Below are 57,671 nucleotides of genomic sequence, written 5' to 3'. Positions count from 1 at the left end.
TGAGATAATTTGCTTTTCGATGCTCTGTTTTGAGCGCGCCATTTCCCGCTCTGCCGCTTCTAGGTCTACTTTCGCCATTTCCATGCGTTGTTTGGTATCGAGTAGCTGCTGTTTAATCGAGATCCGTTGGCGCTCAACTTCCGTCTTTAAGCGTTCAAATGTCGCCTCTTCTTGTAGTAAACGGTTAGTCAACTCCGGACTGTCGATGCTAAGCAACGTTTGCCCCGCTTTGATGGCATCACCGGGTTTAACGTTTAATGTCACTGTGCCCGATGCAATGGCGTATAGGTCTGGGTTATTCGCAGCGAGCGTACGCCCTTCAACGCGAATATCTTCGCTGATATCACCTCTCACTACCGTGGCGAGACGTACTTGCTCCCGCGATACCGTCTGCTCTGCAGATAAAATCGTGTTAATGCTTGGCCAAGCACTAGTTAATCCACCTAAGGTGATGCCAACGGCCAACAACGCAATCACAGGCTTTTTTATGGTTCGCTTCTTTACGATTTGTTTGTCTTGCGCACTTGTATCTTTAATCATGCTACCTCCTTGCGGACAAGTGGGTGTCCGCGATTATCATGAATAACTAATAACAAGTAGCGTGCCAGAATTTATGCTGTTGTTTTATATCGCATTTATGAGATTCAACGGCTTTACTCAAGGAGATTGGACGGACACCGGACAGTTTGCGGACAATAGCTGAACGTAACTAAAACTGGCTGTTCGTGACTTATCGCAACATCAAATTTTAGTGGGAACCACAATTAAAAGATCGCGGGGTGAACCCGCTCCCACCTAATACAGCTGCTCGTTTAGCTCAAGGTTTACCCTAATAGCTCAGCAACACTGGTAGATCGTGACTAAAACAGGTAGGTCGTGATTTATCGCGACATCAGATTTTAGAAGGAACAGCACTCCAAAGATCGTGGGGTGAACCCGCTCCCACCTAATGTTGATGCGCGTTTAGCACAAGTTTTACCCTAATAGCTCAGCAACACTGGTAGATCGTGACTAAAACAGGTAGGTCGTGATTTATCGCGACATCAGATTTTAGAAGGAACAGCACTCCAAAGATCGCGGGATGAACCCGCTCCCACCTAATGTTGATTCACGTTTAGCACAAGGTTTACCCTAATAGCTCAGCAACACAGCTGGGTCGTGACTAAAACTGGTGGGTTGTGAGTTATCACGACATTAGATTTTTGAGGTAACCGCACTCAAAAAATCGCGGGGTGAACCCGCTCCTAACTAATGTTGATGCGCGTTTAGCGTTAGGGGAAACCCGTGAACACACAAAAAACTATTGATGTTGGCTCACATCCCACAATTGCTTCAACTCTTCAATAATGGCGGGATCGTCAATGGTCGATGGTACGACGATGTCTTCTCCGTCCACTAGCTGGCGCAGGTTCTTTCTGAGAATTTTACCCGAACGGGTTTTGGGTAAACGTTCGACTACTTTAATGGTTTTAAGGCTGGCAATCGCGCCGATCTTTTCGCGGATCAGGCTTCTTATTTCCTCTGCAATGGCCACTTCTGTAGTGCTTACGCCATCTTTCAATACCACCATAGCAATGGGCACTTGGCCTTTTAACTCATCTTTACCGGCAAATACGGCGCATTCTGCAATTGCTTGATGACCTGCAACGATTTCTTCCATTTCACCGGTTGACAGTCTATGTCCGGCTACGTTTATTACGTCATCGGTGCGGCCCATAATAAACAGATATCCATCTTCATCAAAATAACCGCCGTCGCCAGAGAGGTAATAACCGGGGTATTGTGCCAAGTAACTGCCCTTAAAGCGTGCTGTGTTATTCCAAATAGTGGTTAAACAACCGGGAGGAAGTGGCAATTTTACCGCAACAACGCCTTGTTGATTCGCCTCACAAGGACTGCCGTCTACATCAAGGATCTCAACTTGATAGCCGGGCGTGGGAACAGTTGCACTACCCGCCTTAGTTGGCATCAATTCAATCCCAACTGGGTTACACGCAATAGCCCAGCCTGTTTCGGTTTGCCACCAGTGATCAATTATCGGCAGCTTTGTGGTTGATTGTAGCCAGTCGTAGGTGGCGGGATCGAGTCGCTCACCAGCTAAAAATAAGGTTTTTAAGCTGCTGGTATTGTAGTTAGCTAAAAGTGCTGCACTCGGGTCTTCTTTTTTAATGGCACGAAATGCTGTCGGTGCACTAAAAAGTGCTGCCACTTGGTATTCTTCGACCACTCGCCAAAACGCCCCTGCATCTGGAGTTTTAATCGGTTTTCCTTCGTATAATACGCTAGCGCAACCATAAATCAGCGGGCCATAAACAATATAAGAATGCCCCACAACCCAGCCAATGTCGGATGCAGCCCAAAACACTTCACCGGGCTCCATGCCGTAAACGGTTTTCATACTATAGTTTAATGCCACTGCGTGGCCGCCCTGCTCTCGCACTACTCCTTTGGGCGTACCTGTGGTGCCGGAGGTATATAAAATATAAAGCGGGTGGGTGCTAGGTAACGGCACTGCATCAAAGGATTCTGGCGTGTTTGCCACCACCGTCCAGTCTACATCTCTTGGCGATGACATCTGCGCTTGGTATGCCTCACGCTGTAAAACAATACAATGTTCAACTTGATGCTTTGCCAACGACAGCGCTTCATCCAGCATAGGTTTGTATTCAATGGTACGGTCTATTTCAATTCCGCAAGAGGCGCTGATCACCAGTTTTGGCTTAGCATCGTCTATTCTCACCGCAAGCTCATGGGGCGCAAAGCCGCCAAACACCACCGAATGAATAGCACCAATGCGCGCACATGCAAGCATAGCAACGACCGCCTCAGGCACCATGGGCATATAAATAACCACCCTATCACCAACACTTACACCAAGCTGATTTAAGCCAGCCGCAAAATGGCTCACTTGAGAGAGCAACTCACGATAGCTAATTGTGCGTTTGGTATTCGTCACCGGCGAGTCATAAATTAGCGCGGCTTGCTCGCCTCGGCCTTGGTGTACATGATGGTCGAGTGCCAAATAACTGGTATTCATCAAGCCATCACTAAACCAATGACTCAGCCCCTCTTGGTCTTGGGTATGTCCGATTTTTGGTGGCGTATGCCAATCAAGCCGTGTCGCTTCGTTGAGCCAAAACGCCTCTGGGTCTTGGGTAAATGTGTGGTATGCCTGTTGATAGGTTGCTGTTGTCATAATAGGTTACTCAGTTTCGCTGGAACTTAGTAAAGATAGATAAAAAACCGCCAAGTTTTGATGAGACTTTAGTCTTGCGGGGATGATATAGATCAAAATCTAGGTGGTTATATGCAGTTGAGATTTAGATAAGGGATAGGTTAACTTAGCAACTACATATTTGCGCGTTCTAATTTTATTGTGCCGGCAGCAAATCTTCTAAGAAAAAGGCGGATAACTCTGAGCGGCCATTTAAACCTGCTTTAGCATAAACAGACAAGGATTGTGCGCGAGCGGTTTTTTCACTGGTCCCACGCACGTTTGCTACTTCTTTTAAGCTTATACCCTTGAGTAGTAAAAAAGCCACTTCTTTCTCAGCAGGGGTGAGTTGCCAATGATCTAATTGTTCGTTAATCAGCTTAGATAAACCATCTAAATATTCTTTTGACTGCTGTCGCCATTGTGCTGCTTCCAGCCTTAAATTTTCGGTTAGTTGGCGCTCAGACTTTAAATCTTGCTTAAGCTTAAAAAGATCTTTAAAAATGTAAAACACACCTGCTAATGCTAACAGCCCTGCCGCTCCTTCAACGATAAGGTGCCAAATTTCAACACCTTCTTTTAAGTCGGTCATTACATCAAAGCTAATTAACACCGCAATGATTAACAGGGTTGTTAGTAATATTATCCGGTCTTTACTGCTCATGCTTTACTCATGTTCAGATCCGCTTCCGTGTTTGTCATATTCATCATGTTCGTTTTCACCTGCAGCTTCAAATTCAAACAAACTTAATGTTATGCCAAATACCGATGTGGTTCGACTGACTGGATCAAAGTTTTTCGATAAAATGGTGCTACAACTTAAGATAAATACTAAATAAATAACTGCTAATAAAGTGTGCTTTGGTACCGATGCCTCGGTGTTTGGCAAGTTTTTTTCTCCCGTTATCATGCTTTTGCCAATTGGATCTTTGTATTTAATGGTATGTAATACAATACCAACTAAATGCAGTACTACGATTAATATAAAAGCGTTAGCGCAAAATTCGTGTATTTCTTCAATGGCATCATCAAATGGACCTGTGATCATCAACAAACCAGTAATGCCTAGGCAAATACTCAACAGCATCATCACCACTGATGCCCAACTAGATGCAGGGTTATGCCCAGCGTATCGTTGGTTTTCACCTGATACGCTATTTTTTAAATAGTTAATTAACGCTTTAGGTTGCAGTAAAAAGTCTGAAAACTTGGCGTGTTTACTCCCTATCACTCCCCAAATTAACCGCCAAGATAATGCGAAACATAAGGTGATGCCTGCGATCATATGATAGGAAAACAATGCGTTATCATCGTCTACCCATTTACCGATAACAAAGGCAATAAAAAAACAGCCAGCAAATAGCCAGTGAAAGCAGCGAGTTGGAAGGTCGTATACGCGTTTCATGATCAGCTCCTGTTTGAACAAGGTGAATTTTGTAATAGACACTATTGTGGCGTTCCAATTCAACCTTTGACCATAGAGCAAATGACCTACGCAACTAATTTCTCTTATTTTTCATAAGAATAACAATAACCACTTTCAAAAATGGTAATAAGTTTTTTAGACTGAAAACATGAGCAAACAAATAAACAATGATGACACAACTCTATTTGGGTACTGCAGCCTTTTTAGGAACGTCCAAATTTGAAGTGGGTGTCTGTGATTTATGGTAGTATATTTTGAGGAATAAGCTTAGGTTGTGTTGGCAATATTCAACGATATCGTTTTAGCATAAGCAACGGTAGCATCGAAGGACAAAACCAATTTATTTTTTGATATTAATAGTTCAGCATCATTGATTTAACAGCAGCACCTAAGAGGCGCTGCTAAGCCTAATCAGCTTTACCTTACATAGATATAGGTTACCTGACTTGCAGCGTAACCATTGACATTGCTTGATTTATACATGCTACCATTAAAGTTGTAGATATTAGCATAATTCAGCATGCCGTAATCGCGGCCACTACCAGAGCAACCTGACGATTCGTGCCAAAACAAACGAAATCTCGCTTCGCCTGTGCGATTTTTATTCTCTCCAAGTGTATCTTGAAGTGGTATACAGTTTGCCGTGTTTAACACGCTGATATCTGCAATGGCGTAATTATTAATAGCAGGCATCACCATATACATTTCTCGCATGTTGCTTTTGTAGTTAACCCACTGTGCATCCGTCAGATGGTAGTTTGCATCAAAACTCGTGATATTTTGTGTTGCTTCAAACCAACCATCCAGCGTCGTGTTACTGTTAGCATAGTTATAACCAACCACTCGACGCAAGCCAACCAGTGTCCAGCCTCCCCCTGTTCATCCATATTACAATAAGTTGTGAACTCTGGCATGATATCGTTGCCGTCTTGATCAAGGATATAGAACCCTGATGGAGACTGTGGTTCATTTTGTAGTAACTCATTACAACTTGTATAGTAAGGGCTTGGTAAAGTAATAGCTTCTTTATTTGCTCGAATATTTACAGTATCTGAGCCATATGAAGTCACGTCTTGGGCAAACAAGTGACCGTCTATCGTTAGTACGTTGATGACTTCCTCAATGTGTGTTAGCTCGGTGTCTTTTGATTGCTCTTCGGATAGGGTAAGCTCGTGTTGTTTAAATGTCGTACCAGTGTGGTCCATAACAACTTGATCTACATAATATGCCTGACCTGAATCAAGCGTCCCTTCCTTACTTGGTGCATAGATAGCCAAATATGCGACTGTCTGTTGTGTAGTAGCACGACCTGCAACTGGTTGCTCTTGGTACTGTACGTAAGCACTGAAACCTAGCTGATTAACATTACTCGCACGAGCAACATAAGAAGACTGATTAGTATCACTTTGACCACTCAAAAATAGATAAGGCACCTGTGGCAATTGCTGCGTGAAACGGAACTCTTTTTCAGAAGTCCCCAGTACAATACTGCCAACTTCCCATATTGAGCCATCCGCCATTTCGTAACGGCCTTTCTCTAGCGTGAACGTAGATATAGTCTCCCCTTGATGGCCCCCATCCAAATAATCCCACTCTGCAAATCGTACCGACACAGAGCCATTTCCATTATCTGAGACCATCACGTTACCAGGCTCAGCATCATTTAAACTTGCAACACCAGTAACTAGCACCTGCTTTTGAGTTTTAGCAATCACAATATGTTGATCTGTTACGGTATACTCAGCCAGATTAAATGCATTAGCAGAAGTACCAGCAAGGATACAGCTCGTAAGTAGAGTTTTCTTTAACATATAAAAGTCCTTTCTAAGTATTATTGGAAGAAGATTTTTCTCTGAAAATATTTTTGTAAAAATACCGTCTCAGATTCAAAATTTGCAATCGATTTACATCAATATATGAAATCATCAGGAAGTGATTATGTTACCTACTGCTCGCTTTCAAGCTTTAGCAGCAGCGCTTTAATATCATCTTTTGCGCCGGTGATATGTTTTTTCAAAAAGTCACAGGCCCCTTTGGTATTTTTATCGCGGCACAATTCTAGTAGTTGGCGATGTTCATCTGGTGCGGTTTTAATGCCACCTGCAAGTAGGATATGCATGCGCACATAACGCTCGGAATTTTTACTGTACACATCCACCAGCTCACGAGTCTGTGGGCGCTGTGCTTTGCTGTAGAGTTTGCTGTGAAATTCGGCGTTAAGCTTGCCAGTTGCCAGTTGTGTATCGCCAGCTGCCATTGCTTCTTCAAGCTCGGCTAAGATGGCCTCAGCTTCTAGCAAGTCGCGCGCCGTTAACTTATCGATTGAATGGCATAAAAGCTCGGCTTCCAACAATGCGCGTAGGTCAAAAATTTCGTCGATTTGCTCAGCGCTTAAACGTGTGACCGTCGCGCCTTTGTGCGCTTCAAAGTTAACTAAGCCTTCGGCTTCTAGTTGCAGAAGTGCTTCTCTAACGGGAATACGACTTACATTTAACTCATCTGCCAGCGCGGCTTGCCTCAGCGGCTCGCCCGCTTTGATTTCGCCTGTGAGGATTTTTTCACGAATTGCTTCAGCAACTAATTGAGTTCGAGTTTTATGTACAATCGCCATAGTATTTAGTAATTATTGTTTTATGAACTCATTATAAACGTATCTGAGTTCAAATTGCATGTTTGTCGAGTATATAAGTTTGATGTGCGAATTATGTCTGAATAAAAAAGCCCATAGCAATACTATGGGCTTGGTTTGCTTAACTTTGTATACAAATTGGTCTTACGAATCGTTTTAGCGCTTCTAACCCTACCGACGTTGAACGTACATCAGTTGATGACGGAAACGGCCCGCCATGGTTCATGGTGGCACACACTTCAACGCCCGTTGGCATTTGCCCGTAAATCAATCGACCTACGCGGTATTGTAACGCCTCTATGATGTTTTCGGCTTGATGTAAGTCAGAATCAGTGCCATGAATACTGGCGGTGAGCTGTCCATCTAAGTCTGCGATTAAAGCTTTAAGCTGCGCTATGTTGTCATAGCTCACCACTAGAGCACTTGGCCCAAATACTTCTTCTTTAAGCGTTGCATCGGTTGCAAAACTTTCACTATCCGTTAAGAACAAGTGGGCGCTTGCGTGAAACGGCTGTGCTTGTTCGCCAGAGCTCAATAAGGTTACCTGAGGGTGTGATTTTAGCGCCGCGATGCTGTTTTGATAAGCTTTTAAAATGCCCGGAGTCAATAAAGTATCTGAAGGCGCTGCGCTAATATTTTGCTTAGCTGTCTCGATAAATGTTTGTGAATGATTGCTTGGCACCAACCAAATACCGGGGCTAGTACAAAATTGACCATTGCCCATAAGTAAAGACTGGACAAATTGTGCACCAAGCTCTGCGCCTTGCGACTGTATTTTTTCAGGCAAGACGATTTGCGGGTTTACGCTACCAAGTTCACCGTAAAGCGGGATAGGTTCATGGCGCTTTGCGATGGTGTCCTGCAATGCTTTTGCGACGCCAAAGGAGCCCGTAAATCCAACCGCTTTGATAGGCTCAGCTTTAACCAGCCAATGCGCGACATCGTACGCATTCGCTTGCAACATTGAAAACACCCCGCTTGGCATATCACACTTGCTTATTGCTGCGGCAATGGCCTTGGTCATTAGCTCACACGTTGCCGGATGTGCTGGGTGACCTTTATACACCACGGGGCAACCAGCGGCTAACGCAGCTGCGGTATCGCCTCCAAGCGTTGAGAAAGCATAAGGGAAGTTTGATGCACCAAACACCGCAACAACGCCAATAGGAATATGCTTAAGCTGTGTTTTTGGCTTAGGCAACGGCGTGCGATTTGGGTCCGCTTGCTCTTCCTTAACAAGGCAAAGCTCAGCTAGGTTATCTCTCAGCGCAGCGGCAAATGCGTTTAACTGGTTTACCGTGCGGCCGCGCTCGCCCTCAAGCCTTGGTCTTGGCAGGTTAGTCTCTGCCATTGTGGTGGTGATTAGCTCATCACCGAAGGCGAGAATTTCTTGGGCTATCGTCTCTAAAAATTCTGCTCGAGCAGTCATCGAGGTTTTACGATAAGCCTTAAAAGCCAGCTCTGCTGCATCAACGGCTTCTTCTACTTGTGCTTCACTGGCGTTAAAAAATGCTTGCGTTAACGGTTCATTGGTTGCTGGGCAAAATGCGTAAAACGTAGTTGCCGTTTGTGCGGCTTGCCACGCACCGTTGATGTAGCTCTTTCCTGATAAATTCATTGTTAGCTCCTGTTTTCTTTCAGTCTTAATGGCTAGAGCACCTGAAAACCAAATGCATACGGATCTTCGTCATCTACAGTGATACAGTTACTCCCCGTTTGACGTGCCCAGCCTTGAATACTTGGCTGAATTGCGGCTTTTCCAGCGACTTCAGTTGTGCCTTCAACCTTACCGATAAATTGGCTGCCTATGATGCTCTCGTGAACAAACGTATCGCCATCTTTTAGCAGTCCTTTTGCAAACAACTGTGCCATTCGTGCACTTGTGCCGGTGCCACAAGGCGACCTATCAATCGCTTTATCGCCATAAAAAACGGCGTTGGCCGCATGACTATCTGGATGTTGTGGCTTGCCTGTCCACAACACATGGGAGGCGCCACACACAGTAGAGTCTTGAGGGTGAATTGGGTTTATTTGCTTGTTAACTGCCGCGCGCACTTTGGGGCTCCACGCCAGTAATTCCGCGGCGCAGCTTTGATCCACACCAGCAAATAGACTTTGAGGCTCAACAATAATGTAAAAGTTACCGCCATAGGCAATATCAACGATGAGCTCTCCTAGCCCATCCACATGAACAGGCACCGCTTGGTGCGCCAAAAATGCCGGCACATTGTAGAGCTTTACCCAAGTCACTTTACCAGCCTTCATCTCATAATAGGCATTCACGCGCCCCGCAGGGGTGTCAAGCTTGAGTACACACTGTTCCTTTGGAGTAATAAGGCCGCTTTCAAGGCCAAAAGTGACTGTCCCGATAGTGCCGTGCCCACACATAGGCAAGCACCCAGAAGTTTCAATAAATAGGATTGCCACATCCCCATCAGCAGTGGTCGGTGGATATAAAAAGGCACCCGACATCATGTCATGGCCTCTGGGCTCAAACATCAATGCGCGCCTTATCCAATCGTAGTCACGTAAAAAATGCTGGCGCTTTTCACTCATGCTCTCGCCCAAAAGCGTTGGATGACCGCTTGTGACCAAGCGCACGGGATTGCCACAGGTGTGGCCATCTATACAATAGTAGGTGCCTAAAATCATACGCTTAGTCCAAGTTATACTGGCTTAAGTCAATTCGATTTGCCATCGCTTCATCGTACAAACGACTCACATAAGCCTTTTGCTCTTGGGTGAGTGGCAATCTTGGAGAACGAGTCACTTCACTACCGCGTCCGGCCAAATGTTCTGCATATTTGATGCACTGCACCAGGGTCGGAATAGTATCTAAGCGTAGCAAAGGTAAAAACCAACGCCACAGCGCACGCGCTTCTTCATAGCGACCTTGTTCAGCAAGTTTGTAAATAGCCACTGACTCGCGTGGGAATACATTGGTCAATCCCGAGATCCAACCTGTCGCACCAAGCATTAGGCTTTCCAGTGCGATATCATCAACACCACCAAATACAACGTAGCGATCGCCAAATTCGCTAAACAGCTCGCTAATACGGCGGGTATCTTCCGTAGCCTCTTTTACTGAAACAATATTGGACTCTTCAGCTAAGATTTTCATGCCTTCAATAGACACATCGACACCGTAGGTCACCGGATTGTTGTAAATCATAATAGGTAATGATGTGCTTCGTGCTACCTGTTGGTAATGATGAATCGCTTCACGCTCGGTTGAGCGATAAACCATCCCCGGCAATACCATTAGTCCATCTATGCCGAGCACTTCTGCATCCTTGGCAAACTCGACAGCAAGCGCTGTTGTGGTTTCAGCCACACCACTAAGTAGTGGCACTCTATCACCTACCACTTCTTTTGCAGCTTTTAAAACTTGGCGTTTCTCGTCAGCCGTGAGTGAGCAGTTTTCACCGACGGTGCCTAATACTATGATGCCATGAACCCCTTCGTTAATCAGGTTATCTATCATCGCTTTGGTGGTATCAAAGTTGATGCTTTCGTCATCATGGAATTGAGTGGTTACTGCTGGATATACACCCTGCCAATTTACGTTCATGGTTCTCGCCTTTCATTAGGTTGTTTAGTTATTATGCTTGCCATCATAGGTATATTGTATACAATAATCAATATTCAAAAGAGAGATTTTTTTAGCCATCAACTCAAATGACTGGCCTAAATGTCTGTAATCTTATGATTTATAAGTGGTAATTTTTTTCTTTTTGGTATTTAAACGAGGCCTGATTGATGTCTATGTGGAAATACAATTTAGGATGGTGAGGTGAATTGTGGAAAGTAATAATAAAATTGCAGTGATCGGCGCAGGGATCATTGGGATCACCACCGCGCTGCAATTAGCTCGACGAGGCCACGCTGTTACCTTGTTCGATAAAAACCGGCCCGCGGAGGGATGCTCTAAGGGTAACGCTGGGCATTTTGCCACAGAACAGGTATTCCCCATGGCTGATGCAGCTTTACTAACAAAAGTGCCTGCCATGTTAGTCAATCCGGTGGGGCCTTTGCGAATAGAGACCACCTCTTTACTCAACAATATTCCTTGGTTTGTACGATTCTTAAAGCAAATGAAAAGTAGCTGTTTCCACAAAGGCACAATCGCACTTAGAAGTTTAAATGAACGCGCGCTACCCGCATATCAGCGTTTACTTGGTGATAAGTATCATACACTTATATCTAGCAACGGCAGTTTACTGGTTTTTGAAGGTGACGAAAGCTCTGCCCGTCAAAGCTATAACAAATACGCCGAACAAGACATATCAGTGCGCTTACTTACAGGTGAGCAAGCCCGAGAAATGGAGCCGAGCCTATCAAGTTCCATTACGTCGGCACTGTATTTTGATAAAGTCGCGCACAACACAGATCCCTACACCCTTTGTTTGACTTTATATGAGCAGTTTATTCAGTTAGGGGGCACATTCAGACAAGGCTCAATCGACCATATTACCCACACAGAGCATGGCTACACACTCAACTCGAATAACCACAAGATGACCTTTAACAAAGTCGTTGTGGCAACAGGTGCTGCAAGTAAAACGCTCTGTGCGTCTTTAGGTTACTCACTGCCCATGATTGCCGAGCGCGGTTATCACAACATGTTGGCAGTGAATAATACGCTTACACGACCTGTCGCATCAAGTGAACGAGGGTTTATCATGACGCCCATGTCACAAGGTTTGCGACTGGCAGGAACGGTAGAATTTGCAGCCCTTGATAGTAAGCCTAATTACAGCCGTGCTCGCGCATTGTTACATCACGCAAGTAAACTATTAAGTCAAGCTCTGCCACAACACGGTGAAGCGTTGTGGGTCGGTTGCCGGCCTTCACTCCCTGACTATTTACCTGTCATCGGACAAGCGCCAAATCATCATAACCTTTATTTTGCACTGGGTCATCAGCACTTAGGACTGACTCAAGCCGCAATTTCAAGTGAATGTATCGCAGATCTTATTGACAACAAGCCCAACGACATCGATCTTACTCCCTTTAGTATTGCTCGATTTAACTAGCTAAGGATCACCAACAAAATGAAAGGTATTGCATATCAAAGCGCGCAGCAAGCGCTGGACAACTTAGAAGATATGACCAAAGGCGTAGCGCCAATTGGCGAAAGCGAGTATTTAGCAAGAATAGAGAAAGCACAACAATATATGCAGCAAAACAATATTGATGCACTCTATTTAAATGCTGGTACAAATTTGAAATACTTTACCGGTTTGCAATGGTACGCCAGTGAGCGGTTGGTCGGTGCTATTTTACCCGCCAATGGACAAGTTCAGTTTATCGTCCCATTTTTTGAGATTGGCTCTATTAAGGATTATTGGCTGATTGAAGGTCCTATTCATGCTTGGCAAGAAGAAGCATCTCCTTACGAGCTCGTCGCAAACGTACTTAACACACTCAATATTGATAGCACAGGCACACTCGCCATTGACGAAAGCACTGCGTTTTTTGTTGCTGATGGGATCAGACTCGCGGCACCTGAGCTTTCGCTTATCAATGCAAAGGCAGTAACCGCGCATTGTAGAATGCATAAATCGGAAAATGAAATTGCCCTTATTCAACGTGCAATGGACATGACACTTGCCGTACATAAAGCAACGGCATCTATGCTGTATGAAGGGATCACGACAACCGAAGTTGAAGCCTTTATTAATGAAGCGCACAAAAAAGTGGGGGCGCCGGGCAATTATTTTTGTATTGTGCTATTTGGTGTGGCGTCGTCATTCCCACATGGTGTAAAAAACCCACAAACGCTGAAAAAAGGCGATGTGGTTCTCGTCGACACAGGTTGTAAGTTACACGGCTATCTTAGTGATATCACCCGTACTTATGTTTTTGGCGAACCCAGTGAAAAGCAAAAGTCCGTTTGGCAAATCGAGAAGCAAGCGCAAATCGCAGCATTTAATGCAGCCAAAATTGGTGCGCCCTGTGGCGCTGTTGATAAGGCCGCGAGAGAGTATATTGCCAGCAATGGACTCGGCCCTGATTATCAACTACCAGGCTGTCCGCATCGCACTGGACATGGCATCGGCTTAGATATCCACGAATGGCCTTATTTAGTCAAAGATAACCCAGAACCGCTTGCCGCTGGAATGTGTTTTTCAAATGAACCTATGCTGGTTATTCCTTATGAATTTGGCATTCGCTTGGAAGACCATTTCTATATGACCGACGATGGTCCACGTTGGTTTACTGAACCTGCACATAGCATAGACAATCCTTTTGGGGCTGAATAACCTTAGCGATAGCTACATGATGAGATGCTCTGATAAGCAACTCATCATTTATCCTAATTGATTTAAGCAGGGGTTAATTGGTATAAACTTAACACCTGCAATTTACTGCATCACAACTTATGATAGCAACTACTCCACCACCCCCTATTACGCCGTAATTTTTACCAATATTAAAAATGAAGACGATGAAGGCTATGCTCAAACCGCTTCGAGAATGGTCGAGCTTGCACAGCTCCAACCTGGATTTTTAGGGCTCGAATCGGCGCGTGAAGAGGTTGGGATCACCGTTTCTTATTGGCGCGACCTAGAATCAATCAAAGCATGGAAAGCCAATGCTGAGCATATTGAGGCGCAAAAGAACGGCAATAAAAAATGGTATCAAAGTTATACAACTCGTATTGCCAAGGTAGAGCGTGAATATAGTCTTTGAACTAGCGCATAGTTATAGTCGCTTGTGCTTTATTTACTCGCGACTTTAATCGCGATAGTCCTTGAGGTGTTACCCCCAAATAGTTCGCAAGATCATAATTTGCTAAACCATTAACCCAATGCGGACGTTTGTCACGCAAGAAGCAATACCTTTGCGCAAGCGTATTTAGTAGTAGAAAAGCTTCTTTTGCTTCTTTAAATAGCAACTGTTGTTCCAATAATTTTAATTTAAGTGTTCGAAGATGATCTTGTTCTAGTAAGGCTAATGGGACGAGTACTATCTCTACATCATCCAGCGCAGAGATTTGATAGAAACTAGGAGATTTTTGGATCCATTCAGCGAATAAAATACAAAGCTCGCCAGCAAAATAGAACTCCTTATGTCTCAGCTCTCCTGCATCATTTACCACAGATGAGACGAGCTTGCCCGAGTTGATAAAGAAACCATAACGTTGCACTTGCCCTTGTTGCAATACTATTTCATTGCGTCCGTAGCGTTTAGTGCCGAACGCTGGGTTTTGCTGAATAAGCATCAATAATTCATTTTTTGTGGTTTCACAAAGCTGACCAAGTGTGTGAAAAGGCATAATCCCCTCGCTGAGTTGAGCAGATCAAAAAAGGCTCCTTGAGGAGCCTTTTTAACGTGTGGTATTAACTTACCAACCCGCTTTCTCTTTTAGTGCAGAACCGATTTCTGCAAGAGAGCGAACGGTTTTAACACCCGCAGCTTCAAGTGCTGCAAATTTCTCGTCAGCTGTACCTTTACCGCCTGCGATAATTGCACCAGCGTGACCCATACGCTTACCTGGAGGAGCTGTAACACCTGCGATGTAAGAAACGACAGGCTTAGTTACGTTGTGCTTGATGTACTCAGCCGCTTCTTCTTCAGCTGTACCGCCGATCTCACCGATCATTACGATAGCTTCAGTTTGCGGATCGTTTTGGAACATCTCTAGTACGTCGATGAAGTTAGTGCCTGGGATTGGGTCACCACCGATACCAACACAAGTAGATTGACCGAAGCCAGCGTCAGTTGTTTGCTTAACTGCTTCGTAAGTCAAAGTACCAGAACGTGACACGATACCTACTTTACCAGGCAAGTGGATGTGACCTGGCATGATACCGATCTTAGTTTCACCTGGAGTGATAACACCTGGGCAGTTAGGACCAATCATGCGAACGCCAGTTTCTTCTAACTTCACTTTAACATCAACCATATCTAGTGTAGGGATGCCTTCAGTGATACATACGATTAGTTCGATACCTGCGCTGATAGCTTCAAGGATAGCATCTTTACAGAACGCAGCAGGTACGTAGATAACAGATGCAGTTGCACCAGTTGACTCTACCGCTTCACGTACTGTGTTAAATACAGGTAGACCTAGGTGAGTTGTGCCGCCTTTACCAGGAGAAACACCACCAACCATTTGCGTACCGTACTGGATAGCTTGCTCAGAGTGGAAAGTACCCTGACCACCAGTGAAACCTTGACAGATTACTTTAGTATCTTTGTTAATTAGTACAGACATTATTTGCCCTCCGCAGCAGCAACTACTTTCTCAGCAGCGTCAGTTAGTGACTCAGCTGCAATGATGTCAAGGCCAGAGTTAGCTAGTACTTCACGACCAGCTTCAGCGTTAGTACCTTCAAGGCGTACAACTACAGGTACGTTTACGCCAACTTCTTTAACCGCACCGATAATACCTTCAGCGATCATGTCACAACGTACGATACCACCGAAGATGTTAACTAATACTGCTTTAACATTGTCGTCAGAAAGGATGATCTTGAATGCTTCAGATACACGCTCTTTAGTTGCGCCGCCACCAACGTCTAGGAAGTTAGCTGGCTTGCCACCGTGTAGGTTTACGATGTCCATAGTACCCATCGCAAGGCCTGCACCGTTAACCATACAACCAACGTTACCGTCTAGTGCTACATAGTTAAGTTCAAAGCTTGCTGCGTGTGCTTCACGAGCGTCTTCTTGTGAAGGATCGTGGAATTCACGGATCTTAGGCTGGCGGAACAATGCGTTGCCGTCTACACCGATTTTGCCGTCTAGGCAGTGCAGGTTACCAGCATCTGTGATCACTAGAGGGTTGATTTCTAGTAGAGCAAAGTCGTGATTGATAAACATTTGCGCTAGACCCATGAAGATCTTAGTGAATTGCTTAACTTGAGTTGGGTTCAAACCTAGTTTGAACGCTAGCTCACGACCTTGGTAAGCTTGAGGACCTACTAGTGGGTCGATCTCAGCTTTATGAATTAGTTCAGGCGTTTCTTCTGCAACTTGTTCAATTTCTACACCACCTTCAGTTGATGCCATGAACACGATTTTACGTGAACCACGGTCAACAACAGCACCTAGGTATAGTTCATTTGCAATATCAGTGCAGCTTTCTACTAAGATTTTAGCAACAGGCTGACCTTTCTCGTCTGTTTGGTAAGTAACTAGGTTTTTACCTAACCAGTTTTCAGCGAATGCGCGGATTTCGTCTTTGCTGTCTGCAAGTTTAACACCGCCAGCTTTACCACGGCCGCCTGCGTGTACTTGACACTTAACAACCCACTTGTCTCCACCGATTTTACCAGCAGCTTCAACTGCTTCTTGAGGTGTATCACAAGCAAAGCCTTCTGATACAGGTAAACCATATTCGGCAAAAAGTTGTTTTGCCTGATACTCATGCAAATTCATGATGCTTTATCCAATTTTTTATACTAAAAAAGCTGAATATTTATGCAAATAGTCAGCTATCCCAAATTGCGCACATAGTATAGATCCCAAGGCTTCTTATGAAAACCCCACTTAGACCAAAGGCGCAAAAAAAAAGCTGTATGCGAGCATACAGCTTATTCTTTAAACAAATATTATACGTCTAGAAGTAGACGTGTTGGATCTTCAAGCAACTCTTTAATTGTTACTAGGAACCCAACTGACTCCTTCCCATCGATTTGACGGTGGTCATAAGATAGCGCTAAGTACATCATAGGTAAGATTTCAACTTTACCGTTTACTGCCATAGGACGCTCTTGGATTTTGTGCATACCCAAGATTGAAGACTGTGGTAAGTTGATAATAGGCGTAGAAAGTAGCGAACCGAATACACCACCATTGGTGATAGTGAAGTTACCGCCAGTCATATCATCGACAGTTAGTTTACCATCACGACCTTTGATAGCCAGTTCACGAATATTCTTCTCGATTTCAGCAACAGAAAGCTTATCACAATCACGTAGTACCGGAGTTACTAGACCACGAGGTGTAGACACCGCGATGCTGATGTCGAAGTAGTTGTGATAAACGATATCGTCACCATCAATTGACGCGTTTACTTCAGGGAAACGCTTAAGTGCCTCAGTTACCGCTTTCACGTAGAAAGACATGAAACCTAAACGAATACCGTGACGCTTCTCAAATACCTCTTGGTATTGCTTACGAAGGTCCATGATTGGCTTCATGTTTACTTCGTTGAACGTCGTCAGCATTGCTGTTGAGTTCTTCGCTTCTAATAGGCGGTTAGCGATTGTTTTACGTAGACGAGTCATAGGTACACGCTTTTGTGTACGCTCACCTACTGGTGCAGCTGGTGCAGACGCAGCAGGCTTAGACTCTGATTTTGCAGGTGCTTTAAGGAAAGCGTCAACGTCTTCTTTAGTAATGCGACCGCCTTTACCTGAGCCTTTGATCTTAGACGCATCAAGGCCTTTTTCCGCGATAAGACGACGAACAGATGGTGTTAGTACATCTGAGTTCTCGTCAGAAGCAGCAGCTGGTGCTTCTTCTTTCTTTGCGCTTGATGATGCAGCTGGTGCGCCACCGGCAACGATTTTACCGATAACTTGATCACCAAGTACTGTCTCACCTTCAGCGTGGATATGCTCACCCATCACACCATCTTCAGGTGCAACAACTTCAAGAACCACTTTATCTGTTTCAATATCAACTAGGTTCTGGTCGCGGCTAACCGCTTCACCTGGTTGAACGTGCCAAGTTGCGATAGTAGCGTCTGCTACTGACTCAGGAAGTACAGGTACTTTAATGTCCACTTCTTTACCTTCTGCTGCTGGCGCCGATTCTGACGCTGCTGGTTGTTCATTTGATTGAGCAGGCGCTGCTGCTTCATCAGCAGCACCTAGTTGTGCAATAACTTGTTCGCCAAGAACCGTCGCGCCTTCTTCTTCAGAAATTGCAACGATAACACCATCTTCTGGCGCTACCACTTCTAAAACGACCTTATCAGTTTCGATGTCAACTAAGTTTTGATCACGAGTCACTTTATCGCCAACGCTTACATGCCATGTAGCAACCGTTGCATCGGCAACAGACTCAGGAAGAACAGGAACCTTAATTTCGGTTGTCATCTCTTATTCCTTATTTCTTAATTGTTAAAGCGTCAGCAATTAACGCGTTTTGTTCTTTAGTATGTGTAGACATGTATCCACATGCTGGTGCAGCTGAAGCCTTACGGCCTGCATACGTCAGGTTTGCGCCAGCTGGAATAGCTTCCCAGAAATGATGCTGTGAACAGTACCAAGCACCTTGGTTTTGTGGTTCTTCTTGACACCAAACAAAATCTTTTACGTGCTGATAGCGAGCCATGATCTCATCCATCTCTTTGTGAGGGAATGGGTATAGCTGTTCAACACGAACGATAGCAACGTTGTTAAGCTCTTGCTTACGACGCTCTTGCAGTAGTTCGTAATAAACCTTACCGCTACAGAACACTACACGCTCAACGTTTTCAGGATTGATATCATCAATCTCGTCGATCATGTTGTTGAACACGCCTTCAGATAGCTCTTCTAGACTAGAAACAGCTAATGGATGACGTAGTAGCGACTTAGGTGTCATTACAATCAATGGACGACGCAGTGGACGAACAGATTGACGACGCAGCATTGCGTATACTTGCGCTGGTGTTGACGGCACACATACTTGCATATTGTGGTCAGCGCAGAGCTGTAAATAACGCTCTAAACGCGAAGAGCTATGCTCTGGACCTTGACCTTCATAGCCATGAGGAAGTAAGAGTGTTAAACCACATAAACGACCCCACTTCTGCTCACCTGAGCTAAGGAATTGGTCGAATACTACTTGAGCACCGTTGGCGAAGTCACCAAACTGTGCTTCCCACAGAACTAATGACGTTGGCTCTGCCGTTGCGTAGCCATATTCGAACGCCAGTACCGCTTCTTCCGATAGTACTGAATCGTACACTTCAAACAGACCTTGACCTTCACGAATGTTTTGTAGCGGAAGGTAAGTAGACGCGTCTTTTTGGTTATGTACTACGGCATGACGGTGGAAGAATGTACCACGACCAGAATCCTGACCAGTAAGACGTACATCTGTTCCTTCGTCGACCAAGGTCGCGTAAGCCAATGTCTCAGCCATACCCCAATCAAGCATTTTCTCGCCTTGCGCCATTAATTTACGATCGTCGTAAATCTTTTTAACGCGTGATTGTGCTTTGTGGCTCTCAGGGTAGTTAGCAATCTTTTCACCAAGCGCTTTGAGTTTATCTAATGCAACTTTTGGCTCATAAGGCGTGTCCCAATCGTGACCAACATACTTAGACCAATCAGAAGAGTGCTTGGTTTCTTTTTGAATTTCTTCTACTACACAAACGCCTTTATCAAGGCCATTTCGGTAATCGTCAGCAATTTGTTTCGCATCTTCTTCAGAAATTACACCTTCGCGTACAAGTTGGTCAGCATATAACTGGCGAGGTACAGGGTGCTTTTTGATCTTCTGATACATCAACGGCTGCGTTGCATTTGGCTCATCTGCTTCGTTGTGGCCGTGACGACGGTAACATACTAAGTCAATCACCACATCACGCTTAAACTTGTTACGGAAATCAAGTGCAACTTGTGTAACAAATGCAACAGCTTCAGGATCATCCGCGTTCACGTGGAAGATTGGTGCCTGAACCATTTTAGCGATATCAGTACAGTATTCAGTCGAACGTGTATCTTCTCGTTTTGACGTAGTGAAACCAACTTGGTTATTCACTACGATACGAATAGAACCGCCAACGCCGTATGCACGTGTTTGCGATAAGTTAAACGTTTCTTGTACGACACCTTGACCTGCGATTGCAGAGTCGCCGTGTATTGTGATGGGCAATGCTTTAGAACCACTTTGGCAATTCAAGCGGTCAAGACGAGCCCGTACCGATCCCATTACTACCGGGTTTACGATTTCAAGGTGAGATGGGTTAAATGCCAATGCCATGTGAACATTGCCGCCCTTCGTACCGAAGTCAGAAGAGAAACCCATGTGGTATTTAACATCACCAGAACCTGCGTGCTCGCCGTACTTACCAGCAAACTCATCAAATAGCTCTTGTGGGTTTTTACCCAGTACATTCACTAGTACGTTCAGACGACCACGGTGGGCCATACCAATTACTGCTTCTTGCTGACCGCTTTCACCGGCACGGTGGATAAGCTCTTTCAGCATAGGCACAAGCGAATCACCGCCTTCTAGAGAGAAACGCTTAGCACCCGGGAATTTTGCACCCAAATACTTTTCTAAGCCGTCTGCAGCAGTTAGACCTTTGTAGATTCTTAGTTTGGTTTCTTTGTCGAATTGTGGCTTCGAGAAGGACGATTCCAAACGCTGTTGTAACCAACGTTTTTCTTCGGTAGACGTGATGTGCATGTACTCAGCACCGATAGAGCCACAGTATGTCGCTTTAAGCGCAGCGTACAAGTCTTTGAGTTTCATTGTCTCTTTGCCACAAGCAAAAGAGCCAACATTAAATTCTTTATCTAAGTCTGCATCGGTTAAATCATGAAAAGCAGGGTCAAGATCGCGAACACGTTCTCTATCCCATATCCCTAAAGGATCTAGGTTAGCGTTCTGATGACCTCTGAAACGGAATGCATTAATTAACTGCAGAACTTTAACTTGCTTGGCATCAGCAGAACCCTCTGCAGAAACCACGACTTCTCTGTGTTTGTTTTTAGCAAGCTCCGCGAATTGCGCTCTTACTTCTGAATGTTTAGTGTCAACATCCACACCATCAACTTTAGGTAGTTGATCAAACACCTCTCGCCACTCTTCTGGCACTGAAGCTGCATCATCTAGATACGCCTCATATAGATCTTCTACGTACGCAACGTTACCGCCGTACAAATGCGAAGATTCTAGCCATGCCTTCATCACACCTTCGTGCATCTATTAGCCCTTTTATCTAGCGCAGAAACTCAAACGAAAACAAGATGGCAAGCTTTTGCTTGCCATCTTAGCTAGTAGTATGTGTTATACCGAACGGTTTAACAACATTGATTTAATTTGTCCAATTGCCTTAGTTGGATTAAGGCCTTTTGGACATACGCTAACACAGTTCATAATACTGTGACAGCGGAATACGCTGAACGCGTCATCAAGACCAGCAAGACGTTCTTCTGTCGCTGTATCACGGCTATCTGCCAAGAAACGATAAGCGTGTAGAAGACCCGCAGGACCGATGAACTTATCTGGGTTCCACCAGAAAGAAGGACAAGACGTTGAACAACATGCACAAAGAATACATTCGTACAGACCATCTAGCTTTTCACGTTCTTCAATAGATTGAAGACGCTCTTCACCACCGGTTGGCTTGTCGTTGATCAAGAATGGCTTAACCTTCTCGTATTGCGTATAGAACTGGCTCATATCGATTACTAAGTCACGGATCACCGGAAGACCTGGTAATGGACGAATGACGATCTTGCCTTTGCCACCTTTCTGCAGTGCAGAAATCGGGGTAATACATGCAAGGCCGTTTTTACCATTCATATTAATACCGTCAGAACCACATACCCCTTCACGGCATGAACGACGGAAAGATAAAGATGGATCTTGCTCTTTCAACTGCATAAGAGCATCTAACACCATCATGTCACGACCTTCCTCTACTTCTAGAGAGTAGTCTTGCATGCGTGGTGCTGCATCTTCATCAGGATTATAACGATAAACAGATAATTCTAAAGTTGCCATCGCTTAGCTCCTAGTATGTACGTGCTTTCGGTGGGAATGCTTCACGAGTCTTGGGCGCGTAGTTTACTTCACGCTTACTCATAGACTCAGACTCTGGGTTGTAAATCGAATGACACAACCAGTTTTCATCATCACGCTCTGGGTAATCGAAACGAGAGTGTGCACCACGACTTTCTGTACGGAAGTTCGCAGCAACCGCTGTCGAGTACGCTGTTTCCATCAAGTTATCTAACTCTAGACACTCAATACGTTGCGTGTTGAATTCAGCAGACTTATCGTCAAGACGTGCGTACTGTAGACGCTCACGAATCTCTTTAAGTTCTTTAAGACCTTCAGCCATTGCATCGCCTTCACGGAATACCGAGAAGTTAAGCTGCATACAACGTTGCAGATCTTTCTTAATTTGTACAGGATCTTCACCCTGACCTTTCGCAGACGTTTCCCAACGATTAGTACGCGCAAGTGCTGCATCTACGTTATCGTTGCTCGCTTCTTTAGCGATTTCAGCGTCTTTCAGGTAAGTACCAAGGAAGTTACCCGCCGCACGACCGAATACGACAAGGTCAAGGAGTGAGTTACCGCCTAAACGGTTTGCACCATGGACAGATACACAGGCAATCTCACCAACTGCAAATAGACCTTCTACGATCTTTTCATTGCCTTGACCGTCTACGTTCAGTACTTGACCGTTTACGTTGGTTGGTACGCCACCCATCATGTAGTGACAAGTTGGGATTACTGGAATTGGCTCTTCCGCTGGATCCACGTGTGCGAACGTCTTCGCAAGGTCACATACGCCAGGTAGACGAAGGTTAAGTGTCTCAGCACCTAAGTGGTCAAGCTTCAGCTTGATATGTGGACCCCAAGGACCTTCACAACCACGACCTTCACGAATTTCTGTCATCATTGAACGTGCTACAACGTCACGTGACGCAAGGTCTTTCGCGTTTGGCGCATAACGTTCCATGAAGCGCTCGCCATCTTTATTTAGAAGGTAACCACCTTCACCACGACAACCTTCTGTTACTAGTACACCCGCACCTGCGATACCTGTCGGGTGGAACTGCCACATTTCCATGTCTTGCATTGAAATGCCAGCACGAACCGCCATACCAACGCCGTCACCTGTGTTGATGTGCGCATTCGTTGTTGATGCGAAAATACGACCCGCACCACCAGTTGCAAGAACAACTGCTTTTGATTTGAAATAGGTGATTTCACCTGACTCGATGTCGATTGCGGTGACACCCACTACATCGCCATTGTCATTTTTTACTAGGTCTAGTGCATACCACTCAGAGAAAACGTTTGTTTTGTTTTTAACGTTTTGCTGGTATAGGCAGTGTAGCAACGCGTGACCAGTACGGTCCGCTGCGGCTGCTGTACGTGCAGCTTGCTCGCCACCAAAGTTTTTCGACTGACCACCGAAAGGACGCTGATATACGCGACCATTCTCAAAACGAGAGAAAGGTAGACCCATGTTCTCAAGTTCAGTGATAGCTTCTGGACCTGTTTTACACATGTACTCGATAGCGTCTTGGTCACCGATGTAATCAGAACCTTTAACCGTATCGTACATGTGCCATTCCCAGTTGTCCTCGTGAGAGTTACCTAGCGCAACGGTGATACCACCCTGTGCTGATACTGTATGAGAACGAGTTGGGAAAACTTTTGAAATAAGAGCACAAGTTTTGCCTGATTCCGAGATAGCAAGTGCCGCGCGCATACCCGCACCGCCTGCACCGACTACAACTGCGTCAAATTCACGTACGTTATATTTCACTTAAACACCCCACAGAACAAACAGACCAATAGCTACGTAAGCTAAAGCCATAAGGTTTAATACAAAGCCAAGAATAGTGCGAGTTGTTGAGTTCTTAACGTAGTCAGTTAGAACCTGCCACAAACCGATGCGTGTATGTACCATGATACATACTAGTGTGATCATCGTTGCTGCTTTCACAGCTAAATTTGCGAACAACCCTGACCAAGCTTCATAAGTTAGTTCAGGAGTTATTAGAAGATAGCCTACGATGAATACCGCGTAAGCTAGGATAATTAACGCAGTTGTACGTAGTGACACGTAGTCTTGTACGCCATCACGCTTTAGAGTCGCTTGATTTAAGACCATATCCATACTCCAGCCAAAATTGCTACGATAACCCAAAGTGCTAGTGCAATCTTCGCGCTATTGTTGCCTGATTCTAATTCTTCCCAATGTCCCATATCCTGGATCATGTGACGGATACCACCGATGATGTGGTAAGACAATACAGTTAGGGTGCCCCACGCGATGAATTTCGCGATAAAGCCAGACATCAGTTCTTTTACAAACTCGAAGCCTTCAGGAGAAGAAAGGGATTCAGACCAAGCCCAAATCACAAAGGTCAAAGCGAAGAAGAAAGCAACACCGGTGACACGGTGAAGAATCGACGCTTTAGCCGTTGGCGGCATAGATATAGTCGTAAGATCTAGATTTACAGGTCTTTGCTTTTTCACAGTTACTTGCCCATCTTTGCCCACAAAGGAGCTCATCTACTTGTTTTTATGAAACCCACCTACATATTGCAAATGTAGGTGGCACACTCTAGATAAACCAATTAGGACACCAAAAAGTTCACTCGAGTGTAAAAATTGATGTAAAAATAGGTTTACCCACAGACGATACGGTATAAAACCGTTGACAGTATATAAGGCTATGCGCCCTTTTACAATTCTTGTTTAGATAGAGACGCTTGCGAATTAGCGAATGGTCTAATATTTAATCGTCGTAGAATATTTATTATACATTTATGCATAAATCACAGAAAAATTGACTTTTAACCTAGGTTATAAGTTAGAATGATCTGAATTTGCTTAACATTAGTATCACAACATAACAATCAGAATATTGTTATTAAATAGGAGACAAATAGATGGCAGATAAAAAAGCCACAGTCCATATTGATGGTCACGATCCGATTGAGTTACCAATTTACGAAGGTACAGCTGGTCAAGACGTAGTTGACGTTCGTTCTTTGGGTGCTCACGGCCTATTTACGTATGACCCAGGATTTATGTCGACTGCCTCTTGTGACTCGTCTATCACTTACATTGACGGTGCCAAAGGTGTACTGCTTCATCGCGGTTATCCAATTGAGCAACTTGCTGAAAATTCTAACTATATTGAACTTTGCTACCTACTATTAAACGGTGAATTACCAAGCGAAGAACAACTAGCTGAGTTCTCAGATGAGATCACTCGCAATACAATGATGCACGAGAAGATAGCTGCGTTTTTCCAAGGCTTCCGTGTAGATGCACACCCTATGGCAATGCTATGTGGTGTAGTTGGTGCGTTATCTTCGTTCTACCACTCAGATTTGGATATTTCTGACGAAGATCAACGTATGCGTTGTGCAATCAAGTTAGTAGCTAAGCTACCAACAATTGCTGCAATGGCGTACAAATATAACGTTGGCCAACCGTTCGTATACCCACGTAACGACTTGAGCTACGCAGAAAACTTCCTCCACATGATGTTCTCTGTGCCAGCTGAAGACTACAACGTCAGCCCTGTACTTGCTAAAGCAATGGATCGTATTTTCATGCTTCACGCAGATCACGAGCAAAACGCGTCAACTTCAACAGTTCGTCTTGCTGGCTCTTCAGGTGCAAACCCTTACGCGTGTATCGCGGCAGGTATTGCATCACTTTGGGGTCCTGCACACGGTGGCGCAAACGAAGCATGTTTAACTATGCTTGAAGAAATCGGCTCTGTTGATCGTATTGACGAGTACGTTGCAAAAGCAAAAGACAAGAACGATCCGTTCCGTCTAATGGGCTTTGGTCACCGCGTTTATAAAAACTTTGACCCACGTGCGACGGTAATGCGTCAAACGTGTCACGAAGTGCTTAAAGAGCTAAACATTCAAGATCCACTGCTTGACGTAGCAATGAAACTTGAACAGATTGCCCTAGAAGACCCTTACTTCATTGAGAAGAAGCTATACCCGAATGTAGACTTCTATTCAGGTATCATTCTTAAAGCAATCGGTATCCCAACAAGCATGTTTACAGTTATCTTCGCGATGTCTCGTACTGTGGGTTGGATTTCACACTGGAACGAAATGCTTTCTCAGCCAGGACACAAAATTGGTCGTCCGCGTCAGCTTTACAAAGGCTACACGTCTCGCGACTACAAAACACAAAACGACAGATAATCTCGTTATTGTGTTTGAAAAGGCCGCTTAATGCGGCCTTTTTTGTTTTAATATCGCCGCGTATTCGTTAAAATCGCGCTGCTCAATTAACTCAGGTACGTTATGACTGACATCCAATCTCTGCGCAACGACTTTCCAATTTTGAACAAACAACTTGATGGACAGCCGCTTTGCTATCTTGACTCTGCTGCCACAGCGCAAAAACCGAACAAAGTCATTGATGTCATAAAAACTTTTTATCAAGATGAGAATTCAAACGTACATAGAGGTTTACACACGCTTAGTGAAAACGCCACTGTTCGCTACGAAAGTGCCCGAGAAACAATTGCAAATTTTTTAAATGTAGAAACAAGAGAAATCGTATGGACCAGCGGCGCAACTGAATCACTAAACTTGTTGGCTCATGGCCTGAGTGCACGCTTCAATTCAGACAGCGTAATTGCCATCAGTCCCTTTGAACATCACGCTAACATAGTGCCTTGGCAAGAAGCCTGTCAACGTACTGGCGCCACTTTACTTGTCTTGCCTATGCTAGACGGCGTCCTCGACGAGCAAGGCGCTATTGCGCTGTTAAAGCAGCATAAACCTGATGTGTTGGCAATGGGTCATGTTTCAAACGCACTTGGAAACATTCATCCAGTTGAGTCGCTCATCTCGGTTTGCAAAGCCTTGGGTACCATCACGGTTATCGACGGCGCACAGTCTTTACTGCATTTAAGACCTGATCTGAAGGCACTGGATTGCGATTTTTATGCTTTTTCAGCTCATAAAGCATTAGGGCCAACAGGTGTCGGCGGACTTTATGGTAAATACCAGCAACTAAATGCCCTCCCCGTATACAAAACTGGCGGCGAAATGATAAAAGAAGTGAGTTTCGAGCGATCCAGCTATCGAGATGCACCTGGCAAGTTTGAGCCCGGCACTCCCAATATTTCTGGCGTCATCGGTTTTGCCGCAGCGATAGATTATGTAAATGAGATTGATCCAAGTGCACTTCAACGTTATGAGCAAGCGCTCTATCACTCCCTTTTAGCAAAGCTAAGACTGATTGAAGGCATCACGGTTTATGGCGATACACAAAACAATGTTGGCGTCGTCAGTTTTAACTATAAAAACGAGCACCACTACGATCTTGCCACGCTACTCAATACGTATGGCGTAGCAGTCAGAAGCGGTCACCACTGTACTCAACCTCTTATGAAAATGCTCAAGGTTAATGGGACAGTACGTGCAAGTTTGGCGTTTTATAATAATGAAGATGATATTGAGCATTTTATTAATGCGTTAAAATCCACAATAGAATTATTAGATTAACCTTATGAATATTGAACATATCACAAAAAAATTATCTGAAAGTCATGGCTGGCAAACCAAATACCGTGAAATCATGCTGCTCGGTAAACAACTTCCAGCACTTCCAGAAGCGCTAAAAGTCGACTCAGCGTTAGTGTCTGGCTGTGATAGTAAAGTTTGGCTCTATGTGGACTTAGATGAAAGCGCGCAGCAGCTCGTACTTATTGCCGACTCAGATACGCGTATTGTCAAAGGATTACTTGCAATTATCCTTGCTGCGTACGCAGGTAAAACGCCAGAGCAAGTAAGCCAGTTTAATGCTTATGAACTGTTTGAGTCGCTTGGATTAATTGCTCACCTAAGTCCATCTAGAGGTAATGGTATACGTGCGATTGTTGAACAGATCCAAGTGCAGGCGGAGATATTAAAATAAAGTGATATAAGGTGCTCAAACGAGCACACTTATTCGCTGCTTTTGCTTTGTTTATCTAGGTACTTACGTATTGCTTTGGACGCGGCAAAAAAACCAAAACTCCCAGTTACCATAGTAGCCGAGCCAAACCCAGTCGCGCAGTCCATATTTTTCCCACCTTCAGCTTGTTGCTTTGCTTTGCACACGGTGCCATCGGTACTTGGGTAAACGAGTTGCTCTGTGGAATACACGCAATCTACACCAAATTTACGTTTTGGATTATCGCTAAAGTTATATTGTTTTCTGAGGATATAGCGTACTTTTGCTAGCAGCGGATCATGGGTCGTCTTTGCCACATCCCCATATTGGATCTGGCTCGGATCGGTTTGACCGCCTGCACCACCTGTAGTGATCACCGGTATTTTATTGCGCTTACAATGCGCGATTAGCGCCGCTTTCTCTTTAACCGCGTCGATACAGTCGATAACATAATCAAAGCCTTGAATGTAGTTTCTAATGTTATCTAACATCAAAAAATCATCGATCAGGGTAACTTCACAATCTGGGTTAATCGCAAGACAGCGATCTCGCATTGCCTCAATTTTTTGCATCCCGATACTTTCACTATGAGCATGTAACTGACGGTTAATGTTGGTTACACAAATATCGTCCATATCGATAAGCGTTATTTTACCTATACCCGTTCTCACTAGCGCTTCTACAGCCCAACTGCCAACGCCACCAATACCAATGATACAAAAGTGTGCTTTACTTAATGCTTCTAACTCGGCGTTACCGTATAACCGAGCAATGCCGCCAAATCTTAGTTCTCTATTCGAATCAGTCATGTTACCACTCTAATTGACTTGGATTTTGCCAACTTGCAAAGATTTCATGTGCCAATAAATGGCCAAATGCACCATCACCTTCAGGCGCCGCTTGATAGTGCTGATGGTTACCTTGCCACTCAAATTCAAGGCAAAATGCGTGAAGATAAGTTCTATCTGCAGGCTCTCCACTATAGGCTAAATCACCTAAAATTGGCGCACCGATGCTTTTTAGTGCCACCCGAATTTGGTGTGTTTTACCGCTAAACGGTTTAACGATACAAGCGCGTAGATTGGTCGCTACAGAGCATGAATAAAATCGAGTTACTGCAGGGTTTAGCTTAGTTTTAACCAGTTTATAGGTACCTCTGCGCGACTTAGCCATATCGCCTTTTATCCAGCCTTGCTTTTTCTTAGGCTTCGCACTAACTAATGCCAGATAAAATTTGTCTATTTGCCGGGAGGAAAACAGGTTCGTTAGCTGTTTTGCAGCCTCGCTAGACTTCGCCAAGAGAATAAGCCCCGATGTGACTTTATCGAGGCGATGAACCGGAAATAAGGCATAGCCTAGTTGCTCCGTCAGTAAGGCAACAAAACCTGCACCATCCTCGCTGTGGAAGCTTACCCCTTGTGGTTTGTATGCAACCACATAGTCCACTTCGTCCGCAATTAGCTTAAACTTTTCCATTTAACATCTCTTGGACTCGTGCCAAGTCTTCGGGAGTATCCACTCCGGCATGCACAGGCTTTGCCGCTTTAGCGACCTTAATTTTGTATCCATGATACAGTACACGTAGCTGCTCTAGTGACTCTTGTACCTCTAGCGGTGAAACACTTAGCGATAAATAGGTTTTAATAAACCCCGCTCGATAGGCATATATGCCAACGTGACGTTTAAAGTGGCTCACTGGAATGCTATTTCTGTCAAGCGTTAACATGCTGTCACGCTGAAACGGAATAGACGAGCGAGAGAAATACAGCGCGTTGTCTTGAATATCAGACACCACTTTCACTGCGTTCGGATTCAACACCTCTTCCACATCTTCCACATCAACGCACAAAGTCGCCATCGGTGCATCCGAATGATGCAGTAGTGCTGCGACTTGTGCGATGTTATCAGGCTCTAACAGTGGCTCATCGCCTTGAACGTTTACCACCAAGGTGTGTTCATCCAGTCCCAGTTGCTCAACAACTTCGGCGAGTCTCTCAGTACCAGATTGGTGATCTTCACGTGTCATTAGCACGTTATCGGTGAAGTCTTTCGCTGCATCAAATACTGCACGGTGGTCTGTTGCGATATAAACTGCTGCAGCGCCAGATTGAATTGCCTGTTCATAAACACACTGGATCATTGGTTTACCGCCGATATCAGCAAGTGGTTTACCAGGTAACCTGCTTGAAGCATAGCGTGCTGGAATAACGACTACGAATTCCACTGCTCAACCTCATCGCTGCTCAGCTCCCGCGCTTCGTTTTCCAATAACACTGGAATATCATCTTTGATCGGGTACGCAAGCTTGGCTGCTGTGCTTATCAACTCTTTGTTTTCTTTGTCATATCTTAATTTGCCTTTACATACTGGGCAGGCGATTATTTCTAGTAATTTGGTATCAAAGGCCATGATAAATCTCTTTCTTTTTAAGTAAATTTAATACCGCTTTTTCAAGCGCTGATGTAGGTTTGGCATCTACTTTGAGGTAATACCAATTATCTTTTGCAAATGCGCGACACTTTACCGCATCTTTCTCTGTCATAAAAATAGCGCCGTTATCGATTTGCGAGAAGTCGGACGCTTGATATGGATGGTGATCCGCAAAATGTAGGCTTTCACTCAGAACAATCCCCCTATCTCGTAGCGTATTTTCAAATCGCACGGGATTGCCGATTGCACAGACTGAAGCACCAACCATTTCTATATTGGACGCTGGACTATCATCTGCAACACGAAAAAAGCCAACTGTCTCTAGCGTGTAGGAATAACTTTCGCATCCACCATTGTATACGGCGAGATCGACACTCTGTATACGCTTAGGTAACTCCCTAAGGGGCCCTGCAGGCATCCACAAACCATTACCAAAGCGTCGCTCGGCATCAACGATACACAATTCAATATCTCGTGCTAATTTATAGTGCTGTAGTCCATCGTCACTGACGATGATGTTTACATCGCTAGTGTCCAATAATTTTTCAATGCTCGCTTGTCTATCGGCACCAATCATCACTGGGCATTTTAGACGCTTGGCAAGTAAACAAGGTTCATCACCGCCCTCTTCCGTTGAGGTTGCTTCAGTCACCAAAAAGGGGGTTGAACTAGGTTTCGCACCGTAGCCTCGACTGATCACCCCAACCTTAAAGCCAAGCTTTTCAAGAAAAGGGACTAACCAAAGCACAAATGGCGTTTTGCCATTACCGCCCACACTGATGTTACCGACAATAATAACCGGAACAGGCGAACGGTAGGCAGGGCAAAAACCGAGTTGATAAAGCCCCTTTCTTATCAAGCTAATAAGTCCAAATAACAGGCTTAACGGAAGCAATAATAGCGTCAGTATTCCCGGTTTTTTATACCAACTTTGCTCTATTTTTGATGCCATTTATTGCTCACCAAACTGCATTTTGCAAAGTGCGTAATAGACGCCTTCCTGCGCGACCAGTTCAGCATGCTTGCCTTGTTCGATGATCTTGCCTTTATCTAGCACATAGATGCAGTCGCAACGTTCGATTGTCGATAATCGATGGGCAATTACTATGGTTGTTTTGTCAGCCATCAGCTCTTCTAACGCTTGTTGGATCAAACGCTCAGATTCTGTGTCCAATGCTGATGTTGCTTCATCTAAAATAAGGATAGGCGCATCTTTCACAATAGCACGCGCGATAGCGATACGTTGTCGTTGTCCGCCAGAAAGCATCACGCCATTTTCACCAACAAGGGTATTTAGACCCTCTGGAAGATCTTTAACAAATTCCCAGACGTGAGCTTGTTTTACGACTTTTTCTAGCGCTTCTTGCGATAACGGTTGTTTTAACGAGTACATAATATTGTTTGCAATGGTGTCATTAAACAATACGACTTGCTGCGACACGATAGAAAACTGCGCGCGTAGATCCGCAAGCTGGTACTCATTTATATTCGTGCCGTCTAACTCAATACTACCCGCTTCAATATCATAGTAACGCGGTAATAGATTAGAAATCGTTGATTTTCCCGAGCCACTTCTCCCAACCAGCGCAATACTCTGCCCGGCTTTGATTTCAAGGTTTAATGACTCAATCACCGGATCGTTTTTAGATGGATAAGTAAAGGTTAAGTCGTTGACTTGCAGGTTACCTTGCGCACGAGATAAAGACTGTGTGCCAGTGTCCTTTTCTTTTTCAAGATCAATCACCGCAAACACACTTTTCGCCGCAGAGATCCCGCGTTGCAGGTCGCTATTCACATTGGCAAGTTGTTTTAATGGACGCAGCATCATCATCATAGAGGTGATCAAAGTGACAAAAGTGCCCGATGAAATTTTATCCACCATAGAAGGCATCGCGACAATCGCGAGTATCACCGCCATTGCGCTCGCCGCGATGATTTGGATGATAGATACGCTCAGCGCTTTAGTCGCATCCATTTTTACGCGTTGTTGACGGTTATGATTATTGACCTTAGCAAAGTGAGAGATGGTTTTATCTTGTCCACCAAAGCCATGAATGACCTTATGACCTGCCATCATTTGCTCTGAGCTTTTCGTCACCTCTCCCATCGCATCTTGAATATTCTTGGAGATCTTCTTAAAACGCTTAGACACCACTGTGACTATCACTGCCACGATTGGTACTACAACTAAAAAAATGAGCGAGAGCTGCCAGCTTGCATAAAACATCGTAATGAGCAGGAAAAATACAAATGCACCTTCACGGATCAGCACTTGGAGTGCCTTAGTAACGGCCTGCTGTACCTGCTCCGTATCAAAAGTGATTTTTGATATCAATTCGCCATTAGAATGTTGGTCATGAAACGATACAGGTAAATACAACATGTGTTCAAATAGTTGCTGTCGCAAAGCTCGCACAACCTGAGATCCAACATAAGACAAACAATACGATGCCATATAGTTAAAGATACCGCGTCCAATAACTAACGCGATGACAACAAAGGGAGCCAATTTTAGTACATCGCGATTGCCTGCGGTTAGACCCTCGTCAATAAACGGATCCATTAATGCGACGAACGAAGCATCCATCGCTGCGTACCCTATCATGCCAATTACTGAAAATATGGCGGCGAGTTTAAAGTCTTTTACATAGCTAAATAATCTAGCGTAAATCTGCTTGTCGGTTGGTTGCATTGCCAGCCTCTACTTTTCTATATGGCATTATTGTAACTTTCAAATCGTTAAAACTGAATGGATTATCTGAGAAACCAGTAATTTTCCACTTCTCGGCCTCGTTCAACTATAATTTCATGAGCAAAAATTGAGATCTTTATATGGCCATCTAAGGCGGTATCCAATAGTGTGCTCCCTACTCTTTGGTATCTTTCAATCACTTTCTTATTGGGAATTTTCCAAGGCGAATAAAAGGCACGAGAAAATATCGCAATATCTGGGTCAACTGCTTGGATAAACTGCTCGCTTGAAGAGCTACCACTACCATGATGCGGAACCAGTAATATATCGGCCTTGAGTGCTTCTTTTTCTAGATTAAGCAGCTTAGTTTCAGTGACTTTCTCAATATCTCCTGGTAATAAAAGCGTAAAGCGCCCATCTGAGATACGAACCACACAAGAATTATTATTGTCATTGTTCGACACTTCTTGAGGCCAGATCACAGATACGTCTAGTCCTTGAAATTGATGTGTTCCTAGCACGCAGCTATCAGCAGCACTTGCTGGGTGAAAATGCTGTAAGGATTTCCCGCCGTCATAGGCAATAAGGTCATCAACGCCACCATTATGGTCACCATCGTTATGACTAATGATGGTATCTTGTAGCGTAATTCGATTATTCAAAAGGTAGGGTTTTATCACAAACTCAAACATCGAAAAATAACCGAAATACTTGGCCCCCACATCATAGAGCAGCCCTTTGTTATCACGAGAAACTAACACAGCGGTTCCGTGACCCACATCAAAAACATCGATTTGCCATAGTGGAGAAACTCGAAATTGATACTGAACGAGGAAAAACAATATGGGTAATAAACCAAGATAATTTCTGAATAAAAACAGCAGCAAAGCACTTAAGTAGCTGGTTATTAAAAACACGGACGAAACGCTGGGTATATCGACCCAACTTAGTGGAGAGCTTTGCAATAACTCAAAAAGAACCACGAGTCCATTATCAACTAAATGAAGAGGTAGTTGCCAACCAATAGCGTGTAACGCAGTAACATGAAGCAGTAGTAGCGGAAATACCACTATAGAAATCAACGGGATCACTATGATGTTCGCAACCAATGAAATGATACTCGCACCGGAAAAGAAATACAGATTAAGCGGTAACAAGCAGATAAATAACGCAAGCTGCAACTTGATTAACGCAAGCAGTTTCGCCCCTAAACCTTGGCCAACTTTTGTCACTAACGTGACGATAATCGCAACCGCAAAAAAGGAATAATATAAACCTGGGTTGAGTAGTGAAAATGGGTCTACCATCAAGACGATAGTCAACGCTACCGTTAACACCTGAAGCGCTTTAAGTCGCACGGCAAAGAGGTAACACGCAACCCATACCATTGCCATGATCACAGCTCGAGTCGCCGATACGCTGTAGCCGCAAAGAACGACGTAACCAAAACACAAAAGTAACGCAAAAACTAAACACCACTGATGTAAGTTAGCTGCTTGGGAAATTATTACCGGGGTACAATACAGCACGACTTTTATCAGCAAAAACGCGATGGCAAATACCATTCCGATATGAAGCCCTGAAATCGCTAACAGATGGCTCAAACCAAGACTTCTAAATTGTGTTTTATTTTCGAGGTCGACTTTGCTTGTATCGCCGGTTAACAAAATATAATACAGCCAAGCATAGCTTAGCCCATTTAGCTTTTTATCTATGAATAAGCGGTAGTTATCTCGCCACGTAATGTCCTTTATTACCGAATTGATTGTTTTGATGCTGCCCTTAAAATACATATGCTTTCTAAACGCATGCAATTCAGCATTAAAAAGTCCGATATTAACTCGGCTACGATAACGCTTAAGTTTTACCGTAAATTCAATGTGGTCACCGACAGCCAACATAGGCGTTGATGCGTCACGATATAGCTTTGCGTTAACCGTACGCCAACGCGCAAACTGGTAGTCGTTAACTTGCTCAAGCTTTACCTTTAACGCTTCACCTATCACAGAATTATCAACCTCAATAACTTTACCCGAAGCTGTAACAAGCTGCGATTGCCACATTTCTGGTGTTTTTAGCTGATAAAAAACAAGGTAATGACTAAGACCAATGGAAATCCCTAAAATAAATCCTGCCAATATAGGACAAAAAAGCTTAGAATAGCGGCCCATGAAGTAGAGGAATATGCTTATTGCGGCTAATCGCCAATTGTCGAGAAGAAATACCGCACTGAAGCAACCCAGAATTATTCCAAAACATATCAGAATCCAAGTAGATGGCAGCTGCAAATGGCGAAAAAAACGATTCAACGCTTTTTACCTGATCATAATAAAATCAAACAACAGAAATCATTAAAAATCTTTGGTAAGTTACTGCATGATGCCAACCTCTGGCATTTAAACCGGCGCTCAGCACGCGGCGCATTCTCGGTGGGGCTATTTTTCGCATTCATCCCTGTTCCTTTTCAAATGGTACTGGCAGCAGCACTAGCAATTCCATTTCGCGTCAACTTGCCTTTGTCTATTGCACTCGTGTGGATCACCAATCCCCTCACAATGCCGCCTATATTTTATTGCTCATACTTAGTCGGTGTATTTGCGCTTGGCCAAGAACAACAACCATTCCATTTTGAAGCGAGTTGGGAATGGCTTGCACAAAGCCTAACAACAATTGGCCCTGCATTTATCGTTGGTTCTTTGATCTGCGCAACACTTGCCGCCATTATCGGCTTTTTCGGTATCGACTACCTGTGGCGACGTTCAGTGAATAAAGCGTGGCAAAGTCGCGGCCAAGGCTAATACCAGTATAGTTAAGATTTGTACCGCTTGAGTTAAATATCGAATTGAATTTGCTAATATTTCTTTTCAAACACAAAAAAAGCCCTTACGGGCTTTTTTATCGTCTAAGTTGTACTTTAGGCTTTACGGCGTCTTCTCAGCGCCACTAGTGGTATCGCGAGTAAACTAAGCCAAGACCAGCTCGCAGATTGACGCTCATACGTCTCTGCTTCAGGTGGTGTGCAGTTTTCTGGTTCACCAGAAATTGGTGTAAGTAATACAGGTAAGCTTACTGATTCATACTCAGTCTCGCCCTTACTGTCTTTCTCAATTTCACCTAACGTATTACGTCTTTCAACCGTTTTGGTTGCAATCGCATATATCTTATTGTCGTCAGTGATCTTCACGGCTTCTGCAATGGTGTAAGGGAAAGAATCGCTCTTACAAGGAAGAAGAGAGTTAATATTAACGAGCTTCTCTGCACCAATTTCGTATAAAAACGCTTCTCGACGACGGTTAGAACCACTCTTTTCTGTAACACCTTGGCCAACAACAAAGCCATTATTATTGATATCAGTGATTGCCGTCGCCGAGCCTTCGAAGTATGCAGGCATTTCTTTGAACTCGGCGGTATTCGCATTAAAATAGAAACCTGTTGAGTCATATTCTCTTGAGCCATTCGATGACCGACCAAACACACCAACTATGGTACCGTTGTCATTTACATCAACTGCTTGGCTGTATTCGATAAAGCTTTCAACTTCTTTGATGCGCTTGATTTCACCATCTTTATAATAAACAGCTTGCCCATATGGCAATAAATCATCATTACTTTGACGACGCACTCGGGACTCACCAACAGTTAACCCGTCCGCATTAGTTGCCAAAGCCAAACTCGAATAGGCTCGATCATCATCTTCATCTGGTGTAAAACCAAGTCCAAGATCGGTTGCACTAACTAAGTTAAAATCATTATCAAATGTCCACTTGTAGGCTCTAGTATGATATGGCGAGGTCAACCTTTGAATACACACATCGACTGGCTCATCTACACCATCACAACTGTCTTCTATATTTTCTGTGGCTCTTTGCGATAACGAAGTCGAACTTTGTCCCACAACAACATAGCCGCCATCAGCAGTTTGTTTGATATCAGTGGCAAGAGAAAGGCCGCCGTATTCTGTAAAGGCAGGCTCTAACCTAATTTTCTCTCCAGCTGGTGTAACTAAAATACCTTTATTTCGCCAATCACGTACAAAATAAGTTTCTTCTTCTGTTTCACCCTCAGGAGTAAAAGTTATCTTTTTAAAAGGTGCAGAGCCCCAGCCCACTATTGTACCGTCTTCTGCGATGCTTGTAAGATAGTTAGTGACAGAGCGCGTTAGTCCTTCGTAATCAGGAGATTGTTCGTCAAATACCACAAACTCTTCTGCGGTATTGTTGTTATATGTCAAAGAAATTGCTCTTTCAATTCTTTGATACTCTTGGCTAACTACTCTACTTGAATTCATAACATAAGACAGCATAAAAGCGTGAGCTTGAGCATTGGTGTTAGCTGCATCATTATTTTGAATATCTTCAAGTGTGAAAGTGATTTCTTCCTCGATCAGCTCGTACTGCTTTTTAGTACTGTCATAATAATTTTTGAGTGCTGAATCATCGAAGTCGATATACGATACATCAATCTTGACACCAAATAAGTTGGAAGCATGACCAATCACGTCTCCAGCTTCATTAGCATCCGACACATAGCTATATTTACTATTATCATGTCTTGGTAATTCAGTTAACTGATAGGTGGCAGCGGCCGCCTGTTGTGAAAGGGCTACGGCGACACTCGCGGCTAAAAGTTTAAATTTCATTTTAATCCTTACTGCTGATTCTGTAATGCTTCTAGTTCTTCCCAGCGTTCAAACGCGGCTTCCAGCTTCGACTCTAGCTCAGTCAAATGGTTCAATGCCTTGTGGGTCGTTTCTTGATCTTGTTTAAAGAAGTCTGGATCGCTGACCAGTGCTTGTTGTTTGTTCACTGCCTCTTCAAGTTCCTCTACTTTACTGGGCAACGACTCTAATTCAAGTTTTAATTTGTAACTCAGTTTATTTGAACGAGCAGGCGCAGCAGCCTTTTTAGTCTCAGTTTGTTGCTGCTTTTCTTGATGAACCTTTTGTGCTTCTTTCTTTTGCTGCTCTCGTCTTTGCTGATACAGCTCAAAGTCACTATAGCCGCCAACAATTTCTGTCACCAGGCCTTCGCCTTCGAACGCCCAAACACTGCCACAGGTATTATCGATAAACTCTCGGTCGTGGCTGACGACCAGCACCGTACCTTGGTATTGGTTTAAGATTTCTTCAAGTAGCTCAAGCGTCTCAATATCCAAGTCATTGGTCGGTTCGTCCAACACAATAATATTTGAGGGCTTAAGGAAAAGCTTTGCAAGTAATAAGCGATTCTTTTCACCGCCTGATAATGCCTTTACGGGGGTTCGGGCTCTCGCTGGCGGAAATAAAAAGTCTTGCAGATAGCCAAGCACATGACGCGAGCGGCCGCCCATCATCACTTCTTGCTTACCTTCTGCGACATTATCCTGCACGGTTGCTTCTTCATCCAACTTTTCACGGTATTGGTCAAAGTACGCAACTTCCAGATTCACGCCCTGTTTTACGCTGCCTGCATCAGGCTTAATATCACCAAAGAGCATTTTTAACAGCGTGGTTTTACCCGCTCCATTAGGACCGACCAAGCCAATACGGTCGCCACGCATCACTAGCGTTGAAAAGTCCTTCACAATGCATTTTTCTTGGAATGCTTTGTCTAAATGTTTCGCTTCAAATACCAGCTTACCGGAACGATCCGCCGTCTCGATGTTAAAGTCTGTTTTACCTTGCTGCTCGATGCGTTGCTTGCGCTCAACACGGAGCGCTTTTAGTGCTCGCACACGCCCTTCGTTACGGGTTCGACGAGCCTTGATCCCTTGCCTTATCCAAGTTTCTTCTTCGGCAAGCTTTTTATCAAACAAGGCATTCTGTTGCTCTTCCACTTTTAAATCATGGGCTTTTTGTTCTAGATATTGCGCATAATCTCCAGGGTATGAAACCAACTTGCCACGGTCTAAATCTAAAATTCGGGTCGCCATTGCGCGTATAAAGGCACGGTCGTGAGAGATAAACACGATCCCCCCTTTAAACTCTTTTAGGAATTGCTCAAGCCAGATGACACTTTGCATATCAAGGTGGTTAGTCGGCTCGTCGAGTAACAGTAAGTCTGGATCGCTCACCAACGCTTTGGCCAGTGCGACTTTACGTAGCCAGCCACCGGAGAGCTCTTCTAGACGCATATTCGCATCTAATTGCAACTGGCTAAGCACTTGCTTGATCCTTGACTCAAAACGCCACGCATCTTCGCTTTCCAATCGCTGAGTCAAGCGCTCAAGCGAGGTCATCAGTTTATCTGACTGGCTGGTTTGTAGTTTTTCACTCACTTCATGAAATTCAATGAGCAGCTCAGCAACATCAGGTAGACCGTTCGCAACATAATCAAAAACCGACCCATTTGCGCCCTTTGGTGGGTCTTGTTCTAGCCTTGAAACTTTTAATCCACCAACACGGTTGATTTCACCATCATCAAGTTGAACTTGATCATCAAGTACTTTCAGTAACGTTGATTTACCGGCACCGTTTCGGCCCACAATACACACGCGCTCACCTGATTCAATAACGGCATCAGCTTGGTCAAGTATAGGGTGTGAACCAAAAGCCAGTTGGGCTTTAGCAATTCGAATGAGATCCATATTATTCTATAAATTCTTGTAGTTGTTGTTGAGTAAAAGGCCAGCCAAGTTCCTGACCTGTCTTGCCTTTTTTTATCACTGGAATTCTATATTGATATTCCGTCATCGTCTCTTCACTATCGACGATATCAACGAGTTCAATTTCGGCTTCAAGCAAAAATTGAATTAACATCGCCAATGCTTCTTCACAAAGATGACAACCATCGGTGTGGAATAAGGTACATTTAATCATGACGGATCAACCAGCTGTTGTGAATTTGCTTGTTACGTTTAAAGTCCGGAGACAAGGTTTGCGATGAGTATTCCTCAGCAGTTAGGCCAAGTGCCGCAAGTCCCATTTCATCAATTTTAAATCCGCGTTTGTTGTTAGAAAACAGCAGTACACCATTCGGTGCTAATATTTTCTTTACCCACCCAAATAATTTTAAATGATCTCTTTGTACGTCAAATGCGTCAGACATACGCTTAGAGTTAGAGAATGTTGGTGGGTCTAAAAATATCAGATCATATTGACCTACGGCTCTTTCAAGCCATTTTAAGCAATCCGCTTGCTCAAATCTGAAACGTGGATTCTTCAAACCATTTAACTCAAAGTTTTCCTCTGCCCATTTTAGATAGGTTTTTGACATATCTACTGTGGTAACAGACTTTGCACCACCAACTGCGGCATGCACAGAAGCACTACCTGTGTATGCAAACAGATTTAGCACGCGCTTATCTTTCGAATGTTGCTGAATAAACTTGCGGGCTAACCGGTGGTCAAGGAAGAGACCAGTATCAAGATAATCAAATAGGTTAACCTTAAACTTAGCACCATACTCTTCTACTACCTCAGTGCGGTTTTGCTTGTCTAGGGCCTTGTATTGCTCTTGACCTTTTTGGCGCTTTCTTACTTTTACCGCGATGTTTAGCGGGTCGATATTCAGCTGCTCAGCGGTAAGTGTAATCACATCTTGCAGACGTTTTTGCGCAACGCTATCGTCAATTTCTTTTGGCGCTTTGTATTCAAAGATGACTGCGTTGTCGTTATATACATCAACCGCAACATTGTACTCCGGGATATCCGCGTCATAAACACGGTACGCGTTGACGTCTTCTTTTTTCAGCCAAGATTTTAAGCCTTGCAGGTTTTTCTTCAAACGGTTGCCAAACGCAGTCGAGCCTTCAAAATTAAGACCACTGCTCTGTTTATTTTGCTGTACCTGCATTTCATTCATTTCATACAGATTAAGCAGCACGTCTAGCGGGCCATTTTTGAATTTATAAGACTTTTTACGCGCCAGCTTTAACACTTTTAACAGGCTTTCTTCGCTTGCAAGTAACGCCAAATTCCAATCTTTATAGTGCTTTTTAAAGGCGATCCCCATATTGCGATAGAGCGTAATAATTTCAGCCATACCACCTAGACGTTCACCATAAGGCAAGTTACTCAGCACAGTTCCAGGACGTTTAGCAGCAAGGCTAAGCTGATTGGCATCTTCAAACTTAAACTTAATATGTGACTCAACGCCTGCGCGCTTGGCATTACGCTCAGCAATTGACAGCACAAGTTCATCGATATCACTGCCGATTAGCCATAAGCTCTTTTGCTCTGGTTGTACATTTAATTGTGCTTTAAGCTCGGTGAACTTACTTTCACGAAAACTTGGCAGGCGTTTAAAGGCAAAGTCTTTATTAAGGTTAGTAGGTAAACCAAGCGCCATAGATGCCGCTTCAATCAATAAAGTACCGGAACCACAGCAGGGGTCAAAAAGCGGCTTATTGGTATCTTCAAGCCAGCCACTACGTTTAACTAGCGCAGCGGCTAAATGTTCACGAATTGGCGCTTTACCTTGCTTGTCACGATAGCCTCTATCAGATAAGCGAGGTCCCGAGAAATCGATATATAGCGCACAGCCTTGCTTAGATAATTTCGCAATGATGCGAATATCAGGTGTCTGTTTATCAACATCTGGACGTTGTTCAAACAAGTCATTGAAGTAGTCAACGATCCCATCCTTAACAACCAGACCAGAGAATTGCGTATTCTTTAGCGCATTGTTCGTACCATTAAACTCTACTGCAAAGGTCTGCTTTGGGCTAAACCAATCTTGCCATGCCTGAAAACGAACAAACTTGTAGAGAGAATCTTTATCATTAACTTCTGGTTTGTCATCGATAAGCAACATCACGCGCGTTGCAAATCGTGTCATCATACAGAACTTTTGTACGTCTAGATTAGCGCCTGTGAACTTAACTGAACCAACGGTTTGCTTGTTTATTTCAAAACCAAACTCGGTTAATTCTTCAACCAGTAACTGCTCTACACCAATAGATGTCAATGCGATAAATTGCAATTTGAATACCCTTAAATTTCAACTGGGCGCAGTATAACACACAAGTTATCGTTAGTTATTAGTTGAGCTTGGTTGTATGGGGATAAATTACGTTAAAAATTTAGCAAGTTCAGAAAATCTAACTTATCTAGCGCGCTTATGTTCGAACTCCTTCTTTGGTAATTTTGTAGTAAATTATGGAGCTCCCCTTTTTCAAACCACATACCACCACAACAAGCGCACTCGCTGAAATTAACCTCAAAGAGCGTATAGTCTGTAAGTGTATGGCCGTCATCAGGGCATAATTGCGAAACTTCACGCTCAACTGGCGTCCGGTTTGCAATAAAATCGGTATAACTAAAGTGATAAGTATGTTTAATAGACTGGACAAATTTGCGCGGCAGCCAAATCGCACCACATGACTGACATTGATAACCGCAATGTCCTTCACCGTCGGCATAAGTTAGTTTTAACGTTTTATCGCAAAGGCAATGCATTCTGCTCCCTTGAACTGCGAACAATACAAATTAGGTACAGATTAATACGGGGAATAATTGTCAGTCAATAAAACAATGCGATGAATTTGGCTATGCGCTTTGATGAACTCGGTGTGTTAACACAAGAGGCGCTAAACGATCGTTCAGTACTTTTATCGCTTGAAATTGTTCAAGCTCTATTCCCTCATCAAGAATAAACTGCTCATTCAGGCTTAAACAAAGGCTTGACTGACCATCATGTTCGATAATTAGAAACTCGCCGCTGCTTAACTTGGAATGTAAACACACAACCGCCTCACTCACAGGCTCTCCACCAAAATATGGCTTGAAAAACCAGCTTTTTGCTTGCATCGGTTGTAGATGAAACTTCGCTGCTGTTGCATTTAAAGCGATTTGACAGCACCTGGGTTCATTCCAAACACCAAAACCGCAAAGGTAGGAAAATACACTCTGATAAAATTCAGCTTCGCTGAGACTAAAATTGGGATTAGTGGTCGAGTCTTCAGTCAGGTGGCGCAAACGAAAAGGCGTGCAAAGCTGAAGCTCGTCACCCAAATCAATTAACAACCTGTTCCTTTCTGTGCAGCGGATCCATTGCCACTCTTTTGAAGCTTGCAAAACTTCTCTCCCACCAACCAATTAGCTCAACTAGTAAGTGGGAGTATAACGCGAAAAACGCAATGATGAAATTTTTTATAATAACGTTTTGTTTGGGATCATTTAGTTATATGAACGATCCTTATAAGGACGAAACGATCTTTTTAACAAGCGCTGGCCCTTCATAAATAAAGCCTGTATACACTTGTACCAAATCTGCACCAGCTGAAAACTTCTCTTTTGCAGATTCCGCACAGTCAATACCGCCTACACCGATGATTGGTAGCTTACCGTCGGTAATACGCTTTAATTCGCTGACAACATGCGTCGATTTTTCACGAACAGGTCTACCAGATAAACCGCCCGTTTCATTACCGTATTCTAGATTTTCTACCGCATCACGGGCTAATGTTGTATTAGTTGCAATAACACCATCAATACGATTATTAACTAACGATTCTGCGATCTGAGTTAACTGAACGCCATCAACATCTGGAGCGATCTTTACCAACATAGGCACCGACTTGTTATGCTTAGCGATCAGATCCATCTGTTCATTTTTTAGGCTTTGCAATAGATCATCTAGCGCTTCGCCATATTGTAGATCTCTCAGACCCGGTGTATTTGGTGAAGAAATATTCACAGTGATGTATGAGGCATGCTCAAAAACTTTTCTCATACAGTGAATGTAGTCATCTTTACCTTGTTCATTCGGTGTATCTTTATTTTTGCCAATGTTGATCCCAAGGATCCCATCGTATTTTGCCGCTTTTACATTGTTGACTAGGTAATCGACGCCCTTGTTATTGAATCCCATACGATTAATAATCGCATTTGCTTCAGGTAAACGGAAGATCCGAGGTTTGTCGTTGCCCGCTTGTGGTCTTGGCGTGACCGTCCCTACTTCAATAAAACCAAAGCCCATTTGTGCAAATGCTTCAATACACTCAGCATTTTTATCAAGACCCGCAGCCAATCCTACTGGATTTTTAAACTCTAACCCTAAAAAATTAACAGGTTTGTCTTGAACTGATTGAGACCATGCGAGGCTCATTGGCGTATTCGCAAAGCGGCGCAGATTGCTTAGGGCAAAATCGTGTGCCCACTCCGCATCTTTATTAAACATAAAACGACGCGCAAGATCGTAAAACATGGTAGCTCCTCAGTATTGGTAACGTAATCGACTTAGCTAAAGTTACCCTAGCGTAACTTTAGCTAAATAGATTATGCCAATGGCATTAGGCAAAAAAATACCCCAGTCAAAGCTGGGGTATTGTAGCGATTTCTAGATTATTTGGAAGTATCGCAGTTGTGGCTTAGTAACATTAGCTCACGAAGTGCAACTGAGAACTTAGCAAAGTCGTGGCTTTGCGACGTCTTAAACTCAGTTAGCATTTGCTGCCAACGGTGTAGTAAGCCGGCTTGCTTATCCATCCACTGTTCAATCTGTTCATTGATGTCATTGTCATCACCAGCAAAGCTGTTTAACACAACCTCTGACAATGAACGCTGCTGCCAATCAAGCTCTTCACGATATGAAGCACGAGCAAGCGCCTGCCAATGGTTTGCAACAGGCTGAGCCGTAATTTGGTCAAGGAACCAATGTAGACCCATATTTGCACCAAGCGTAAAGTAAGTATTAGACACAACACCAATCTTACGACCAGAGCTATGTGCGACTTCCGCTAAGTCCATGACCGAGAACAAGCTTGAAAGCGATACGATACGCAGTGCAATCTCAGCTGGCACACCTTGAGATTCAAGGTCACGTGCTTTATCAACGATCTGCTCACTTTCATTAGCAACCATATAGTTGTGTAAATTTGCACTTAGATCTTTAAATGTTGGTGCAAAGAATGCGATGGCTTGCTCGATAGTTTGAGACTTATCACGGTGACGTAAGAACCAACGCGTTGCGCGGCGAACCGTACGACGTAATTGATATAGCATTTCCGTTTGAACCGCCGCTGGGATCTTATTATCAAGCGCAGAAATCGCTGACCACGTTTCCTTCATTTCAAAGATTGCACTTGAAATTGAGTAGCAAACTGCAATTTCTGCATCCGTTGCACCTGTTTCTTCGTGCATACGAACCATGAAGTTTAGACCCATATCGTTGACGATATTGTTTGCAAGTTTCGTTGCAATGATCTCTTTACGTAGCGGGTGATTATCCATCGCAGCATTGAAGCGCTCGCGCAGCGGTGCTGGGAACGAGTTCACTAACAACTGACGGTAGTATGGATTTTCTGAGATCTCATCAACAACTAATGTCTCTTTTAATACCATCTTAGAGTAAGAAACCAATACAGATAGCTCAGGACGCGTTAGGTCTTTACCTGCCGCCGCGCGCTCTGCTAGCTCTTCATCCGTCGGTAAGAATTCGATTGCACGATTTAGCTTGCCTTCTTTTTCAAGTGCATGGATAAAGCGTACTTTCTCTTTAAGCGTTGCAGGACCTTTAGACTTGGTAATCGAAAGCGTATGCGTTTGGCGATAACAATCTTTCAGTACCAATTCTGATACTTCATCAGTCATTGAATACAGTAATTCGTTACGCTGCTTATTCGTCAATTCACCTTCAGCCACTAGGCCGTTAAGTAGGATCTTGATATTAACTTCGTTATCCGAACAGGCAACACCACCTACGTTGTCGATAAAGTCAGTATTGATACGACCACCGTTTGAAGCAAATTCAATACGACCCAACTGAGTAGCACCTAAGTTACCACCTTCACCGAAGATCTTCGCCCCAAGCTCACCACCGTTGATACGTAGCGCGTCGTTTGCACGGTCGCCTACTTCAGCATCCGTTTCAGATTTAGACTTAATGTAAGTACCGATACCACCGTTCCAAAGTAAATCAACTGGCATCTTCAACAATGCTTTGATCAACTCGTTTGGTGTCATGCTCGATTTCTTGGTGCCTATCATTTTCTTCATTTCAGCGCTTAGCGTAATTGCTTTTGCTGCACGAGAGAAAATACCACCGCCCTCAGAGATCAGCTCCTTATTATAATCTTCCCAGCTTGAACGTGGCAGATTAAATAGGCGCTCACGCTCTACATACGAGCTTGCTGCATCTGGGTTTGGATCGATAAAGATGTGCATGTGGTTGAATGCCGCTTGTAAACGAATATGCTTAGATAGCAGCATACCGTTACCAAATACATCACCACCCATGTCACCGATACCAACCGCTGTGAAGTCAGTTGTTTGACAGTCAATGTCCATTTCACGGAAGTGACGCTTGACCGATTCCCAACCGCCTTTAGCAGTAATACCCATCTTCTTGTGGTCGTAACCGATTGAACCACCTGATGCGAAAGCGTCACCAAGCCAAAAGTTATAAGACTCAGCAATACCATTTGCGATATCAGAGAAAGTCGCAGTGCCTTTATCCGCTGCAACAACTAGGTATGGGTCGTCTTCGTCGTGACGAACAACATCCACTGGCGGTACGATGTCACCATGTACGATGTTATCAGTGATGTCTAGTAGACCACGGATGAAGATCTTGTAACACTCTTGGCCTTCTTTGAAGAAAGCTTCACGTTCAGTTGGAAGTTGTTTACAAACAAAACCACCTTTAGAACCTACAGGCACGATAACCGTATTCTTAACTTGCTGGGCTTTAACTAAGCCAAGTACTTCTGTGCGGAAATCTTCACGACGGTCTGACCAACGTAGACCACCACGCGCCACTTTACCGCCACGTAAGTGAACACCTTCTACGCGTGGAGAGTATACGAAGATTTCAAACGCTGGTAATGGCAACGGCATATCTGGCACTGCGCTTGGCTGGATCTTGAATGACGTGTACGACTTATTCGTGCCGTCTGCTTCTTTTTGATAGAAGTTAGTACGCAGCGTTGCATTGATCATATCAACGTATAAACGAATGATACGGTCATCATCTAAATTCGCTACATTTTCAAGCTCAAGGTAGATTGCATCGACGACTTTCTGAAGTGCTTTTTCAGTGGCCACTTTCTTCGGTGCAAACTTCTTCACAAATAGATCAACAATCATCGCTGCAATATGCGGATAACGGTCAAACGTATTCTCGATGTAAGACTGCGAGAACGTCACACCAATCTGGCGCATATATTTAGCATACGCGCGTAGAATAGATGCTTCACGACCTGTTAGTCCACCTAGTAACACTAAACGGTTAAAGCCATCATTTTCAAGGCGGTTATTCCACACATTGGTCAATGCTGCACGAAAACGCGCTGATACTTTTTCAAAATCCGTGATCCCTTTGCTGTCGATAAGCATAGAGAAATCCATGATCCAGTTTACTTGACCATCAGTCGTCTTCACGGCGTATGGTGTTTCACCAATAACACGTAGACCAAAGTTCTCAAGCATTGGCATCACGTCTGATAAGTGAATAGGCTCTGCTTTATGGAACAGACTCAAACGAACAAGTTGTGACGTTGCTTCTTCTTGAGGTCTGTAGAACAGCATCTCAAGTTTATTGTCATCGTTTAGTTGCTCTAGCTTCTCGATGTCTACGACTGCTGCGCTTGGCAACACTTGGTCTTTATAAGCAGACTGGAACGCATTCGTGTATTTACGGTTTAACTCGTTACCACGAGACTCACCCGTTCTTTCAAGAAGCGCTGATTGTAGCTTGTCTTCCCAAGTACGAGCGGCTTCTACCAAGTTATTTTCGATTTCTTTCACGTTGTAATCTATGTTGTTGTCATCAACACGGACGATGTAATGCGTACGCGCTAGTGTTGATTCAGAGAAAAAGGTGGTGAACTCTACTTTGTCGCTAGACTTAAATGCACGGCCTAGCAGTTGCTGAGTTTCACGGCGCAACGCAGTGTTGTATCGCTCTCTTGGCACATAAACCATACAAGAGAAGAAACGACCATACACATCCTTACGCACAAATAAGCGACACATGTCACGCTCTTGAGTTTGTAGAACGCCCATTGCCACTTCAAGTAGCTCGCTTTCGCGTGCCTGTACTAACTCATCACGAGGATAGGTTTCAAGAATATTGAGTACCGCCTTGTATGCATGTGTGCCTTTAGCAAAGTCACATTGCTCCATGATGCGGTTAATTTTACTCTTAAGTACCGGAACATCTACCGCACTGTTGTTGTAGAAGCTAGATGAAAACAAACCAATGAAACGGTCTTCACCAATCACGTTACCTTCATCATCAAAACGCTTGATACCAACATAGTCGATATACGCTGGTCTATGAACGCGTGACAATGAGTTTGTCTTGGTTAAGATCAACAAGTTGTTACTACGTGCCTCTTTGCGCGCAACTTCAGGCAGTTCAGACAATAAACGGCTATGATCGTCACCTGAGTTCTTCATCAGGCCGAGACTTGTGCCTTCAACTGGCTTCAGCTCATAGTCACCTTGAACTGGAGTCAAATCATATTGGCGATAGCCCATAAAGGTAAAGTTGTCGCTAACCAGCCAGTCTAAAAACTCGACGGCTTCAGCAACTTCTTCTTTTGAACAACTATAATGACGGGTCGGCAGCTCTTTACTTACGCTCACCAATTTATCGCGAATTGGTAGCCAATCAGCAACCGCAACAGAAACATCATTTAAGACAGATTCAAGCTCAGCCGTAAAATCAGCGATCACCGAATCATCTGTTTGCCTGTCGATTTCGATAAAGAATACGGTCTTAGTAGACGTAGATTCTTGTTCTGCTTTTAAGTTAGAAACTGCGGTGATTGCACCTGCATCGTTTCTTTGTAACTTAAGTGGAGAATGAAGTAATAGGTGAGAGACTATGTTTTTTCGATTCATCGCCATGCGCACTGAATCAACCAAAAACGGCATATCTTTAGCGATTATCTCGACAATCGTATGCGATGATTGCCATCCATCCTTTGCAACCTCAGGATTAAAAACGCGAATGACGGCATCGTCAGACTTGTTTTTATCAAGGGCATTCCAAAGGCTCAATGCTGCGCCGTATAAGTCACTGTCGTTACGATGTGCCAAATCCTCTTTAGACATGTTGCTGTACAAGGTTTTGGCAAACGTTTCGACAAGTGACACTTTGTCAGCATGGACTTTTTTATGGATAAGCTTGCAGACGTTATCTAGGATAACAGAAGCTGTGCCTTCATTTTGTGTCATTATGTGTTCCTTAATCTATACCACCTTTGAACGGTAGATTATTTGTACAGCCATTTATTAGCGTGGAGTCAGGTAAATTCTAACCTTTCTGACGCTAATAAACAGCCTTTTTGACGAAAACATTTCAAGCTTTTCAGCTGTTTGCTCATCTATTCACAAAAAATAGATATAAATCGCCAATACCAAATAAAAAGGAGCACAATTATTCACATTATTTTTTCTGGTCAGACCAGATTAGCGTTCCAATTGCAGGTAAAAGCAGCACAGCACCCAGCATATTTACCAAGAACATGAAGGTTAAAAGGATACCCATATCAACCTGGAACTTAAGCGCAGAGAAAATCCAAGTGCTTACTCCAATAGCCAATGTGATACCAGTAAACAGTACCGCACTGCCTCGTTCAGCAAGCGCATTTCGATAGGCAACCGACAACGGCATACCTTGCTTAAGCTGTCCCATCATTGAGGATAGAATATAAATGCCGTAATCGACACCTATTCCTACACCCAAAGCGATTACTGGTAGCGTCGACACCGTTAAACCGATTTCAAGCTGCACCATAAGCGCCTGAGCAAGCGTTGATACCACGTATAAAGGCAGTACCACTGCGATAGTCGCTCGAACGCTCCTAAAGCTCGCTAGGCACAACAGAATCACCGCTCCGTACACATAGAGCATCATAGGAACCTGTGCCTCGGAAACGGATTCATTTGTTGCCGCCATCACACCGATTGGACCTGATGCTAATTTAAAGGCAACGTCATCCGTTCCTTCTTCTTCTGAGAACTGTTTGATCTTTGCAATCACGTGGTCGATAGACTCGGCCTTATGATCTTCCATAAAGATGATAATGGGCATCACCGAGCAATCACCATTGAGTAGCCCAGAGCTTGTCTCCACTCGAGAGGTAGCTTGAACTAGAGAAGCGGTATTTCTTGGTAACGTCTGCCACTTTAAGTTACCTTCGTTGTACCCAGCATTAACCGCTTGTGCAACGGAGCTTAAAGAAACAGCCGATTGTACACTCGGTAAGTTTTCTACTCGCCATTGGAAGCGACTAATACGCTCCATTGTATCGTGCTCAGTACAAGCCGCAGGTGTCGCTTCTACAATGACCTTTAAGATATCAGAAGAAATGGCATAACGGTCTGAGATAAGGAAAGTGTCTTGGTTGTATCTGGCATCTTCATGTAGCGCCGGTGCACCAGCATGTAAATCACCAATACGCATTTTTTCAGATTGCCAGTAGCCAAATGCGAATAGTACTGCACTGATAAGTAAAATCACTCTGGCCACTTTTTTGTCTGTGGTTTTCACCAAGGCCTCTCGCATTGCTTCAAACATACCATGGCTGGCGTTTTTACCATCACCAAGTCGCTTAATATTTGCAGACTCAAAAAAGGACGCCATCACAGGAAGTAGTACCAAGTTGGTAAAGATAATAACCGCAACCCCTAAACTGGCAGTAATAGCAAGTTCACGAATAATGCCGATGTCGATTGCCAGTAAGGTTAAGAAGCCTACTGTATCAGAAAGTAATGCAATTCCACCTGGGATAAGTAATGCTTTGAAGCTCGCTTCAGCCGCTACTTTGCAACTTACCCCTTCTGCTACTTTTTTGCCTATCGCGTTGATCATTTGCACACCGTGACTCACGCCAATGGCGAAGACTAAGAAAGGCACCAAAATAGACATAGGGTCGACACCAAACCCCAAAGTACTGAGTAAACCCATCTGCCAAATCACAGCAATAAATGAGCAAACAATGGGGAGCAGCGTAAGCTTAAAGCTCTTGCAGAACATCCATACCATAATAAAGGTAAAAGCAATTGCTAATGCAAAGAAGAGCACTACTCCCTTTGCTCCATCAGCAATATCACCGGCCATTTTAGCAAAGCCGATTATATGTATACTCACTTTGTCAGTGCTAAGCGGAGCTCGGATCTCTGATTCTAGTTTTTGCGCAAATGCTAAGGTATCGAGCTTTTCTTGGGTTTGCGGATCGGTTTCCATTAACTGTGCGGTTACCATGGCACAAGAATAGTCACTCGCAACCATACGACCCACAACTTTTGCTTTCTCGATGTTCTGCTTTACAACCGCTAGACCTTGTTCAGTGGGTTGAAAGTTAGCAGGAATGATAGGTCCACCGGCAAAGCCGTCCTCTACCACCTCAACGAATCTCGCACTGGGTGCAAAGATTGAATTCACCAGTGGACGATTAACGCCAGGGATAAAATAGAGCTGATCATGCACCGCCTTTAGCTGAGTGAAAAATGGCTCATTAAAGATGTCACCATCTTTATCACAAACAGAAATAAGAATACTATTTGCACCACCAAACTGTTTTTCGTGCTTCAAGTACACTTTCATGTATTCATGATTTAATGGAATATTTTTGTTAAATGACGCATCGAGTTGAATTTGTGTGGCTTTGAAGCCCAAAAATATCGTCGTCAATACGAAAAAAGACACGACGGTAATACGATGCCTAAAGATGGCGTATACCAATTGATTTAAAAACGCTTGCATTAGTTTTTCACCTCTACCTCAGCAATCCCCTGCTCCGTCGCTAGAATTAGCTGATTCTTTTTAACCACGCCTGCTAAAATAGAGTGGCCGTTTTTTAGTTGTTTTGAGGTTAGCTTACCTGCTTTCAACGTGAATATTACGCCGCTGTTAGCAAACATATAGGTCACATTATCTTTGTGGGCAATACTATTTATTGTCGCCGTTTTTTGAGTATCAAGCTGCACTACTTGCTGTGCATTGCCAATAAATGCGTTGCCCCTAAGGCCTGCAACAATAAGTTGGTTATCTGATGTTTGATCAACAGCAAAAAATGAACCACGATAAAAAGGCTCAAATTTTTGCCATGTTTTTCCTAAGTCATCACTTTGTGCCACAAGTCCCATTTCACCGGCAAGATACATCATGCCTTCGGCGATTAACAGGCGATTAAAATGGGGAAGAATAAATGCCGTTTCTTGTTCGTATGCCGCTGGGTCCTGCGCTTTTAAATCGGCTAAGTAGTCGACATCATCGGGGTGAACAAATTCACTGATAAAACGTTTTGTCCAAGACTCACCACCATCAGTGGTCTCAAAAAACATGCCATAAGCGCCCACAGCAAAGCCGTGTTGTTGGTCAATAAACTCAATATCAAGACAAGGCTTTTCCAATGTTGGTAGATATTGTTTTAGCGCCCATGTTTTACCACCGTCTGTGGTTTTGATTATGCTGGCATCATGGCCACAGGCCCAACCAATATCTTTGCCTTTAAATGTCACAGAGGTTAACAGTGATTGAATTGGCACCTCTGCCTGCGTCCAGTTTTGCCCTTCTTGCTTAATAATTATTGTGCCGTGTTTACCTACTGCAATTAACGCATCACCGTTATCTGTAATGTCTGTGAAAAGCGTTTGCTCTGGGTGAGCGACCATCAGGGCTGATTTTGCTGAAATCTGGTCACTACTTTCGGCTACTGCTGCGTGCGCCATAGTTAAAATCGAGGCTGCTACTAACTTCTTCATCATGAGAAAACACTCGAGTTGTGAGAGGAAAGGAGGAAGAAGGCTGAAGCGAGGTTGCTTCAGCCTGATAATATTGGATTAACGACGCCCCTCACGGCGCAGAGCACCCTGAGTAAACTCGTTATCGTTGAAAGACTGACTAAAGTCGTACATGTCTTCTTCATTATCTAACCCGATCGCAAGGTAGCGACGAGAGTTTAGATCATGATAGACATCCAACGTACTCCAATGCGTCGGCACTTCGTAGTAGTTAAGACCATGCGCCATCGCAACGCGATACATCTGGTCACGGTTATCATAGATATCCGTTACGTGGATTTGCCAGCTATCTTCATCAATATAGAACACACGCTTTTTGTAAATATGGCGAGTACCTTCTTTCAGGTTAGCTTCAACTACCCATACGCGGTGCTTTTCATATCGTACATGCTCTGGGTTAATATGACCGGCCATCAAGATATCATCATACTTCAGCTTGTCGCTATGTAGCTTGTAACTGTTGTAAGGGATATACATCTCTTTTTTGCCAACAAGTTTCCAATCATAGCGGTTTGGCGAGCCGTTAAACATATCAAAGTCATCTGTTGTACGTAAGCTATCTGAGGCAGTTCCTGGTGCATCATATGCAACGTTTGGTGCACGTCTTACACGACGCTGACCTGCGTTATAGGTCCAAGCCTGGCGAGGTGTCAGAATTTGGTCCATGGTTTCATGTACAAGCAGTGCTGTCCCAGCAAGACGTGCAGGCTCTGTAACTCGCTGCTTAAACTTAAACAGGATATTTGACTCTTGCAATGCTTCAGGTGTTGCGTCTGTTGCAGAGTACTTAACCAATAGCTGCTCATCGAAACCGATAATGTTATACGCACCTGACTCTGTCGGCATTGCTTGACCGCCGAAACGTGCAATCGACAAGCCACGGAAACGCAACAAGTGGTTCCAGATAGCTTCTAAGCCATCTTTTGGCACCGGAAACGGAATACCGATAGCGGTATTTTTAATGCCGTTACCACCTTCGATCAGCTCTGCTGTAGATGCGTATTTCTTTGTTGCATCATACACAAACTGCGGATAAGACGCGCTGCGTCTAGTTGGGTAAATGTTCATTTTGAACGTTTCGGGATACGTTTCAAATAGCGCAATTTGACCAGGGCTAAGCAATGATTTGTATTTATCTAAATTTGATTTATCAATTGTGAACAATACTTTGTCATCAGCAAATGGATCTGGATGGTGCATGCCCACTTCATAACCAGCTGGAGGCGCTGTGATCCCACCATTCCAAGCCGGAATACTGCCATCAGCATTACCCGCTTTCTCCGCACCGATAGGCGTCAAGTCTTTACCCAAACGTGCAACTTCATCAGCGCTCATCTTAGCCATAGCGCTGCTGGCAGACAGCATTGTAATTATTGTTGCTGCAATAAATGTAGGTTTTCTAAACATATCGAAAGCCCTTAAATTGAATACTTAATGTTGAATGAGATGAAGTCACGGTCCGCAAAGGTATTCGTCTTACCACCACCCCAGAATGTGTTATAGCCAAAATCAAATGACCACGAATTTAGGTAGTTAAAGTTTAGATTGATACCAAGCGACTTGCGATCCTCAACGAACAAGAACATAGGATCAGGGGTGATACCATTTACATCGTGCGAGAATACTACGCGTGGTGAGAAATTCACGCCACTAAATAGGTTGTTATACTCACCCTTAGCAATTAGGCGATAGCCCCATGCTGAAGCCGTAGGGAATGGGTTGGTTTCTGGACCGTTTGAGACTGCTTGGTGGATAAGATTGTAATCTCGGCCAGAAAGTCCCTCAATCGTGCCACTTCGACCAGTGCCAGCTACGTTCAGACGAAGCTCATCGTACTCTGGCATATCTTTGATAGTAACAGCACCTACTTCTCCAACCACTGCCCAGCTATCTGCACCTAACGAAGGGCCAAACAAATGTGTTGCAGTAAACTGCGCTTGAATAGTGTCTCGTAAGATATAACCTTGTGCAACTTCACCAGGACCGACATAAGCGATATCGTCCCCTTGACTAAGCTGAGATAAACCAGCCAAATCATCACGCAGACCAGCAGCAGCCAACTGCTCAACCATACCTGCGTAAAGTAGTTCAACGTCATCTATCTGCAGTGGTTCATCTTGTCTATATGCCACTTCACCAGCAAATGCGGTTTCACCAATCGCAGTATTAAAACTTAAGCCATACAGTTTGATGTCTTCTGGGTAGGTAATTTGCGCTTGAGTAAAGGCATTTAGGTTAGTGACATTGTCTGCAGTAATTTGATTTTGTGCGATGTAAGCTAAATCCGCCATTATCGCTTGCTGTGTAAAATTAGATGCTTTACCAGAAATCAAAGGTCTACGGCTGTGGTAATTAATGTAATACAAACCAAATTCAGTGTCGTTTAGCTCTGGAGAGAAAATACCTAAGCGTAAACCGTACTGACCACCATCATCAGGTTCGCTCTTACCGTTATTCCCTTTTCCTTTAAGTGCCACTTTAGTCGGATAAGCCATATACATGGAAGCTGCTGCACTGCCAACCGCTTCTGCTGTTGGTACTACACCTTGAGCGACCAATGCTGCCGTAGCATCAGCATATAAGCTGTTTAATGCATCTGTTAGGTGATACAGATCAATATCAGGGTTTGAGGTAAAACCAAGCTGAACGTTTTGCATATAACCGTTTTCAGATGCAAAATCATTGGTTGAGAAGTAACTACCTGTTGCTGGCAATCTGGTTTCATGCCATTGATACTGATAAAAGCCTTCAAGGTTAACGTTTTCAGACAAACCAATCGACGCCCAAAGCATACCTACAGGGATAAAGGCTTCTTTTACTTCAGAACCAGGCGCTTTCAAACGGTCAATATCCACTGGGTTGACGTTAATGCCGTGGGAAATAAGCGTACTTTCCCCCAGTTAACGACTTGCTGACCTAAACGCACGGAGAGCGGGTTTTTGCCATCATTGAGGTCAAAATCCGCCCAAACAAATGCATCTAGCAAGCGTAAATCCGAACAGACTTGTTTTCTGGTATCGTCGTCTTCACACGGGTCAACTTTTTTGCCTGAAACAGGGTTGCTATACGCAAAATCCCCATCTTCCATCGCAAAGTCGTAGAAATACATGAAACGCGTGAATAAACCATAGTTATCTTTGGTAATCGCTAAATCATGCGTACCTTTTAACAGCTGAGAGAAAGTATCTCCAGAGTCAAAATTTAGGTTACCAGCATCACCATTATTTGAATAGGCCCCTTGCTGTGACCAGATTTGTGACGAAGAATAGATCGTGTTGCCAGTGGTTGCTTTATAGCCTGTCCAGTCAAATTGCGGGTGGTTACTTTTACCGATGAAATCGAAGTTACGATCTTCAACACGAATGCTTTGACCATAAGAAAAAGTCGAGTCAAAAGTAATCTCGAAATCACCAACATCAAAACTGGCTGCGTGTACTGACGTGGCGGCAATGCCCATTACTGCCGCGCTAAGACCGAGCATGATTTTGTTTTTCACAAAAAGCGATCTTTTTATCATTATTTCTCCCCCTTTTGGCGGGTCATGTCTAGAGCTTAAGCTCTTAGAGTTATTGTTTTTTGTTGTCTAAACGATAGAAGCGAAACCGCGAAAATACAAATACTGCTCCACTAAATCAACGCTTTTTCGCCTCTAGGGGCGTATTTTACTCTTGGTAAGACGTCCTACCAGATAATTTATAACACGTATTTCAAGCTTATAACAAACTCATTTAACAAAAATAAAATATGTTTTGCAGTACTACTTCGATTAAGTGACTTTTTCTAACGATAGAAACTTATTGCTATCATCTAAGATGAGACGGAATCTGCCCCTAATCCCAATTGATGAAATAAAGGGGCGAATACGCTCTGCGGGGAAGCGAATGCTCTTCCCCCCATCTTCAATCACTTGCACTGAAGTGTAGTGCCCGTAGTAGTAACCGAGACACTTGTCGTAGCTCAAATCCATGTAAAAGAAGTACTCTTTCATCTACTGCGCTAGCGCCTTCTCTACCTTCTCATATAAGTCGTCGCTTAAGCCTTCTAAGTTAGCCAAACGACTCAACTGCGCGCGCATCAGCTGTTGCCGCGTTTCATCATAGCGTTTCCACGACATGAACGGCGTGATCATACGAGACGCATTTTGTGGGTTGATATTGTTTAGCTCCACCAATAAATCTCCCAATAACGCATAGCCCTTACCATCTGTACGATGGAATTGCGCGGGGTTACTTCTTGCGAAGCTTCCTATCAATGCGCGAACACGGTTGGGATTGCCTTTGTCAAAACAAGGATGTGCGTAAAGCGTATTGATATTCGATATCACGTCATCATTAGATAAGCTTGCACTTAGCGCAAACCATTTATCCATGACTAGGCTATCGTGACGCCATTGGCTATCAAATTGACTGAACAAACTTTCCATCTTTGCATGCTGCGCTGCGACAGCAGCTTTTAATGACGCAAGCTTGATGGTCATATTGTTTGACGAAAACTGACTATCAAGTGCGTTATCAACAATATCAGAGTCTGTTTTCGCTAAGTAGTAAAGCGCTTTATTTTTAAAAGCTCTGATCGCGACATCCTTTACGTCTAATGAACCTGAGTCTCGCAGTGACAAATAAGCGAGTTCAAAGACAGATTGCAGTGATTGGGCTATTTGCATTTCAAACGCATCAGAAATTGAAACGAGTTTGTCTACTGGGATAATTTCAAATTGACTGGCTAACGTATCAAACGTAGGTAAAGTCAATAACTCAGCCAGTAGCGCAAGGTCTCCATCTAACGTTTCCACCAATGAGGACAGCGCACTGAGGACTTTTGAATCTAGTACGAAATCGTCTGACGTAACCGCTCGTTTAACTTCAATCATAAAGATTTGCTGCATTGCTTCCCAGCGAGCGTAATCACTGCGCGCAAAACGCAATATGTGTAGTAAGTCATCAATGGAATAGCTGTACTCCATAAGTACAGGTG

46 protein-coding genes and 1 pseudogene (2 of these 47 only partly in view) are annotated in these 57,671 nt (G+C 43.9%); 7 read left to right on the top strand and 40 right to left on the bottom strand.

From position 1 onward, the window contains the following. The 10 genes from B1L02_RS07755 to B1L02_RS07710 form a co-directional block, all read right to left on the bottom strand. Nucleotides 1–540: the beginning of an efflux RND transporter periplasmic adaptor subunit gene (locus B1L02_RS07755; protein WP_088530571.1), read on the bottom strand. It extends 729 nt beyond the left edge of the window; only the first 540 of its 1,269 coding nucleotides appear in the window; the start codon lies at nt 538–540; the stop codon falls past the left edge of the window. A gap of 760 nt (nt 541–1,300) precedes the next feature. Continuing rightward, nucleotides 1,301–3,196: a propionyl-CoA synthetase gene (locus tag B1L02_RS07750; RefSeq protein ID WP_088530570.1), complete on the bottom strand. Its 1,896-nt coding sequence runs from the start codon at nt 3,194–3,196 to the stop codon at nt 1,301–1,303. Between the two features lie 175 nt (nt 3,197–3,371). Further along, nucleotides 3,372–3,878: a helix-turn-helix transcriptional regulator gene (locus tag B1L02_RS07745; RefSeq protein WP_088530569.1), complete on the bottom strand. Its 507-nt coding sequence runs from the start codon at nt 3,876–3,878 to the stop codon at nt 3,372–3,374. Between the two features lie 3 nt (nt 3,879–3,881). Then, entirely contained in the window at nt 3,882–4,619 is a 738-nt protein-coding gene (locus B1L02_RS07740) for a cytochrome b/b6 domain-containing protein (RefSeq protein ID WP_088530568.1), read from the bottom strand. A gap of 438 nt (nt 4,620–5,057) precedes the next feature. After that, nucleotides 5,058–5,354, bottom strand: a complete 297-nt coding sequence (locus tag B1L02_RS07735; protein ID WP_157757225.1) for a hypothetical protein — start codon at nt 5,352–5,354, stop codon at nt 5,058–5,060. A gap of 32 nt (nt 5,355–5,386) precedes the next feature. Further along, nucleotides 5,387–6,451 carry a fibrinogen-like YCDxxxxGGGW domain-containing protein gene (locus tag B1L02_RS07730; protein WP_088530566.1) on the bottom strand — a complete coding sequence of 355 codons (1,065 nt, stop codon included), beginning with the start codon at nt 6,449–6,451 and terminating at the stop codon, nt 5,387–5,389. A gap of 134 nt (nt 6,452–6,585) precedes the next feature. Continuing rightward, a complete protein-coding gene (locus tag B1L02_RS07725; RefSeq protein ID WP_010604660.1) occupies nt 6,586–7,251 on the bottom strand; it encodes a GntR family transcriptional regulator in 666 nt (221 codons plus the stop codon). A 139-nt stretch (nt 7,252–7,390) separates the two neighbouring features. Then, complete coding sequence (locus tag B1L02_RS07720) at nt 7,391–8,887, bottom strand: aldehyde dehydrogenase (NADP(+)) (RefSeq protein ID WP_088530565.1); 1,497 nt, start codon at nt 8,885–8,887, stop codon at nt 7,391–7,393. A gap of 32 nt (nt 8,888–8,919) precedes the next feature. Continuing rightward, nucleotides 8,920–9,921 carry a 4-hydroxyproline epimerase gene (locus tag B1L02_RS07715; protein WP_088530564.1) on the bottom strand — a complete coding sequence of 334 codons (1,002 nt, stop codon included), beginning with the start codon at nt 9,919–9,921 and terminating at the stop codon, nt 8,920–8,922. Nucleotides 9,922–9,925: 4 nt separating this feature from the next. Next, nucleotides 9,926–10,840, bottom strand: a complete 915-nt coding sequence (locus tag B1L02_RS07710) for a dihydrodipicolinate synthase family protein (RefSeq protein ID WP_088530563.1) — start codon at nt 10,838–10,840, stop codon at nt 9,926–9,928. Between the two features lie 229 nt (nt 10,841–11,069). Between B1L02_RS07710 and B1L02_RS07705 the strand changes: the two genes are divergently transcribed. The 3 genes from B1L02_RS07705 to B1L02_RS07695 all read left to right on the top strand — a co-directional run bounded on the left by B1L02_RS07705 (nt 11,070) and on the right by B1L02_RS07695 (nt 13,965). Continuing rightward, entirely contained in the window at nt 11,070–12,305 is a 1,236-nt protein-coding gene (locus B1L02_RS07705; RefSeq protein ID WP_088530562.1) for an NAD(P)/FAD-dependent oxidoreductase, read from the top strand. 18 nt (nt 12,306–12,323) lie between these two features. Beyond that, a complete protein-coding gene (locus B1L02_RS07700) occupies nt 12,324–13,535 on the top strand; it encodes a M24 family metallopeptidase (protein ID WP_088530561.1) in 1,212 nt (403 codons plus the stop codon). Between the two features lie 76 nt (nt 13,536–13,611). Next, nucleotides 13,612–13,965 (top strand): antibiotic biosynthesis monooxygenase family protein, encoded by a 354-nt coding sequence (locus B1L02_RS07695; protein WP_411170918.1) that lies wholly within the window; start codon nt 13,612–13,614, stop codon nt 13,963–13,965. A 1-nt stretch (nt 13,966) separates the two neighbouring features. Here B1L02_RS07695 and B1L02_RS07690 read toward each other — a convergent pair whose 3' ends face one another. The 9 genes from B1L02_RS07690 to sdhC form a co-directional block, all read right to left on the bottom strand. After that, on the bottom strand, nt 13,967–14,551 hold the full coding sequence (locus B1L02_RS07690) for a Crp/Fnr family transcriptional regulator (protein ID WP_088530559.1): 585 nt from the start codon (nt 14,549–14,551) through the stop codon (nt 13,967–13,969). 69 nt (nt 14,552–14,620) lie between these two features. Next, entirely contained in the window at nt 14,621–15,493 is an 873-nt protein-coding gene (gene sucD, locus B1L02_RS07685) for a succinate--CoA ligase subunit alpha (protein WP_010371451.1), read from the bottom strand. After that, nucleotides 15,493–16,659 (bottom strand): ADP-forming succinate--CoA ligase subunit beta, encoded by a 1,167-nt coding sequence (gene sucC, locus B1L02_RS07680; protein WP_010371452.1) that lies wholly within the window; start codon nt 16,657–16,659, stop codon nt 15,493–15,495. Before sucC ends, sucD begins: the two co-directional genes overlap by 1 nt. 173 nt (nt 16,660–16,832) lie before the next feature. Further along, the gene (gene odhB, locus B1L02_RS07675) at nt 16,833–18,326 is read right to left on the bottom strand and encodes a 2-oxoglutarate dehydrogenase complex dihydrolipoyllysine-residue succinyltransferase (RefSeq protein WP_088530558.1); all 1,494 of its coding nucleotides are present in this window, start codon (nt 18,324–18,326) and stop codon (nt 16,833–16,835) included. A gap of 10 nt (nt 18,327–18,336) precedes the next feature. Beyond that, complete coding sequence (gene sucA, locus B1L02_RS07670) at nt 18,337–21,150, bottom strand: 2-oxoglutarate dehydrogenase E1 component (RefSeq protein ID WP_088530557.1); 2,814 nt, start codon at nt 21,148–21,150, stop codon at nt 18,337–18,339. Nucleotides 21,151–21,234: 84 nt separating this feature from the next. Next, nucleotides 21,235–21,954 (bottom strand): succinate dehydrogenase iron-sulfur subunit, encoded by a 720-nt coding sequence (locus tag B1L02_RS07665; protein ID WP_088530556.1) that lies wholly within the window; start codon nt 21,952–21,954, stop codon nt 21,235–21,237. Between the two features lie 10 nt (nt 21,955–21,964). Next, nucleotides 21,965–23,737, bottom strand: a complete 1,773-nt coding sequence (sdhA, locus tag B1L02_RS07660; RefSeq protein WP_088530555.1) for a succinate dehydrogenase flavoprotein subunit — start codon at nt 23,735–23,737, stop codon at nt 21,965–21,967. Further along, nucleotides 23,738–24,085, bottom strand: a complete 348-nt coding sequence (sdhD, locus tag B1L02_RS07655) for a succinate dehydrogenase, hydrophobic membrane anchor protein (RefSeq protein ID WP_088530554.1) — start codon at nt 24,083–24,085, stop codon at nt 23,738–23,740. It lies immediately after the preceding gene. Beyond that, nucleotides 24,076–24,453 (bottom strand): succinate dehydrogenase, cytochrome b556 subunit, encoded by a 378-nt coding sequence (gene sdhC, locus B1L02_RS07650; RefSeq protein ID WP_125252744.1) that lies wholly within the window; start codon nt 24,451–24,453, stop codon nt 24,076–24,078. Before sdhC ends, sdhD begins: the two co-directional genes overlap by 10 nt. A 416-nt stretch (nt 24,454–24,869) precedes the next feature. On the opposite strand from sdhC, the gene B1L02_RS07645 reads away from it, so the two are divergent. From B1L02_RS07645 to B1L02_RS07635, 3 genes are all read left to right on the top strand, one after another. Further along, nucleotides 24,870–26,156 carry a citrate synthase gene (locus tag B1L02_RS07645; protein WP_010371472.1) on the top strand — a complete coding sequence of 429 codons (1,287 nt, stop codon included), beginning with the start codon at nt 24,870–24,872 and terminating at the stop codon, nt 26,154–26,156. A 102-nt stretch (nt 26,157–26,258) separates the two neighbouring features. Next, nucleotides 26,259–27,470 (top strand): aminotransferase class V-fold PLP-dependent enzyme, encoded by a 1,212-nt coding sequence (locus B1L02_RS07640; RefSeq protein ID WP_088530553.1) that lies wholly within the window; start codon nt 26,259–26,261, stop codon nt 27,468–27,470. Nucleotides 27,471–27,474: 4 nt separating this feature from the next. Next, entirely contained in the window at nt 27,475–27,882 is a 408-nt protein-coding gene (locus B1L02_RS07635; protein ID WP_088530552.1) for a SufE family protein, read from the top strand. 29 nt (nt 27,883–27,911) lie between these two features. On the opposite strand, the gene tcdA is transcribed toward B1L02_RS07635, so the two are convergent. The 7 genes from tcdA to B1L02_RS07600 all read right to left on the bottom strand — a co-directional run bounded on the left by tcdA (nt 27,912) and on the right by B1L02_RS07600 (nt 35,310). Continuing rightward, entirely contained in the window at nt 27,912–28,709 is a 798-nt protein-coding gene (gene tcdA, locus B1L02_RS07630) for a tRNA cyclic N6-threonylcarbamoyladenosine(37) synthase TcdA (protein WP_088530551.1), read from the bottom strand. A 1-nt stretch (nt 28,710) separates the two neighbouring features. Next, nucleotides 28,711–29,376, bottom strand: coding sequence for a TIGR01621 family pseudouridine synthase (locus B1L02_RS07625; RefSeq protein ID WP_088530550.1), 666 nt, complete (start codon nt 29,374–29,376; stop codon nt 28,711–28,713). Continuing rightward, nucleotides 29,363–30,124 carry a 3-deoxy-manno-octulosonate cytidylyltransferase gene (gene kdsB, locus B1L02_RS07620; RefSeq protein ID WP_088530549.1) on the bottom strand — a complete coding sequence of 254 codons (762 nt, stop codon included), beginning with the start codon at nt 30,122–30,124 and terminating at the stop codon, nt 29,363–29,365. The genes B1L02_RS07625 and kdsB overlap by 14 nt, the downstream gene beginning before the upstream one ends. Next, nucleotides 30,112–30,309 (bottom strand): Trm112 family protein, encoded by a 198-nt coding sequence (locus B1L02_RS07615; protein WP_010371492.1) that lies wholly within the window; start codon nt 30,307–30,309, stop codon nt 30,112–30,114. Before B1L02_RS07615 ends, kdsB begins: the two co-directional genes overlap by 13 nt. Continuing rightward, on the bottom strand, nt 30,299–31,282 hold the full coding sequence (gene lpxK, locus B1L02_RS07610) for a tetraacyldisaccharide 4'-kinase (protein WP_088530548.1): 984 nt from the start codon (nt 31,280–31,282) through the stop codon (nt 30,299–30,301). Before lpxK ends, B1L02_RS07615 begins: the two co-directional genes overlap by 11 nt. Next, nucleotides 31,283–33,022, bottom strand: coding sequence for a lipid A export permease/ATP-binding protein MsbA (gene msbA / locus B1L02_RS07605; RefSeq protein ID WP_088530547.1), 1,740 nt, complete (start codon nt 33,020–33,022; stop codon nt 31,283–31,285). Between the two features lie 62 nt (nt 33,023–33,084). Further along, nucleotides 33,085–35,310, bottom strand: a complete 2,226-nt coding sequence (locus tag B1L02_RS07600) for a DNA internalization-related competence protein ComEC/Rec2 (protein WP_223192080.1) — start codon at nt 35,308–35,310, stop codon at nt 33,085–33,087. On the opposite strand from B1L02_RS07600, the gene B1L02_RS07595 reads away from it, so the two are divergent. After that, nucleotides 35,311–35,820, top strand: a complete 510-nt coding sequence (locus tag B1L02_RS07595) for a DUF2062 domain-containing protein (protein ID WP_010371507.1) — start codon at nt 35,311–35,313, stop codon at nt 35,818–35,820. Between the two features lie 116 nt (nt 35,821–35,936). Here the strand turns inward: B1L02_RS07595 and B1L02_RS07590 are convergent, their stop codons facing one another. The 14 genes and pseudogenes from B1L02_RS07590 to pepN form a co-directional block, all read right to left on the bottom strand. After that, nucleotides 35,937–37,661 carry a DUF3466 family protein gene (locus B1L02_RS07590; protein WP_088530546.1) on the bottom strand — a complete coding sequence of 575 codons (1,725 nt, stop codon included), beginning with the start codon at nt 37,659–37,661 and terminating at the stop codon, nt 35,937–35,939. Nucleotides 37,662–37,669: 8 nt separating this feature from the next. Beyond that, nucleotides 37,670–39,586, bottom strand: a complete 1,917-nt coding sequence (locus B1L02_RS07585; protein ID WP_088530545.1) for an ABC transporter ATP-binding protein — start codon at nt 39,584–39,586, stop codon at nt 37,670–37,672. A 1-nt stretch (nt 39,587) separates the two neighbouring features. After that, nucleotides 39,588–39,818, bottom strand: coding sequence for a glutaredoxin family protein (locus tag B1L02_RS07580; RefSeq protein WP_088530544.1), 231 nt, complete (start codon nt 39,816–39,818; stop codon nt 39,588–39,590). Further along, the gene (gene rlmKL, locus B1L02_RS07575; RefSeq protein WP_088530543.1) at nt 39,811–41,922 is read right to left on the bottom strand and encodes a bifunctional 23S rRNA (guanine(2069)-N(7))-methyltransferase RlmK/23S rRNA (guanine(2445)-N(2))-methyltransferase RlmL; all 2,112 of its coding nucleotides are present in this window, start codon (nt 41,920–41,922) and stop codon (nt 39,811–39,813) included. The genes B1L02_RS07580 and rlmKL overlap by 8 nt, the downstream gene beginning before the upstream one ends. A 92-nt stretch (nt 41,923–42,014) precedes the next feature. Further along, nucleotides 42,015–42,398, bottom strand: coding sequence for a zf-TFIIB domain-containing protein (locus B1L02_RS07570; protein ID WP_088530542.1), 384 nt, complete (start codon nt 42,396–42,398; stop codon nt 42,015–42,017). A 90-nt stretch (nt 42,399–42,488) separates the two neighbouring features. Beyond that, nucleotides 42,489–43,016: a cell division protein ZapC domain-containing protein gene (locus tag B1L02_RS07565; protein WP_088530541.1), complete on the bottom strand. Its 528-nt coding sequence runs from the start codon at nt 43,014–43,016 to the stop codon at nt 42,489–42,491. Nucleotides 43,017–43,137: 121 nt separating this feature from the next. Beyond that, the gene (gene pyrD, locus B1L02_RS07560; protein WP_088530540.1) at nt 43,138–44,148 is read right to left on the bottom strand and encodes a quinone-dependent dihydroorotate dehydrogenase; all 1,011 of its coding nucleotides are present in this window, start codon (nt 44,146–44,148) and stop codon (nt 43,138–43,140) included. 137 nt (nt 44,149–44,285) lie between these two features. Continuing rightward, nucleotides 44,286–49,124, bottom strand: a complete 4,839-nt coding sequence (locus tag B1L02_RS07555) for an NAD-glutamate dehydrogenase (RefSeq protein ID WP_088530539.1) — start codon at nt 49,122–49,124, stop codon at nt 44,286–44,288. Between the two features lie 211 nt (nt 49,125–49,335). Then, complete coding sequence (locus tag B1L02_RS07550; RefSeq protein WP_088530538.1) at nt 49,336–51,657, bottom strand: efflux RND transporter permease subunit; 2,322 nt, start codon at nt 51,655–51,657, stop codon at nt 49,336–49,338. Further along, nucleotides 51,657–52,658, bottom strand: coding sequence for a WD40/YVTN/BNR-like repeat-containing protein (locus B1L02_RS07545; protein ID WP_223192081.1), 1,002 nt, complete (start codon nt 52,656–52,658; stop codon nt 51,657–51,659). Before B1L02_RS07545 ends, B1L02_RS07550 begins: the two co-directional genes overlap by 1 nt. A 78-nt stretch (nt 52,659–52,736) precedes the next feature. After that, the gene (locus B1L02_RS07540; RefSeq protein ID WP_088530536.1) at nt 52,737–54,104 is read right to left on the bottom strand and encodes a DUF1329 domain-containing protein; all 1,368 of its coding nucleotides are present in this window, start codon (nt 54,102–54,104) and stop codon (nt 52,737–52,739) included. A gap of 11 nt (nt 54,105–54,115) precedes the next feature. Continuing rightward, a pseudogene (locus B1L02_RS07535) lies at nt 54,116–56,214 on the bottom strand (DUF1302 domain-containing protein). A 249-nt stretch (nt 56,215–56,463) separates the two neighbouring features. Next, the gene (locus B1L02_RS07530) at nt 56,464–56,685 is read right to left on the bottom strand and encodes a DUF2835 domain-containing protein (RefSeq protein WP_010604628.1); all 222 of its coding nucleotides are present in this window, start codon (nt 56,683–56,685) and stop codon (nt 56,464–56,466) included. Beyond that, on the bottom strand, nt 56,686–57,671 hold the 3' portion of the coding sequence (gene pepN, locus B1L02_RS07525; RefSeq protein WP_088530535.1) for an aminopeptidase N. Its footprint extends 1,600 nt past the window's final position; 986 of the gene's 2,586 nt are visible here — the last part of the coding sequence; its start codon lies beyond the right edge, outside the window; it ends in the stop codon at nt 56,686–56,688. It lies immediately after the preceding gene.

Source organism: Pseudoalteromonas piscicida, from assembly GCF_002208135.1.
GTDB lineage: Bacteria > Pseudomonadota > Gammaproteobacteria > Enterobacterales > Alteromonadaceae > Pseudoalteromonas > Pseudoalteromonas piscicida_A.
This window is presented reverse-complemented; position numbering and strand designations above follow the sequence as displayed.

What these genes read in the sequence shown, in the direction of transcription:
- B1L02_RS07715 (WP_088530564.1), bottom strand. Translation starts at nt 9,921, where the DNA reads ATGATTTTAGGCACCTACTATTGTATAGATGGCCACACCTGTGGCAAT.
- sucD (WP_010371451.1), bottom strand. Translation starts at nt 15,493, where the DNA reads ATGTCTGTACTAATTAACAAAGATACTAAAGTAATCTGTCAAGGTTTC.
- pyrD (WP_088530540.1), bottom strand. Translation starts at nt 44,148, where the DNA reads ATGTTTTACGATCTTGCGCGTCGTTTTATGTTTAATAAAGATGCGGAG.
- B1L02_RS07745 (WP_088530569.1), bottom strand. Translation starts at nt 3,878, where the DNA reads ATGAGCAGTAAAGACCGGATAATATTACTAACAACCCTGTTAATCATT.
- B1L02_RS07640 (WP_088530553.1), top strand. Translation starts at nt 26,259, where the DNA reads ATGACTGACATCCAATCTCTGCGCAACGACTTTCCAATTTTGAACAAA.
- sucA (WP_088530557.1), bottom strand. Translation starts at nt 21,150, where the DNA reads ATGCACGAAGGTGTGATGAAGGCATGGCTAGAATCTTCGCATTTGTAC.
- tcdA (WP_088530551.1), bottom strand. Translation starts at nt 28,709, where the DNA reads ATGACTGATTCGAATAGAGAACTAAGATTTGGCGGCATTGCTCGGTTA.
- B1L02_RS07635 (WP_088530552.1), top strand. Translation starts at nt 27,475, where the DNA reads ATGAATATTGAACATATCACAAAAAAATTATCTGAAAGTCATGGCTGG.
- B1L02_RS07735 (WP_157757225.1), bottom strand. Translation starts at nt 5,354, where the DNA reads ATGCGAGAAATGTATATGGTGATGCCTGCTATTAATAATTACGCCATT.
- odhB (WP_088530558.1), bottom strand. Translation starts at nt 18,326, where the DNA reads ATGACAACCGAAATTAAGGTTCCTGTTCTTCCTGAGTCTGTTGCCGAT.
- B1L02_RS07530 (WP_010604628.1), bottom strand. Translation starts at nt 56,685, where the DNA reads ATGAAAGAGTACTTCTTTTACATGGATTTGAGCTACGACAAGTGTCTC.
- B1L02_RS07690 (WP_088530559.1), bottom strand. Translation starts at nt 14,551, where the DNA reads ATGCCTTTTCACACACTTGGTCAGCTTTGTGAAACCACAAAAAATGAA.
- B1L02_RS07645 (WP_010371472.1), top strand. Translation starts at nt 24,870, where the DNA reads ATGGCAGATAAAAAAGCCACAGTCCATATTGATGGTCACGATCCGATT.
- B1L02_RS07585 (WP_088530545.1), bottom strand. Translation starts at nt 39,586, where the DNA reads ATGGATCTCATTCGAATTGCTAAAGCCCAACTGGCTTTTGGTTCACAC.
- B1L02_RS07550 (WP_088530538.1), bottom strand. Translation starts at nt 51,657, where the DNA reads ATGCAAGCGTTTTTAAATCAATTGGTATACGCCATCTTTAGGCATCGT.
- B1L02_RS07540 (WP_088530536.1), bottom strand. Translation starts at nt 54,104, where the DNA reads ATGTTTAGAAAACCTACATTTATTGCAGCAACAATAATTACAATGCTG.
- B1L02_RS07710 (WP_088530563.1), bottom strand. Translation starts at nt 10,840, where the DNA reads ATGAACGTAAATTGGCAGGGTGTATATCCAGCAGTAACCACTCAATTC.
- sdhD (WP_088530554.1), bottom strand. Translation starts at nt 24,085, where the DNA reads ATGGTCTTAAATCAAGCGACTCTAAAGCGTGATGGCGTACAAGACTAC.
- msbA (WP_088530547.1), bottom strand. Translation starts at nt 33,022, where the DNA reads ATGCAACCAACCGACAAGCAGATTTACGCTAGATTATTTAGCTATGTA.
- B1L02_RS07740 (WP_088530568.1), bottom strand. Translation starts at nt 4,619, where the DNA reads ATGAAACGCGTATACGACCTTCCAACTCGCTGCTTTCACTGGCTATTT.
- B1L02_RS07625 (WP_088530550.1), bottom strand. Translation starts at nt 29,376, where the DNA reads ATGGAAAAGTTTAAGCTAATTGCGGACGAAGTGGACTATGTGGTTGCA.
- B1L02_RS07720 (WP_088530565.1), bottom strand. Translation starts at nt 8,887, where the DNA reads ATGAATTTATCAGGAAAGAGCTACATCAACGGTGCGTGGCAAGCCGCA.
- B1L02_RS07750 (WP_088530570.1), bottom strand. Translation starts at nt 3,196, where the DNA reads ATGACAACAGCAACCTATCAACAGGCATACCACACATTTACCCAAGAC.
- B1L02_RS07555 (WP_088530539.1), bottom strand. Translation starts at nt 49,124, where the DNA reads ATGACACAAAATGAAGGCACAGCTTCTGTTATCCTAGATAACGTCTGC.
- B1L02_RS07615 (WP_010371492.1), bottom strand. Translation starts at nt 30,309, where the DNA reads ATGGCCTTTGATACCAAATTACTAGAAATAATCGCCTGCCCAGTATGT.
- B1L02_RS07590 (WP_088530546.1), bottom strand. Translation starts at nt 37,661, where the DNA reads ATGAAATTTAAACTTTTAGCCGCGAGTGTCGCCGTAGCCCTTTCACAA.
- B1L02_RS07545 (WP_223192081.1), bottom strand. Translation starts at nt 52,658, where the DNA reads ATGAAGAAGTTAGTAGCAGCCTCGATTTTAACTATGGCGCACGCAGCA.
- B1L02_RS07595 (WP_010371507.1), top strand. Translation starts at nt 35,311, where the DNA reads ATGGCGAAAAAAACGATTCAACGCTTTTTACCTGATCATAATAAAATC.
- lpxK (WP_088530548.1), bottom strand. Translation starts at nt 31,282, where the DNA reads ATGGCATCAAAAATAGAGCAAAGTTGGTATAAAAAACCGGGAATACTG.
- B1L02_RS07570 (WP_088530542.1), bottom strand. Translation starts at nt 42,398, where the DNA reads ATGCATTGCCTTTGCGATAAAACGTTAAAACTAACTTATGCCGACGGT.
- sucC (WP_010371452.1), bottom strand. Translation starts at nt 16,659, where the DNA reads ATGAATTTGCATGAGTATCAGGCAAAACAACTTTTTGCCGAATATGGT.
- B1L02_RS07725 (WP_010604660.1), bottom strand. Translation starts at nt 7,251, where the DNA reads ATGGCGATTGTACATAAAACTCGAACTCAATTAGTTGCTGAAGCAATT.
- B1L02_RS07580 (WP_088530544.1), bottom strand. Translation starts at nt 39,818, where the DNA reads ATGATTAAATGTACCTTATTCCACACCGATGGTTGTCATCTTTGTGAA.
- B1L02_RS07665 (WP_088530556.1), bottom strand. Translation starts at nt 21,954, where the DNA reads ATGGCAACTTTAGAATTATCTGTTTATCGTTATAATCCTGATGAAGAT.
- B1L02_RS07730 (WP_088530566.1), bottom strand. Translation starts at nt 6,451, where the DNA reads ATGTTAAAGAAAACTCTACTTACGAGCTGTATCCTTGCTGGTACTTCT.
- B1L02_RS07700 (WP_088530561.1), top strand. Translation starts at nt 12,324, where the DNA reads ATGAAAGGTATTGCATATCAAAGCGCGCAGCAAGCGCTGGACAACTTA.